This window comes from Acinetobacter sp. ANC 4218 (genome assembly GCF_002135245.1).
In the GTDB taxonomy this organism is placed as follows: Bacteria; Pseudomonadota; Gammaproteobacteria; order Pseudomonadales; family Moraxellaceae; genus Acinetobacter.
The window spans coordinates 1-41,789 of the sequence record NZ_NEGD01000018.1; the positions used below are offsets into that span (position 1 = coordinate 1).

41 protein-coding genes and 5 pseudogenes are annotated in these 41,789 nt (G+C 42.2%); 25 read left to right on the forward strand and 21 right to left on the reverse strand.

Features of this window, described 5'->3' with window-relative positions; translation table 11 throughout:
* Window positions 1-66, reverse strand: a 66-nt coding sequence (locus B9T38_RS17145) for a helix-turn-helix domain-containing protein (RefSeq protein ID WP_143222745.1), incomplete at its 3' end; no start/stop codon positions are given.
* 707 nt (window positions 67-773) lie between these two features.
* Between B9T38_RS17145 and B9T38_RS14865 the strand changes: the two genes are divergently transcribed.
* Genes B9T38_RS14865 through B9T38_RS14875 form a run of 3 tightly spaced genes read left to right on the forward strand, consistent with a single transcriptional unit; the run spans window position 774 to window position 2,520 of the window.
* Entirely contained in the window at window positions 774-1,346 is a 573-nt protein-coding gene (locus B9T38_RS14865) for a nuclear transport factor 2-like protein (protein ID WP_171263254.1), read from the forward strand.
* Window positions 1,322-1,822: a chalcone isomerase family protein gene (locus tag B9T38_RS14870; RefSeq protein ID WP_086197542.1), complete on the forward strand. Its 501-nt coding sequence runs from the start codon at window positions 1,322-1,324 to the stop codon at window positions 1,820-1,822. Before B9T38_RS14865 ends, B9T38_RS14870 begins: the two co-directional genes overlap by 25 nt.
* An 11-nt stretch (window positions 1,823-1,833) precedes the next feature.
* A complete protein-coding gene (locus B9T38_RS14875; protein WP_086197543.1) occupies window positions 1,834-2,520 on the forward strand; it encodes a response regulator transcription factor in 687 nt (228 codons plus the stop codon).
* Window positions 2,521-2,525: 5 nt separating this feature from the next.
* On the opposite strand, the gene B9T38_RS14880 is transcribed toward B9T38_RS14875, so the two are convergent.
* From B9T38_RS14880 to B9T38_RS14915, 8 genes are all read right to left on the reverse strand, one after another.
* Window positions 2,526-3,860, reverse strand: coding sequence for a sensor histidine kinase (locus B9T38_RS14880; RefSeq protein WP_086197544.1), 1,335 nt, complete (start codon window positions 3,858-3,860; stop codon window positions 2,526-2,528).
* Window positions 3,861-3,899: 39 nt separating this feature from the next.
* Window positions 3,900-4,949 carry an SAM-dependent methyltransferase gene (locus B9T38_RS14885; RefSeq protein ID WP_086197545.1) on the reverse strand — a complete coding sequence of 350 codons (1,050 nt, stop codon included), beginning with the start codon at window positions 4,947-4,949 and terminating at the stop codon, window positions 3,900-3,902.
* Between the two features lie 8 nt (window positions 4,950-4,957).
* Entirely contained in the window at window positions 4,958-5,737 is a 780-nt protein-coding gene (locus B9T38_RS14890) for a DUF1295 domain-containing protein (protein WP_086197546.1), read from the reverse strand.
* 25 nt (window positions 5,738-5,762) lie between these two features.
* Window positions 5,763-6,959: an SAM-dependent methyltransferase gene (locus B9T38_RS14895; RefSeq protein ID WP_086197547.1), complete on the reverse strand. Its 1,197-nt coding sequence runs from the start codon at window positions 6,957-6,959 to the stop codon at window positions 5,763-5,765.
* Entirely contained in the window at window positions 6,956-7,750 is a 795-nt protein-coding gene (locus B9T38_RS14900) for a DUF1365 domain-containing protein (RefSeq protein WP_086197548.1), read from the reverse strand. Before B9T38_RS14900 ends, B9T38_RS14895 begins: the two co-directional genes overlap by 4 nt.
* A complete protein-coding gene (locus B9T38_RS14905) occupies window positions 7,750-9,042 on the reverse strand; it encodes an NAD(P)/FAD-dependent oxidoreductase (protein WP_086197549.1) in 1,293 nt (430 codons plus the stop codon). The genes B9T38_RS14900 and B9T38_RS14905 overlap by 1 nt, the downstream gene beginning before the upstream one ends.
* Window positions 9,039-10,025, reverse strand: coding sequence for an acyl-CoA desaturase (locus B9T38_RS14910; RefSeq protein WP_086197550.1), 987 nt, complete (start codon window positions 10,023-10,025; stop codon window positions 9,039-9,041). Before B9T38_RS14910 ends, B9T38_RS14905 begins: the two co-directional genes overlap by 4 nt.
* Before the next feature lie 138 nt (window positions 10,026-10,163).
* Window positions 10,164-10,706 (reverse strand): lipocalin family protein, encoded by a 543-nt coding sequence (locus tag B9T38_RS14915; protein WP_086197551.1) that lies wholly within the window; start codon window positions 10,704-10,706, stop codon window positions 10,164-10,166.
* A 287-nt stretch (window positions 10,707-10,993) separates the two neighbouring features.
* Between B9T38_RS14915 and B9T38_RS14920 the strand changes: the two are divergent.
* Window positions 10,994-12,152: pseudogene (locus B9T38_RS14920) on the forward strand (IS3 family transposase).
* A gap of 61 nt (window positions 12,153-12,213) precedes the next feature.
* On the opposite strand, the pseudogene B9T38_RS17150 reads toward B9T38_RS14920, so the two are convergent.
* Together B9T38_RS17150 and B9T38_RS14925 are read right to left on the reverse strand one after the other, a co-directional pair.
* Window positions 12,214-12,285, reverse strand: a pseudogene (locus B9T38_RS17150) (GNAT family N-acetyltransferase); the annotation flags it as partial.
* On the reverse strand, window positions 12,275-12,541 hold the full coding sequence (locus tag B9T38_RS14925) for a type II toxin-antitoxin system TacA family antitoxin (RefSeq protein WP_086176103.1): 267 nt from the start codon (window positions 12,539-12,541) through the stop codon (window positions 12,275-12,277). The pseudogene B9T38_RS17150 and the gene B9T38_RS14925, both read right to left, overlap by 11 nt.
* Window positions 12,542-12,838: 297 nt before the next feature.
* On the opposite strand from B9T38_RS14925, the gene B9T38_RS14930 reads away from it, so the two are divergent.
* From B9T38_RS14930 to B9T38_RS14945, 4 genes are all read left to right on the forward strand, one after another.
* Window positions 12,839-13,708: an IS982 family transposase gene (locus B9T38_RS14930; protein ID WP_086197552.1), complete on the forward strand. Its 870-nt coding sequence runs from the start codon at window positions 12,839-12,841 to the stop codon at window positions 13,706-13,708.
* Between the two features lie 454 nt (window positions 13,709-14,162).
* Window positions 14,163-14,378 carry a cold-shock protein gene (locus tag B9T38_RS14935; RefSeq protein WP_019837890.1) on the forward strand — a complete coding sequence of 72 codons (216 nt, stop codon included), beginning with the start codon at window positions 14,163-14,165 and terminating at the stop codon, window positions 14,376-14,378.
* Between the two features lie 101 nt (window positions 14,379-14,479).
* On the forward strand, window positions 14,480-14,707 hold the full coding sequence (locus tag B9T38_RS14940) for a hypothetical protein (protein ID WP_004761266.1): 228 nt from the start codon (window positions 14,480-14,482) through the stop codon (window positions 14,705-14,707).
* A 64-nt stretch (window positions 14,708-14,771) separates the two neighbouring features.
* Window positions 14,772-14,969, forward strand: coding sequence for a hypothetical protein (locus B9T38_RS14945; protein ID WP_019837892.1), 198 nt, complete (start codon window positions 14,772-14,774; stop codon window positions 14,967-14,969).
* Window positions 14,970-14,988: 19 nt separating this feature from the next.
* On the opposite strand, the gene B9T38_RS14950 is transcribed toward B9T38_RS14945, so the two are convergent.
* Together B9T38_RS14950 and nudC are read right to left on the reverse strand one after the other, a co-directional pair.
* A complete protein-coding gene (locus B9T38_RS14950; protein WP_086197553.1) occupies window positions 14,989-15,099 on the reverse strand; it encodes a helix-turn-helix domain-containing protein in 111 nt (36 codons plus the stop codon).
* 187 nt (window positions 15,100-15,286) lie between these two features.
* Window positions 15,287-16,060 carry an NAD(+) diphosphatase gene (nudC, locus tag B9T38_RS14955; protein WP_086197554.1) on the reverse strand — a complete coding sequence of 258 codons (774 nt, stop codon included), beginning with the start codon at window positions 16,058-16,060 and terminating at the stop codon, window positions 15,287-15,289.
* A gap of 178 nt (window positions 16,061-16,238) precedes the next feature.
* Between nudC and B9T38_RS14960 the strand changes: the two are divergent.
* The 4 genes and pseudogenes from B9T38_RS14960 to B9T38_RS14980 form a co-directional block, all read left to right on the forward strand.
* A pseudogene (locus B9T38_RS14960) lies at window positions 16,239-16,538 on the forward strand (ArnT family glycosyltransferase); the annotation flags it as partial.
* A gap of 512 nt (window positions 16,539-17,050) precedes the next feature.
* Window positions 17,051-18,292 (forward strand): group II intron reverse transcriptase/maturase, encoded by a 1,242-nt coding sequence (gene ltrA / locus B9T38_RS14970; RefSeq protein ID WP_086197556.1) that lies wholly within the window; start codon window positions 17,051-17,053, stop codon window positions 18,290-18,292.
* Between the two features lie 89 nt (window positions 18,293-18,381).
* Window positions 18,382-18,753, forward strand: coding sequence for a hypothetical protein (locus B9T38_RS14975; RefSeq protein WP_086197557.1), 372 nt, complete (start codon window positions 18,382-18,384; stop codon window positions 18,751-18,753).
* A gap of 100 nt (window positions 18,754-18,853) precedes the next feature.
* Window positions 18,854-19,393, forward strand: coding sequence for a hypothetical protein (locus tag B9T38_RS14980; protein WP_143222743.1), 540 nt, complete (start codon window positions 18,854-18,856; stop codon window positions 19,391-19,393).
* Window positions 19,394-19,493: 100 nt separating this feature from the next.
* Here the strand turns inward: B9T38_RS14980 and gcvA are convergent, their stop codons facing one another.
* Window positions 19,494-20,405 carry a transcriptional regulator GcvA gene (gene gcvA, locus B9T38_RS14985; protein WP_086197559.1) on the reverse strand — a complete coding sequence of 304 codons (912 nt, stop codon included), beginning with the start codon at window positions 20,403-20,405 and terminating at the stop codon, window positions 19,494-19,496.
* Window positions 20,406-20,630: 225 nt separating this feature from the next.
* Here gcvA and B9T38_RS14990 point away from each other — a divergent pair, with 225 nt between their 5' ends.
* The 9 genes and pseudogenes from B9T38_RS14990 (at window position 20,631) to B9T38_RS15020 (ending at window position 26,516) form a co-directional block, all read left to right on the forward strand.
* A complete protein-coding gene (locus B9T38_RS14990) occupies window positions 20,631-21,314 on the forward strand; it encodes a cupin domain-containing protein (protein WP_086197560.1) in 684 nt (227 codons plus the stop codon).
* The gene (locus B9T38_RS17060) at window positions 21,311-21,640 is read left to right on the forward strand and encodes an FAD-dependent oxidoreductase (RefSeq protein ID WP_251992255.1); all 330 of its coding nucleotides are present in this window, start codon (window positions 21,311-21,313) and stop codon (window positions 21,638-21,640) included. Before B9T38_RS14990 ends, B9T38_RS17060 begins: the two co-directional genes overlap by 4 nt.
* Window positions 21,641-21,647: 7 nt before the next feature.
* On the forward strand, window positions 21,648-22,394 hold the full coding sequence (locus tag B9T38_RS14995; protein WP_251992256.1) for an FAD-dependent oxidoreductase: 747 nt from the start codon (window positions 21,648-21,650) through the stop codon (window positions 22,392-22,394).
* A 213-nt stretch (window positions 22,395-22,607) separates the two neighbouring features.
* A pseudogene (locus B9T38_RS16655) lies at window positions 22,608-22,747 on the forward strand (MFS transporter); the annotation flags it as partial.
* A 57-nt stretch (window positions 22,748-22,804) separates the two neighbouring features.
* Window positions 22,805-23,175 (forward strand): annotated as a pseudogene (locus tag B9T38_RS15000) (DDE-type integrase/transposase/recombinase).
* Window positions 23,176-23,277: 102 nt separating this feature from the next.
* The gene (locus B9T38_RS17065; protein ID WP_251992257.1) at window positions 23,278-23,595 is read left to right on the forward strand and encodes a hypothetical protein; all 318 of its coding nucleotides are present in this window, start codon (window positions 23,278-23,280) and stop codon (window positions 23,593-23,595) included.
* Between the two features lie 441 nt (window positions 23,596-24,036).
* Window positions 24,037-24,528: a macro domain-containing protein gene (locus B9T38_RS15010; RefSeq protein ID WP_086197561.1), complete on the forward strand. Its 492-nt coding sequence runs from the start codon at window positions 24,037-24,039 to the stop codon at window positions 24,526-24,528.
* 308 nt (window positions 24,529-24,836) lie between these two features.
* Window positions 24,837-26,360 carry a cryptochrome/photolyase family protein gene (locus B9T38_RS15015; protein WP_086197562.1) on the forward strand — a complete coding sequence of 508 codons (1,524 nt, stop codon included), beginning with the start codon at window positions 24,837-24,839 and terminating at the stop codon, window positions 26,358-26,360.
* Window positions 26,361-26,363: 3 nt separating this feature from the next.
* Entirely contained in the window at window positions 26,364-26,516 is a 153-nt protein-coding gene (locus B9T38_RS15020; RefSeq protein ID WP_086197563.1) for a DUF2256 domain-containing protein, read from the forward strand.
* Here the strand turns inward: B9T38_RS15020 and B9T38_RS15025 are convergent.
* On the reverse strand, window positions 26,513-26,764 hold the full coding sequence (locus B9T38_RS15025; RefSeq protein ID WP_373423530.1) for a TIGR03643 family protein: 252 nt from the start codon (window positions 26,762-26,764) through the stop codon (window positions 26,513-26,515). The two genes, B9T38_RS15020 and B9T38_RS15025, sit on opposite strands and share 4 nt — an antisense overlap.
* Window positions 26,765-27,065: 301 nt before the next feature.
* On the opposite strand from B9T38_RS15025, the gene B9T38_RS15030 reads away from it, so the two are divergent.
* Both B9T38_RS15030 and B9T38_RS15035 read left to right on the forward strand, forming a co-directional pair.
* Window positions 27,066-28,643 (forward strand): Na/Pi cotransporter family protein, encoded by a 1,578-nt coding sequence (locus B9T38_RS15030; RefSeq protein ID WP_086197564.1) that lies wholly within the window; start codon window positions 27,066-27,068, stop codon window positions 28,641-28,643.
* 407 nt (window positions 28,644-29,050) lie between these two features.
* Window positions 29,051-29,233 carry a hypothetical protein gene (locus tag B9T38_RS15035; RefSeq protein WP_086197565.1) on the forward strand — a complete coding sequence of 61 codons (183 nt, stop codon included), beginning with the start codon at window positions 29,051-29,053 and terminating at the stop codon, window positions 29,231-29,233.
* Window positions 29,234-29,435: 202 nt separating this feature from the next.
* Here B9T38_RS15035 and B9T38_RS15040 read toward each other — a convergent pair whose 3' ends face one another.
* The 6 genes from B9T38_RS15040 to B9T38_RS15065 form a co-directional block, all read right to left on the reverse strand.
* Window positions 29,436-31,334 (reverse strand): bifunctional metallophosphatase/5'-nucleotidase, encoded by a 1,899-nt coding sequence (locus B9T38_RS15040; RefSeq protein ID WP_502687121.1) that lies wholly within the window; start codon window positions 31,332-31,334, stop codon window positions 29,436-29,438.
* A gap of 252 nt (window positions 31,335-31,586) precedes the next feature.
* Complete coding sequence (locus B9T38_RS15045; RefSeq protein WP_086197566.1) at window positions 31,587-34,046, reverse strand: ExeM/NucH family extracellular endonuclease; 2,460 nt, start codon at window positions 34,044-34,046, stop codon at window positions 31,587-31,589.
* 335 nt (window positions 34,047-34,381) lie between these two features.
* Window positions 34,382-35,560, reverse strand: a complete 1,179-nt coding sequence (locus B9T38_RS15050) for an acetyl-CoA C-acetyltransferase (RefSeq protein WP_086197567.1) — start codon at window positions 35,558-35,560, stop codon at window positions 34,382-34,384.
* 81 nt (window positions 35,561-35,641) lie between these two features.
* Window positions 35,642-37,411, reverse strand: a complete 1,770-nt coding sequence (gene phaC / locus B9T38_RS15055; RefSeq protein WP_086197568.1) for a class I poly(R)-hydroxyalkanoic acid synthase — start codon at window positions 37,409-37,411, stop codon at window positions 35,642-35,644.
* A 122-nt stretch (window positions 37,412-37,533) separates the two neighbouring features.
* A complete protein-coding gene (locus B9T38_RS15060) occupies window positions 37,534-37,878 on the reverse strand; it encodes a phasin family protein (RefSeq protein ID WP_086197569.1) in 345 nt (114 codons plus the stop codon).
* Between the two features lie 85 nt (window positions 37,879-37,963).
* On the reverse strand, window positions 37,964-38,710 hold the full coding sequence (locus B9T38_RS15065; protein ID WP_086197570.1) for a beta-ketoacyl-ACP reductase: 747 nt from the start codon (window positions 38,708-38,710) through the stop codon (window positions 37,964-37,966).
* Between the two features lie 423 nt (window positions 38,711-39,133).
* Here B9T38_RS15065 and ppk1 point away from each other — a divergent pair, with 423 nt between their 5' ends.
* Together ppk1 and B9T38_RS15075 are read left to right on the forward strand one after the other, a co-directional pair.
* Entirely contained in the window at window positions 39,134-41,212 is a 2,079-nt protein-coding gene (gene ppk1 / locus B9T38_RS15070) for a polyphosphate kinase 1 (RefSeq protein WP_086197571.1), read from the forward strand.
* Window positions 41,213-41,329: 117 nt separating this feature from the next.
* Window positions 41,330-41,557, forward strand: coding sequence for a hypothetical protein (locus tag B9T38_RS15075; protein WP_086197572.1), 228 nt, complete (start codon window positions 41,330-41,332; stop codon window positions 41,555-41,557).
* Window positions 41,558-41,789: the final 232 nt, after the last annotated feature.

Genomic DNA, 41,789 nt, shown 5'->3' on the forward strand with positions numbered 1-41,789 from the left:
GTTAAGCAATATTTCCTGTTCTTTATTAGGTAGAAGCCTAAATTTATAGTGTTGTGAAATATTCATTAAATCATTGTTTACAAAAGAATTAATATGGGTGAATTATAGCAAAATAAAGCACTGTAATAAAGGCGATATTTGATTTTTTATGGCTATCGCCACTCGCTTATATCCCCCACCTGACTGTCGGTGGGGGTCTTACGCTCGATGAAGATAAATGACTCTCTTTCGCGGAAAATTGTGGCTCGGCAGGTGTTTTTAAAACGAGATATTGAAATACTTTTTGCGCCCAAGTGATATGTAGCCGAATGCCCTCATCGATCTCGATCAGTGCTGCATTTTGAGAGTTTTTAGTGTGATGTAATTGATCCATAGAAAAGAGTATCTCAAATAAGCGTATTGAATAGGTTGAACAACAGGTCATTTACAGCATTTAAAACTTCATCTCGGCAAGCATCCAGATAAACTATTGATCTAACTTTTATTTTACTTGATTTGTGGTCTTTTATTAAGTTGAATTTAAGATAAGAGCGATGTGAAAAAGTATAAATCCGAGCTGAATAAATGGACTTAGCCCGCCCATAGCAGGACATACAGTGCCATTTTGGGCTCTCTTTCATCATGCGGTATGATGAATGATTTTTAAGCCCGTCTTTCTTAAAAGAAAAGGTTAGAATCGCCCGATCCTAACACTAGGGACAGCTTTGCTCTTCACATTCTGTTCACGACTCTTTATCTAGAGTAAATACATGAATTTAAGACGGGCAGTGATAATGAAACATGTTAAGAAAATAATGGCAGCGGCCTTGTCCTTACCTCTACTAGCCTTGGCTGGATGTCAAAGTATTCCCAGTTATTCGAATGATTATGCAAAATCCAGAAGCGCTGTTCAGGGGGTAGCCCTGGATGAGGCCAAAGCGCTGGATATTGGCACCCGCTTTACCTCAGCATTTAATACTTTGGGCACACCGGCTTTTGTAGAACGAGCTGGCTCGCTGTATGCTGATCCGCTGTTTATTAACGATACCTTGTCGCAGTTTTCATCCCGGCAAAATCTAGTCCAGCATTTTCAGGGCATGAACAAACGGGTCAGTAAGGTCAGTGTCAAGCTGTTAAATACTTCTTATCATCAGGACTCTGCCTATGTGCACTGGCATATGGCCTATGATTTTAAAATGTTCGGCACGACCCGCAGTATGGACTCTTTTGGCATCAGTGAAATCAAGATCAACCGGGACAACAAGATTATTTTCCAGCAGGATTTCTGGGACCCTGCCAATGGCCTGTACCGTTCCCTACCTTATGTCGGAGGAGCCTATTCATGGCTACTGCCTTTCAAAAAATAGCCATCAGCACGGCGTTACTGATGGGATGTAGTTTCAGTCCATGGGTGCAGGCGCAAAGCTTGAATCAATGTGGCAATGGCCCGCTGATGGTGGGCCAAAAACAGGTCGGTATGGCCAGTTATTTTGCCCAAAACTGTAGCCAGTCCTGGAAAGAGCAGACGATCCAGATGGACTTTTCCTATACCCAGAATATTCCCGAATGGGCATTTAAGCGTGCAGCCATACATCTGCTCAAGCGTAATGTCAAAGACCCCAACATCCAGGCTATTTTCAATCCGATCAGCGATTTGTATCGTCCGGTCAGATCAGGTGATCTGTACCGCTTGAAATACAGCCATGCCACGCAAACCCTGAGTTTATCCCTCAACCGGAAAAATTTAGGGCAGCTGCAGCATCCGCTGGCCCAGCAATATTTTAATATATGGCTTGGTCCACAGCCATTTAGTGCTAAATTAAAACAGCAATTATTAAATTAGTATCCGTGACTATGTCCAAACATTTTATCCTCATGGTCGAAGATCATTACGAACTGGCCTCTACCTTATGCGAGTTTCTGGAAGAACATGGTTTTGTGGTAGATCATGCCCGCAATTTGAATGCTGCGCGTCAGTTACTCAAGCAGCAGCGCTATCATATCTTGCTTCTAGACATTAACCTGCCGGATGGTTCCGGTTATGAACTGTGTGAATGGCTGCGTCATGAAGAAGGTCTGGACTTGCCAGTGCTGATGCTCACTGCTCGTGATACCTTAGATGATAAGCTCAAAGGCTTCAATTCCGGCACGGATGATTACCTGGTCAAGCCGTTTGACTTTAACGAGTTGGTGGTGCGGGTCAAAGCCCTGATCAAGCGTTCGCTGGGAGAAGTCTCTAGTAGCCGTCTGCAAATTCACGATCTGATCCTGGATCCGGCCAGACAGCAACTGACCCGGGCTGGTCAGACCATTGAACTGCCTCCAATTCAGTTTAAACTGCTTAAACTGCTGATGCGCCATTCACCTAAAGTGCTGACCAAACAGGAAATCATGATGGAACTCTGGGGCGATGAAGAACCGGAAAGTGATGCTTTACGCAGTCATATTTATAATCTGCGTAAGATGGTCGACAAGCCTTTTGAGCAGAAGCTGATTCATACTATATCTGGTGTCGGTTTAAAAATCGCTTTAGACGCTTAAGCTTTTCAAGCGGAAACCTCGTTTAAATACACCACCACAATCAGTCCGGTAGTCATCGCCAGATCAACATCCTGATGGGTGCTAAGATAATACTGCCGGTCAAACAGCTCCACCCGCCAGCCCAACTGCTTGCACAGCTTCTGTACCAGTTGCAGGCCAATGCCATGTCCTTTGATTTCCAGTTGCAGCTGCTGTCCAGACAGCTCCTGGACTTTGGCATTATTCGGCAAAGGAATCCCGACCCCATTATCGGCAATCAGTACTTTATTTTTTTGCAGAATCACATCAATTTCTGTGCCTTGCGAATAGTTCAGCGCATTACGCAGAATATTGCCAAACACCATTTTGGTCATCGATGGATAAAGTTTACGCGGCTGCTCATCGAGGTCTTTTTGCAGGTCAATCTGCATGCCTTTGTTATGGCTAACGCTGTCCAGATCCTGCACCAGATTGTCCAGTAACTGGGACAGCATGCTCGGTTCTGCACTTAAAGTATTGGTGGTATTGCGGGCGATAGCCAGCAAAGTATCGACCAGCAGTTGCATGTCTTCAATGGTATTGTGCAGGCGGGTAAAGGACTTGTTGTCGCCATAGCGTGCCTGACACAGCTGCACATTGCCCTTTAAAATGGTCAGTGGCGTGCGCAGCTCATGGCTGACATCACCGGTAAACTCGCGTTCACGCTGAATAAACTCGCTTAACACCTGATGATATTTTTCTAATGCCTGCTTGAGATATTCCGCTTCCAGATTGGAGTCGGTACGGATGTCCTGAAACGGCGAAGCCTGATTTTTCTGGTGTTCCCAGTCAATATGCTCCAGCGCATTGGCCAGGCGGGTAATCGGGGAAAAATAGCGCCGCGCACGGCGATTCCACCACCACAGCACGCTATACAGCACAAACAGGCTGACCATCAGCGGTGCCAGGCCAAACAGCCAGACCAGCTTGTTGACGTTGCTTTCACCAAACACCAGCAGCACATGCTGTCCGTCTTTTTCACCATAAACGGTCATGCGCTCTTTGCCATCGACAAAATGCCGGTTCACCCCTTGCTCAAGCTGCATGTGGCGAAATTGGACCGGCGGCACATCGTTCCAGCGGTAACCATACAGGTTTTTGGTGTCGGGCAGTTCAGCAGCTGGATTACGTTCCAGCCGCTGCCAGTAGTGTGACATTTCCTGTTCCAGCGCAGTTCTGAGCAAGGAACCCTTGATTACCCAGGCACTACAGGCAATCCCGATCACCACAGACAGGGCAATGAATCCGATTTGCAGCCAGTAGTAGCGGTTAAACACCTCACCCAAAGGATGATCGCGTTTGTCCCTAAACAGCCTTAACATTGGTCTATTCCCCGCTGGCCCATCCGATTCATCGTTCAATTATATGACTTTTTTCTTAAACAGAAAGTGGCCGATCACCCATTCACGTCCATGGTCATAACCAAACAGTTCGGCACAGGCCATAAAGAAAATTCGCCAGCGCTGCCACCAGATTGCAGCATCTGCACCATAGGTCTGTTCAAACAGGGGCTGTAGCTCGACCTGCTTTTGGTCCATATTCTCCAGCCAGGCATTTGCGGTGCGTTCATATTGGGTGCCTGCCCATTGCCAGTGCTGTTCCAGCTGCAAATGCTGCTGGAAATGCAGGAAGGTTGAGGCTGCAGGCATCAGACCGCCACTAAAGAAATATTTTGACATCCAGTCAAATTCATTTTTCACTTCAAACGGATAATGCAGGAAACGGTGACAGAAAATATGGCACCACAGCAAGCCATCTGCTTTCAGCCAGGTGCTAATATTTTCAAACAGTTTTTGGTAATTACGTACATGTTCAAACATTTCCACCGAAACCACACGGTCGAAAGAAGCGGCTTCCAGTTGCAGTACATTGACGTCGCAGGTAATCACGGTCAGGTTATCCAGTTTTTTCAGATTGGCCTGTTCTTGAATGTACTGGCGCTGGGTCGAGGAGTTCGACACCACAGTAATGCGAGCCTTGGGATAATGTTCCGCCATGTACAAACTGAAAGAACCCCAGCCACAGCCTATTTCCAGAATATCCTGTCCATCCTGCAACTGTGCACGCTGGCAATAGCTGGCCAGTGCCGCTTCTTCCGCCTGATCCAGTGTGGTATGTGCGTGTTCAAACAGGCTGGCGCTGTATTTCAGACGTTTGCCCAGTACTGCCTGGAAAAATGCGGTGGGCAGTTCATAGTGCTGCTCATTGGCTTTGTCGGTCTCGATGGCAATCTCGCTGTTTTTTAGCATATGCAGCACATCCATATAGCGCTGTGCCGCCAGTGCCGGGTCGAAGCGTCCTTCCTGTGCCAGGCGTTTTTTGCTTAAAGTACGAATGCCGGTCCGAATCACCGGATCGGGCAGTTTGCCACTTTCGATCAGTTTTAAAGATTGTTGAATCATAAAGTCCATGTATTTACCTACTCTTTGGGTGGCCACGGAATAAACATTGAAGTTCGTCGTTGATAGTCTTTATAGTTGTCGCCGCGATGTGTCAGCGCCTGTTGTTCACTAAAGGGAATACCGGTGATGTAGTACAGAAACAGCCACATCAACAGTGGATACAGCCATAATTCATAAACACCTGCCGCCAGACCGAGGATTGGATAGGCAAACCAGTGCAGCCATTCAAAGAAATAGTTTGGATGGCGTGAATATCTCCATAAGCCTTGGTCCAGGGTTTTGCCTTGGTTTTGTGGATTCAGTTTGAAACGGTAGAGTTGCTGGTCGGCCGTGCTTTCCCCCATCAGGGCCAGCAGCATGATCATGCCTGCCACAAATACCGTAGCCTGTGTCCAGTCATTCCACTGCTGGATTGGAATGCTCAGTAGCTCAAGCATCGGATAGGAAAACAGCACCACCAGACCGGCCTGAAACATAAAAAAGGCCAGAAAACCGAGATGCTGATAATCGCCCATGGCCCGGCGCATATTGGCATAACGGGTATCTTCTGCAGTTTCATTGGCATAACGGCGCAGTAGATGCCAGGTCAGGCGTAAAAACCAGATGCCGCTAAACACGCCCAGAAAAACCCGAACCAGCAGCGGTGCAGTTTCCATGACCCAGGCCGAGATAATGACGTTGAGTGCAATACCAAAGCTCCAGGCCACATCGACCAGTCCGGCACGCTGGTTATAGATCACCAGCAGCCAGCTACAGAACATGATAAAGACATTCAGCACCAGTAAATTCAGCAGCATGTCAGCCCTCCTGTTTTATCTCGGCTTAATAAGCACTGGCTTCGAACAGCAGATGCACATCACTGATCACGCCTTCGCGGAAGCCACCTTCGCAATAACACAGATAAAAATCCCACATGCGGATAAAGCGCTCATCAAAGCCGAGTTGCAGCACCTGATCACGCTGCTCCAGAAAACGCTGACGCCAGCAGTTTAGGGTTTGGGCATAGCTCTGACCGATATCTTCCAGATGCTTGAGACGCAGTTTTTGTTCGGAAGCGGCTTGGGTCATGACACTAATACAGGGAATAAAACTGCCCGGGAAAATATAGCGCTTGATATAGTCCACGGTATTCAGGGCTTTGGCATAGCGTGCATCTTCAATGGTAATGGCCTGAATCAGGGCCAAACCGTTCGGTTTTAGCAATTCACGGCATTTACGGAAATAGGTCGGCAAATACTGCTCACCTACTGCCTCGATCATTTCAATCGACACCAGCTTGTCGTATTTGCCTTCCAGTAGACGGTAATCTTTCAGCTGGACAGTGACGCGATGTGATAGTCCGGCTGCAGCGACCCGGGCCACGGCTTCATCATACTGTGCCTTGGAAATGGTGATGGTGGTGACTTTACAGCCATACTGCTGCGCGGCATAAATGGCAAAACCGCCCCAGCCACTGCCAATTTCGACTAAATGATCCATCGGTTTCAGCTTGAGTTTCTGGCAGATCAGCTCTTTTTTATAATCCGAAGCCTGTTCCAGACTCATACCCGGCTCTTTAAATACCGCACTGGAATACATCATGCTGCTATCCAGGAACAGCTTGAAAAAGTCATTGCTCAGGTCGTAATGCTCGGCAATATTTTTGCGGCTGCCATCAATCGAATTCTTGCGCGATTTGTACCAAGCCTTTAACAGCAACTGGCTGGCCTTGGCCACTGCATTCTGATTCATCCGGTCCAGTACATCGCGGTTACGTGCCAAAATGCGGATCACATCCACCAGATCTTCACTGCTCCAGTAACCGCGGATAAAACCTTCTGCCGCACCAAGCACACCATTACGGAACAACAGTTCCATCAGACGGGTATCATGCACCTGAATCACGGCCTGCAGATCACTGTTTTCGCCGACTGTCCCGTTCCAGACGCCTTTAAAAATCAGCTGACCATGCCGCAATTTCAGCAAATGACGCAATATCACTGGCAGTGTGCTTTGCTCTCCCATTAACAGTGTTTTCATCGCAATGTGTTTCCTTTTTCTTTTTTAGGATGTCGGTAAAACGGAATTTTCTTTTTCCATAAACGGAAGGCATGCAGATAAATTCCGCTGACCATCCTGAAGGGTTCAAGAACTTTCAACACAGCATAGCGATACTGCTGTGAAGGAACCGTGATGGCCTGCAGAGAAAATTTCAGGGTGGCATCAAATTGCAGCACTCCCTGCTGAAACAGCTGCATATGAATCACGTTCTGCTGATCAGAGAAGCTGAAGCGCCAGCGGTAATCCAGTATCATCGGCATGAACGGTGATACATGAAAGGCCTTTTTAAAATCAAACTGGTGACTCTGGTACGGCGCATATTCAGTTGCATTGTGCCGGCAGTCATGGATATAGACCTGACGTTCATTCCACGGTGTATTGGTAATTTCACTCAGTACAAAGAGCAATTGGTCGGTGGCATCAAAGACCAGATAAAACACCACAGAATTAAAGCGAAAGCCGAGTGTGCGTGGCAAGGCCAGAACCCGGATAGACGCGGCATGCGGTAATAGGTAGTTTTCCCGCTTGATCAGCAGGCGTGCGACCTTCTGCCGAATCGAACCACATTCCATGGTCAGAAAATCCCGCTCATCCAGGGTCAGGAAATTCCAGTGTCTGGAAGACCAGAGCCAGGATTTTTGGGTAAAGCTTGAGAGTTGATCCGGATCAAACCAGAGATAGGTCAGTTGGCTCTCAAAAGCATGGGCTTTGGGCAGGTAACGGCGATGCCGGATTTCGGCAGCGGCGATCGCCAGTGGATACATCTGCATCATACGCTCCTAGCTGCCTGCTCGGTCTGCTGCAATAGCTGATCGACTACCCATGAAGCGCTACGTGCCCCATCCTCATGAAAGCCCCAGCCCCAGTAAGCGCCACAGTATGAGGTACGGTTGTGAGCATTGACCTCGGCCCAGCGTTGTTGTGCTTCAATCGCCGGGGCATCAAACACCGGATGACGATAATGCCGTTCTACCCAGACTTTTTTAGGATCCAAGGCAAAATTAGGATTCAGGGTGGCAAAGACCTGGGTTTTGCATTGCAGGTTTTGCAGCTGGTTCATCCAGTAACTGAAACCATAGTGCATACCACTGTGCTGGAATGGAGTCTGTTCGGTGGCCTGACTCGGGGTCACATGCACATGCCAGCTGGCCCATTGGCGTCTGGATTTTGGCATGATGCGGGTATCAGAATGCACCACCATGCGGTTATCCTGATAGCGGAACTTGCTCAGTACGTCCAACTCCTGCGCGGACGGGTCTTTCAGTAACTTCAGGCTGTCGTCAGCATGGCTGGCAAATACAACCCAGTCAAAACGTTCGCTGCCCTGTGTCGTTTCAACCAGCACATCATTGGCACTACGGGATACATGGAGAACACCCGTTTTGCGGAAGGTAATATTGGCCTGGGACTGAATCGCACGAACGTAGCGAGCCGATCCACCCTTGACCGTAAGCCATAACGGTCGGTCTTTCAGTTGTAACATGCGATGATGCTGGAAAAAGCTCACCACAAATTTATAGGGAATCTGTCCGGCCTGTTCCACCGGACAGGACCACAGCGCCCCACACATCGGATAAAGATGTTCCTGACGGAAGGCTTGGGAATAGCCATGCTGATTCAGATACTCATCAATACTGAGCTGTGCATCGACTTGTTCCACATCCAGATCTTTATTGGCGGCATAGAAACGGAACAGATCCGACAACATCGCGCGAAAATCTGCATTCAGAAAATTTTGTGGGCGGAAAAGCAGGGAGAATTTTTTTGAAGGATTGTACTGTAAGCCGCTGACCTGATTATTCACGGAAAAACCCATGTCACTGCTTTGCGATTGAATCCCGAGTTCTTTTAGCATCGCGCAAAACAGCGGATAGTTATGCTCGTTAAACACAATAAAGCCACTGTCCACTGCAATCTGTTCGCCGTCTATATTCAGTTGATGAGTATCGGTATGGCCGCCAAAGTAATTATTCTTTTCAAACAGCGTGACCTCATGCACTTTGCTGAGTTTCCAGGCGGCATACAAACCGGAAATACCTGAACCAATAATCGCAATTTTCATGGTGATTCCTTTGATTGAATCGTGTGAGTGCCTGCCGAAGCGGCTTTTTTCTGTTTTCGAGCTTGGCTAATTTTACTGGCTTCATAGACCCGTGCTGGAATTGGCTTGAGTCCCCAGACCAGCCCGAACCAGGACATGAGTTTCAATAGGTAATAGGTCACATCAATTTGCCACCAGTAAAAACCTTGCCGGGTACTGCCAGCATAATAATGATGGTTGTTATGCCAGCCTTCGCCCAAGGTAATAATGGACAGAAATAAATTGTTGCGGCTGTGATCTTCAGTGTCAAAATCCCGGCTGCCATAATGATGCGCCAGTGAATTGATACACAAGGTGGCATGGATCAGTAACACGGTAGAGATGACAAAGCCCCAGACCAGCAATTGCAGGCCGGACGTATCGAGTTGCGGCCAGGTGATGGCCAGCCATTCCCCTAGTGCATAAATTCCGCCTGCGGTCAGCAGCACCACAATTAAACTGAAACGGTCCAGCCAGATCAGTTCCGGATATTTCAGCCAGTCCTTAATGACTTCTTTACGCGTGGCAAAATTATATTCATTTAAAAACCAGCCGACGTGGCTGTACCAAAAACCATGCGTCGAGGAATGCGGATCTTGCAAGGTATCGGTATAGCGGTGGTGATAACGGTGATGCGCCGCCCACCATAGCGGACCACGCTGTGCACTCATGGTGCCAATCAGCACAAACAGGAACTGCACCGGACGCGAGGTCTGAAAAGTTTTGTGTGACAGATAGCGATGGAAAAAAGCGGTGATGGAAAACATGCGGATCAGGTAGAACAGCAGCATAAATCCCAGCGCAAACCAAGACACTCCCACCCAGAACACGGCGAGACAGGCCAGATGTAACAGAATAAAGGGCAAAATCCTCAGCCACTGAATCTTGCTGTTTTCAGCCGTCAGTGTTTCGGGCGTTGTGGGTGTAGACCAGCTGTCTATCCATCGCATCAGACTTTTCAACATGGACTCATCCTACTTTCAAGCGATTGTCTTTATTCTATTTGATGAGTGTAATCAGTCAGATATGAATTTTATGTGAAGTAAATAAAAAAAAGCCGAACTGTGTAGAGAGAGTGGTCAGTTCGGCAAAAGGGTAACAGATTAATGCGGCAATTTGATCAGTTTTGTCACGTCATAACCATAATGTTTTGCAGTTTCCAGATAGGATTGATAAGTGGCTTCATCCAGTTGCGGTTCACGCGATAAAATCCACAGGTATTTGTTACTTGGCCCACCTACCAGTGCCACTTTATATTCTGGGTCTACTCGTAATACCCAGTAATGACCTTTGCTAAATGGTATCCATCTTAAACCTTGAGGCAAAAAGCTGACCTTTAGTTTGCTGTTGCCCTGATTTTGCGCATAAGCAATACCTTCAGAGCTGATCATCTCACCATTGGCAATCCGGCAACTATTCAAAACACGCATGGTTTGATCGGTATTGACGCTATATTGTGCCGAGATATTCGAGACACATTTGCGCTGGAAATACATCGGTAAATGTGCAATTTCATACCACTTGCCTGCATACTGCTCAATATCTACCTGATCGACTGCCTGAGGTGAAACAGTTTCTGCTCGAGTCGTTGTACTTAAGCTGATGATGGCCAGTGCTGTCGCTGCAAAAACAGATTTGAATAGCATCTTCGTTTTTAGCCTTGTTGTATCTTAGGCTTAAGATAACCTAGGTGGGTGTGAACAAAGCGTGAAGACAAAATGGTGAAATTCAGGATTTGTGATTGAATAATTTAAGCTGGATGAATCTTATTGTCCGTACAATAATTCTATCAAATGGAGCGTAAAACTCTAAGCGTTTGCTGAGCCCCAATTTTTTATCTGCTCAACATCACGATAGAGAGGTGGATCAGGAAATTTGAACAACACCTATAAGTGATATTTTGCTCCCCAAATGATGTTATAAACATCAATATATGGAGTATTTTATGGCACGTAGACCAAGAAGAAATCATTCAAATGATTTTAAAGCTAAGGTAGCACTTGCTGCGATTAAAGCAGAAAAAACACTTGCTGAATTGAGTGCTGAATTTGATGTTCATCAAAACCAAATTATCGACTGGAAAAATCAACTGATTTCAGCTTCCTCGCAAGCTTTCGATCAATCAAAAGCTCCAACAGAACCACCCATCGATCTAAAAAAACTACATGCAAAAATCGGTGAGCAGGCATTAGAAATTGATTTTTTAGAAGGTGTGTTGAAGAAACTGGGCCGCTTCAACCACAAAAGTTAATCGATGACTCACTTCAGATTTCAGTATCTAAGCAAGCTCAGCTGCTGAAAGTCTCCCGTGGTTGTTATTACTATCGCCCAAAACCTGTGAGTGCATCAGATCTGAAGCTGATGCGGTGTATGGATGAGTTACATATGCAATACCCTTTTGCAGGTAGCCGGATGATGCGTGATTTGTTGAATCGTCAAGGACATCATATAGGACGACGTCATACACGTATTTTAATGAAGAAAATGGGCATTAATGCGTTATATTGCAAACCAAATTTAAGCCAGGCTAATCAAGCTCACCGCAAATATCCATATCTGCTCAAAGGATTGGCTATTCAGCGCAGTAATCAAGTGTGGTCTACGGATATAACGTATATCCCTATGGCAAAAGGCTTTGTTTATTTATGTGCTGTGATTGATTGGCATAGCCGCAAGGTACTTGCGCATAGAGTATCGATTAGTATGGAGGTTACATTTTGCATAGAAACATTAAATGAAGCTATTGAAAAATATGGTCGACCTGAAATATTTAATACAGACCAAGGCAGTCAGTTTACCAGTGATGCATTTATTGATGTATTGAAATCAAATGGCATTCAAATCAGTATGGACGGTAAACTTGCGCAGTATACTGCTCATAGGTCGATAATGTGATGGTTGAACGATTATGGCGGAGCGTTAAATATGAAGAGGTGTATCTCAAAGCCTACAGCAATGTTTTGGATGCGAAGAAGCAATTAAACGCATATTTTGAATTTTATAATTTGAAACGACCTCATTCGAGTCTGGACAAAATGACTCCAGATGAGTTTTACTATGACCAGCTACCACAACAAAATAAGGTAGCTTAACTAGAGCAGAGTATCACTTATAAATAAGCTTTTAGTTGTTCAAACATGTGGGACCACCTCTCTTATTTAAATCATCTTGCCCACAATTAAATGATTTTTTTTGATGATGGGCTTGTAAAACCTCAATTTTCATCCAATAAACTCATTAAATTTTTCATCTCATCATTTGCAGGACGTGGGTTTTCAAGCATGTTCATTAACATATCACGATCAGCATTATTCACTTTTAACTCATGATTAGATTTAAGTAATTCTTTTGCTCGTTCAAATGAGGATTGGATCATAAAGGAACTCACACTGAGACCCAATAAATTCGCAGCTTGTTCAATCACATTTTTTGCATCTACTGTTGACCGAACATTGATTCTTTCTGTTGCTAAGTTAGCCATATTTTTCACCAATAAGTACATCGGTTTGATGTACAAATTATAGCAGATTAAGGTAGTGCTTCAAGATTCAAATTTACATATTTTGTTTTGAAATATTTGAATGGAAAATCAGTGGGCTACTATGAACCAAAAATGAAAAATGAGTAGAATTTAGTCCTACCCTTGGTTCGGGGGATTTTTTCTGACATCTCGTAATTATTAATATAACCCGAATCGCGGATAAGAAATTGACTTGCAAAATAAAGGAACTAGAACCATCAGTTGAGTTACCACACCAAACTTAAAGCTCTAGTCCTGATGTTCAATAGTACCGAATTATTCTGCGTAATCGACGATTTCTTTCTTAAATTTGAAGCAACTTATTGGAAATTTCTCAAACAAAGTCGTCACTCTGTAAGAATTCGACCAGCCCAATTGAGTCTCTCAGAAATCAATTTTATCGCCATTTGGTATAAGTGTTCTCATATCAACAATTTCAAAGCATTCTTTTCATGGTTGAAACAGGATAAAAATCATTTATTTAAAAATTTACCCTGCTACCAACGGATGATTCACCTCATCAATATGCATCAATTGGCGCTACATGCGTTACATGTCGCCTTAATGAAAGGTCAACGCAGCCAATATTTATGGGTTGATTCAACCACTTTACCTATCTGTAAAAATCAACGGATTCAACGCCATAAATCATTAGCCAAAATTGCATCACGTGGTAAAAGCTCGATGGGCTGGTTTTATGGCTGTAAATTACATATCGCGATGAATCAATTGGGTGAAATAGCATGTTCTGCATTATCTAATGGACATGTGGCTGACATAAAAATGGTTGAGCATTTAGTTGAAGGCTTAGAAGCAAGGCTTTATGCGGATCGTGGCTATATCAGCCAAGAATTAAAAAGCAGATTAAAAAGTCAAGGTATTGATTTGATTACCTATCATCGAAAGAATATGCAGTCTGTTCAACTCTGTGCATCAGATGAACACCACCTGAAACAACGCAATAAAATAGAAACGTTATTCAGCTTATTGAAAGGTCAATACAATTTAGTGACGAGTAAAGCACGTAGTATTCATGGATTTCTAAGTGGGATTTACGCATCGTTATGTGCATATCAATTAACCCAACGAAATAAGCTAAAAATTCAGATTATGGAACCCTTGGCTTAAACAGGATTCAGGTTAATATAGAGTCAAATTTGAAGGCTGATATAAGCTTAAGCTTTGTGCATATGTAAAAAAATCATCATTCCTGAAATTAAAAACATCAATATTATTATTACAGAACTATATAATCGCATTCATTTACTGGTCAAATTTATCGGCCAATTAGATTAACTTTGTTTGGTTATAATTACAATAAAATATATAAATCAGTCAGATAACTAGATTTTTAATAAGATAATTAAATATACATATAAAAAAACTTGATTATTCTTGTTTTTAGGGTATAGTTAACTCAACTAGAAAAAAGTCTTGTTTCATTAAATCTCTCTTAAGTATCGTCGTTTTATTCATAATTCTTCGTTTTTTTCAGATTTTAAGTTTCATTATTTATTATTTTCAAAGTTATATTCAGTCACTAAAATGACTAAAAATTATTAAAAAATCAGTAGGATTTATTATGTCAAACTCAAATGTTGTTAAAGGTACTGTTAAGTGGTTCAATGAAACTAAAGGTTTTGGTTTTATTCAACCAGAATCAGGTCCAGATGTTTTTGCGCACTTCAGTGAAATTGCCAACTCAGGTTTTAAAACCTTATTTGAAGGCCAACAGGTTGAATTTAGTATTGCTCAAGGTCAAAAAGGCCCGAATGCAGTCAATATTGTTGCCATATAAGCACTAATACGAGTTGAAAAAGCACTACTCAGTGCTTTTTTAATTTTAAAGAAAAAGTTGTTCTTCCATATTGGAAAAAAATCATAAAAATAGGATACAAATTGTTAAAAGTTAATGAATTAATTGCAAAATCTAAAAATGGTACTGAAATTATCGTTTCTTTAATTCCTTTAAATAAAATGCAGAATACACGTCAAGGTTTTAAAGAAATTGAAGTGGGTAAAAGAGTTCTGCTGGAATCGGGAATTGAGGTAGATTTAAATTTAGATGGTCGTACATTTTATACATCTTTAAATCAATTATTTAAGCTAAATCAAAAAGTTATTTAAAAAATAATATATTGCTTAATTAATTGAATAGCCGCTCTGCCATAATCTTATTAAAGGTAAACTAATGTTTAAACAAAATCTAAATGTAAAAGACCAATTCGGTATCAAATATTCTATTCAGGCCACGGTTGAGCGCCATTTTAGTGCTAGTCAGTCTTGTTCCCATGTCAAATATATTACTGTGGATGGTGAAGATATTCGCCCCAGCTTTGAAATGTTTTTCCAAAGTACTTCTAGCGGAAAAATTTTTAAGATTATTTAAGTCAATGAACTAGTCGCAGCTAAAGCAACGAGTTTCCATATGTGGCTAATCTCGCGCAACCCATCCACTGGCTCAGAATTAAGTTCTGTTTCTGAGTTAGATATGCTTCAAACTTAACGCCTGAAATCATCAGTAAATTTACTATTTAGATACTTGAATCCAATACTATTTTAGCCAAAAAACAAAGCCAAAAATCTAAATAATATCTATATATTAACATTTTATATATTTTATGATTGATATAATAATTTTAAATTTCTAGTGGCTTAACTCGCCCTTAAAAGAGCGAGAATGCGCCACTAAATTTGTTCAAAATTTCAAAGCCATTCTTTGCTGTCATCTGCAACTGGCGTTCCATGCATCACATGCTGAATCATGGCATAGGCGATACTGCCCTTGAACGGAATCTCGGGGAACTGATCAAATTTGAAAAATTGCGCATCGCTGAGTTCATTTTCTTGAATCTGAATTTCCCCTGCGTGATATTCTGCCTTGAAGGCCATCATCAGATTGCTAGGAAACGGCCACGGCTGACTGGCTAGATATTGAATATTTTTGATTTGCAGCCCCACTTCTTCCAGCGTTTCACGGCGTACGGCCTCTTCCAAGGTTTCTCCAACTTCAACAAAGCCTGCAATCAGGCTGTACATCTGGGTTTTGTTGCGGGCATTTTTTGCCAGCAGAATTTCATCTGTACCTCGGGTAATGATGGTAATGACACATGGATTCACCCGTGGATATTGGTTATAGCCACAGGATGGACAGACCATGGCATACTGGGTGGCATGCTGCTCGGTGGCGTGACCACATTTACTGCAAAAGCGGTGATTACGGCGCCATTCCAGTAACTGTACCGCACGGCTGGCCTGTTCAAACTGTGGTCTGCTCCAGACTTGCACCAATTGTCTGATCGGCACCAGCTGATAACCTTCCGGCACCGGTTCATCTTCTTTCAGATCACGGGCAATGATCTCGCCATTTTCCGATAGGTTCAGGTCGTGCTGCAGTCTTTCTACCTGCGGCAACTGAAAATGGTCATCTACCAGTAATTGCTGCTGTCTAAAAATATACGCTTTTGAATGCATGCTCATACGATCCCCTGATTAAAAAAAATCCCATACAGAGGGGTGTATGGGACAAAACTAAGGAAGCTTACATGGAGTAACTTCTACCCAGATACTAGGCGCAAGCTGCCTGAATTACAACCATAATAATTTGTATCTTTTTGATTAAAATCACATAATTTTCACACCACCTATGAATTAAGGAATCATTGTTATTATTCTGGTCACCAGCCTACTGTTTTTTGGTAGCAGTCAGTACGTCAACCATGACTTGCTGGTTGCCTGCTGGATGACAATTGCCGTGTTCTGTTTTGCTGACTATACCCTTTCCGGCAAAAAGTACATTCTGTTTATTGGTTATGTTGCCTGTGCCCTAGGCTTTTTAACCAAAGGTTTAATTGGTGTGCTCATTCCAGGTATGGTGATTTTGCCTTGGGTACTATTTACCAAGCAATGGAAAAAAATCCCATCCCTGTTACATCCAATTGGTTTACTGATTTTCGTGTGCCGCAGCAAGCGGCGTAAGAGATGAGGGTATGGCCCCTCGCTATCGGCTTGCAGGAGCAGGTAGCAAACCACCATAAGCGGCTTGGATCAAAAGTCCCGGTCGTGAGCGTTATGGAAAAGGCATCGTAGAGATGTCAGGTAAGAATTAGGAAGGCGAACAACAGTGAACTGCCGTTCAAGTGTCGAAAGTACTCAAATGACATCAAAACCGGGGATGGAAGTTACCCCGCGATTAGTTTGGCCGTTACCTGCTTACGGGCCATTCGGTGTCCGGCGTAGAGGCAGCGCGATCCTAATTCAGGCTCTTACGTTGAACTGCGGGAACCTTCGGTGGCGATGTCAAGCGAAAGGCACAAGCTCAAAAGGCAAGGCTGATAATAGCAATGCGTCACCAAGGGGCGGAGCAACTCGTAGTAGTGTTGAAGTTACTGTAATGGTAATGGAGCGAAGGGGTTGCATTATCCAGGTCTACGGATTTGTCAACTGTGCAAGCAGGAGGAGCAAAACTTTATGACCAAACCATTTAACATTCCTAAAGCGTTAATCTGGGAGGCATTTAAAAAAGTCAAAGAGAATGGTGGCGCTCCAGGCGTTGATCATGAATCTATGGAGCAATTCGAAAAGCATTTAAAGAACAACCTATACAAACTATGGAATCGACTTTGTTCTGGCAGTTATTTTCCACCGCCAGTTAAGGCTGTTCCGATTCCAAAGAAGTCAGGTGGCGTGCGTATACTAGGTATTCCAACAGTTGCAGATCGAGTCGCGCAAACAGCAGTTAAGCTCTTATTAGAGCCGAAAATTGATCCATTATTTCATCCAAACTCATATGGATATCGTCCGGGGCGTTCTGCCCATGATGCAATTGCGATAGTGAGGAGACGAAGTTGGGATTATGACTGGGTTGTGGAATTTGATATCAAAGGTCTCTTTGATAACATCGACCATGATTTACTCATGCGTGCACTCAAGAAACACTGTGAAATTCCATGGATTCTTTTATATGTGCAACGTTGGTTAAAAGCACCAATGCAACACATAAATGGCCATCTTTTAGAAAGGAATCGCGGCACACCACAAGGTGGTGTTGTGAGTCCTTTATTGGCGAATTTATTTATGCATTATGCTTTTGATATGTGGATTACGAAACATCTTCAAAGTGTACGGTTCTGCCGTTATGCAGATGATGGCGTAATTCATTGTCGGAGTTTATCTCAAGCCAAACTTGTTTTACAAAAGATCGATGCACGATTTCGTGAATGTGGTCTCGAATTGCATCCAGACAAGACAAAGATTGTTTATTGCCAAGATATTAATCGTCGTAAAGCATATCCCGATGTTCAATTTACTTTTCTCGGGTACACGTTTAGGCCCCGTAAGGCTGTGGACAAGTATAAAAGAGTTTATGTAAATTTCTCTCCTGCAGTCAGTCGTGATGCACTTAAAGCAATGCGACAGACTATTCGGAAATGGCATCTACATCTGATGTGTAATCGCGAATTAAGTGATTTATCTGCAATATTCAATCCAATTCTTCAAGGTTGGCAGCAATACTATGGTCGATTCCATGGTTCAGCAATGTCAGCGATCTGGCAACACATGAATGCTTATCTTATACGCTGGATGAGGCGTAAGTATAAAAACTTGGCCCGTCATAAAAGACGGGCTAGATATGCCTTAGGGCGACTTGCGCGTGATTTTCCAAATGCCTTTGTGCACTGGAAAATGGGATGTTTACCATCGGTTGGATAATGGGAGCCGGATGAGCTGAGAGGTTCATGTCCGGTTCTGCGAGGGGCTAAGGGTGAAATTCCCTTGGTCTACTCACCCTGACGATTGCCATGCCATGGATTTATCTGGTTCATCTCAAGTATCCGGCATTCCTGCAATACTTCTTTATTGACCAGCAATTTAGCCGCTTCAGTTCCGATCAGTTTAACAACCAGCAACCATGGCCATTTTATCTGCTTTGCTTGATGTTCAGCTTTTTGCCTTGGTTATTTGTTTCACAGTTCAAATTTTCTAAACAAGCTTTAACCCAGCAACTTGGTCAGCCAATTTTTATCTTGGTGGTATGGTGGTTTATCTCTGTCACGGTATTTTTCTCTATTCCACCATCAAAACTGGTAGGTTACATTTTGCCAGCAACTGCTCCTTTAGCGATCTTAATTGCCACTATGGTTGATGGTGTACTAGAAAATCTAGTGTGCTAATAAATTTCAGATATGGTCACCTACATTTTTTGTCCTAATTATTGGTATTGCTTTTGCAACATTACCGGTATGGGCACAGGATAAATCGTTCCTGAATAATGTGAATATGGAACAACTGTACTGGCTTGGCGGCTCGGTTATCATTTCCATTATTTTATTCATGCTTGCTTATCAAAAGCAGCTTATTTCTCATTTCAAACTGGTGTTGGCTGCAGTTATCGTGCTATGTATGAGCATCAGTTTTGGTGTGAAAATTCTGGATCAAAAAAACAACGCCACCCAAGTTTCATTGCAGAAATATATAACGCCTGATGCGACCATCGTATTTTACAACTATTATTTTTACGATGCGCCATTCTTGATGAATTTACAAAAACCTGTATGTCTGGTGGATGACTGGGAACATGTTGGTCTCGACAGCTCTGCATTTCAAATTAAAGATGGTCTTCTATTTGAACCTGAACGTAAACAGTATCTCTGGTCTGAAAACAATCTTGCTCAGAAAGTACAATCAGGACAACCTGTCGTGATCTTGGCTCGTACCAACTCTTATAAAAATAGCAATCCTCATGCTCAAGTATTGCACTACCGTAACTATGATGTGTATTTCTTGAACTATCCTCAACAGGTACAAAAATAATATTGGGCTATTACTAGTATCCTAGACAAATTTTATCTGAGCTACCTTATGTCTAGGATACTGGGAGCAGTCCAATTTGCAATAGTGCAAGTAGTTTGATTCATAGTGCTTCACCCATCAACCATATTTTAAATGCTACCAGTTTTGGCATATTCTGACATTCTTCTCGATACACTATATGATAGGCCAATGCGGAAGAGCATTTCATTTCTGGATATAAACGCAGTAAACGTCCTGTTTTTAAATCATCTGCTGCCATGACACTTCTAGCCAAAGCAATTCCATGTCCATCTATAGCTGCTTGTAATACCGCAGCCGAATTATTGATTTTTAACCCTCGCTGGGCCTGTTGATTACTAATCTGATTGTACTGTAACCATGTATTCCAAGTGGTAAACCCTGAATGGGAATCCATGGTTAAATCATGGATTAACGGTAGATTTAATAAATTCTTAGCGTATTGTAACTGTTGCTGATATTTTTGATAAAAGGCTGGTGAGCAGACTGGAAAAACCTCTTCATCCATTAATTTCTCTGCAACTAATCCTGGCCAGTTCCCCTGCCCATATCGCACTGCAATATCAATTCCATGACGACCAAAATCCACAGGCTTTAAATTGGTATCCAGTCGAATATCAATATCAGGATAGGCTTGTTGAAAGGTATCAATTCTTGGTAGTAACCATTTCGCTGCAAAGGCTGGACTAATCGCAACGGTTAACACTCCTGTCGAGGTTTGAGCCTGTAATTTTTTCATTCCAAGTGTCAGCCTATCAAACCCAGCATGAATATCAGGCAAGGCCATCAAGGCTGCTTCAGTTGCCATTAAGCGGGCCTTCCCCCCTGTGCTTCGCTGAAACAGGGTTATACCCAAACAACCTTCCAGACTTTTAACCAGTTGCCCAACTGCTGCAGGGGTAACATTCAGCTCGGCAGCAGCAGCTGAAAAACTGTGATGCCTGGCACTGGCTTCAAAAGCCCTTAATGCATTGAGATATACAGGTGTTTTCATTTTAAAGATTTTCTATCAATTATTAAAAGATTATCTCGTTTGTTTATATAAGACATGAATCATAAAATCAATCCATACAAGCGAGATACAGCATGCACATGTCAGGGCAAAAATTCAACTTGATAAAGGATCTTATCATCATGAATAGATTTTCTTTGAAAGTAGCGATTGTTACTGGCGGTGGTGCAGGTATTGGTAAAGAAATTGCAATGGATGAGACAAAGCATGTTGATTAATGCTGATTTTTCCCAAATGGCTGTGGTTAAACCCAACGATTATCAATGGGTCAAAACACCTCGTGGTGAAGTTGAACGGGTCATGCTGGATCGAGTGGGGAATGAAACCGCCCGTGCCACCAGTCTGGTTCGTTATGCACCGCAAACCATGTTTCCAGAGCATGAGCATCCTTTAGGTGAAGAAATTTTAGTGCTTTCAGGAACATTCACTGAAAATGGCCATCAGCATTATCCATCAGGCTGGTATTTACGTAATCCAGACGGTTCAAAACACACCCCATCTAGTGAAAATGGCACGCTCATTTTTGTCAAACTTATGCAAATGAGCAAAGATCATACCGAGACGATACGTATCAATACTCAAGCGTCTGAAAACTGGAAAACAATCGGTCAACGTCTGATTTGTCCCTTATATGTATCCCATAATGAACATACCTATCTCGAAAAACTTAAACCACATCAAAACTTTGATGAACACAGCTTGAAGGGTATAGAGCTTCTGGTTATACAGGGTGAATTGATCATGAACGGGGAAACTTTTCCTGTAGGTTCATGGGTTCGTTTACCAATTCAAAGCAGTCATCACTTTTATGCGAGTGCAGCAGGTGCAACGCTGTATGTAAAAACAGGCCACCTTTCCTCTGCGCAAAATTTTGTGGAGCAGCAGTCATGATCCAGACTAAGATTGTGATTATTGGTGCAGGGTTAAGTGGTCTATATGCTGCTTATTTACTGGAACAAGCCAAAATCACAGACTATATTGTACTGGAAGCAAGAGATCGTTTAGGCGGTCGTGTGTATTCAGAGCAGGGATTTGATTTAGGGGCAACATGGATCTGGCCTGAACTCAACCCTGAACTCATGCAACTGGTTCAACAACTCAAACTTCCCTTTTATGAACAGTTTGATACAGGTAGGTTCGTCTTTGAAAAAAAAACGGGGAATAGCACCGGTACAGTTATCGAGTCCATGGGAATCAACGCAATCGATTCGCCTTGAGGGAGGAATGAGCAGCCTGATTCATGGTTTAGCCCAACAGATTCCTGCACAAAAAATTCTGACTCAACAACAGGTCACACATATTACCCAACAGGAACATGAACGTATTCATTTAACCAGCCAAGACCAAGTCGGCAGCGAAACGCGTGTTGAAGCGAATTACGTTCTGATTGCCCTAGCACCTCGCCTCACTGCTCAACAGATTTTATTCTCTCCAGCCTTGCCTTCATCTCTATTGAGCCAGTGGAACAAGACCGCTACATGGATGGCACCTCATGCCAAGTATGTAGCAGTTTATCCTGAAGCATTTTGGAGAAAACAGGGCTTGTCTGGTCAAGCCAGTAGCCATGTAGGTCCTATGGGTGAAATCCACGATGCATCTACATCTAACGGTTATGCTGCATTATTTGGTTTCTTGGGTATTCCTGCAAATGTCCGCCAGAAAGTCAGTGAACATGAGCTTATGGCACATTGTCGGGCACAACTGATTCGCCTGTTTGGTTTAGAGGCGGCAACACCCGAAGATGAATATATCAAAGACTGGTCAACAGACATTTTCACCGCTACCGAAGAAGACTGGAAAAACCCTGCTAGCTCTCATGGAATGGCACCTGAAAATACCCCGAATGACCATATTGGGACAAACCGTATTATTGGGATTGCCAGCGAATGGTCACGACACTATTCAGGCTATTTGGCAGGGGCAATTGATGCTGCTCAGGTGGGTATTCAGCGTATTCAACAACACGTATGAAATACGATAGCTCATTTTGCACAAGATCTAAAAAGTCATATAGGTTAGCCGGTTTGGCAACTTGGAAATGGTTGAATGAAACATTCCCACTGAAACAGGCACAGCAAACTTATTCAAGAATGAAATCTGGTCAAGTCCAGTTTTGGGTTGTACCGACTGTATACCAAAACTCTCATTCGTTGCTTATTCACCAAAAATTTAGGTTTCGCTCTTATGCTGCAAAATACCATGCACCGTCAGGTTTTATCCTGGCTAGCTCACAATCTTTATTCCAGACCGTTTCAGTGATGGTGATGACGATTGGTGGTTTGGCAGGTGCCAATACCCCGACACTTGCCACACTGCCGATGGCACTGTTGCAAATAGCCGCTAATGGTAAGCTAAATCGTTTTTAGTTACAGGTTAAGCATATGAATCCCTTCCATCGTCGGCATTTTCAGGGCGAAATCATTTTTTTGGCTGTACGCTGGTATTGTAAATATGGCATTAGCTATCGTGAACATCAGGAAGTGCTTTATCACGGTTAAAACAGGAAGGAAAATGTCCGCCCACCCTTGAGCACAGGCAGATTAAATATCACAATAACGTGATTGAATGCGATCATGGTAAGTTAAAGCGCATCATTAGTGCCATGCTGGGGTTTAAATCCATGAAAACAGCTTACGCTACCATTAAGGGCATTGAGGTCATGCATGCACTACATAAAGGTCAGGCTTCGTCATTTTATTATGGGAATTTTCAGGGTGAAGTGTGTCTAATCAACAGGGTGTCTGGTCTCTAAGCTTTTTTTAAAGGGAGATCATCGATTCAGATTCCTATTTGCAACAGTGCCCAAAATAATGATGCTATAAGCTTTCTTCAATAAGATTAGATAGGGAAACAGATGCAGAATAAATCGGGTAGGGAATTACAAGTATTGGGGCAGCTCAGTAAGATTTTACTCACGGTTGCTCTGCTTTTTATTGCTTGGGTATGGTTGCTGCATTTTCCTTGGTCGTGGGTTTTGAATACAATGATTATGATGGAAATATTTGCCGTAGCTTTTGTACTGTTGTGCGAATATCAAGGTAGTGAGGTCAATGGAGCAAGTGGCTGGATTAGCTTTGCTTATTTGATCTTACATGCCTATGTAGCAGTGATTTTGGGAGTAATGCGCTTATTGCTTTGGTTATGGCAGTATGTGTTTGCTTATTTCTTTTGATGAGAGCTGCTTTAAAGAATTAATACGAGTATTCTTTTTTATAATTTTTGGCTGAATATTAGTAAAAATAATTAGCACAAACGTAAGCATCCAGTGAAACATAACTTTTTTCTTTCGGTTTAAAAACCCAATGATTCAATTATATTGCACTTAAGTCTAAGAACAAATGCAGCAGATATGAGACCCAGTTTCAGAAAAGAATGCTAAGCTGAATATAGCAACTTATAGGTTGATTTTTAAACCAATTTATTAATTTTTTGATGCTAATTTTTAATAAAAATGGGATTGCTCTACCTGTAAAATTATAACATAAATTTTTATAAAATTTATTAATTAGCAAAGACTTAGTGGTTATTAAATTAGATAGAAAAATAGCAATGACTAGCTAGAATGAATATAGAAGAGAAGTTTAACAAGACCATTAAAACAGGAGTCAAATCTATGATTTATGAAGTATCTGGAGATATTTTACTGAGTAATGCACGTGCAATTGCCCACGGTGTTGCACCAAATGATAACTTTGCAACAGGTTTAGCTTTAAGTCTGCGTGAATACTGGCCGGCCTTATACAAAGACTTCCGTAACTATTGCCATATTAATCACCCTAAAGCGGGAGAACAATGGACATGGGTGAATGCTGAAGGTCAACGTATCGTCAACCTGATGACACAAGAAGCGGCTTATGATAATGGTTCCAAACCAGGTAAAGCATCGACAGAATATGTCAACCGTACTTTGAAAAACTTAAAAGAGTTGATTGAAGAAGAGAAGATTGAAAGTTTAGCGTTACCACGTCTTGCAACAGGCGTTGGCAGTTTAGACTGGGAAGATGTACGCCCACTGATCTATAAGCACTTAGAAGACTTAAATATTCCAATTTATATCTATACTTTGTACCAAAAAGGCGTAAAAGCGGACGAACCAACTCATTAATTGTTCGCTTGTCTTGTGGAAATAAATTGTTCCCAAACTAATAAAATTGAGTGAGTCAATTTGATACCCCCTCTTTATATTTCATTCAGAGGGGGTATTTTTATGGGGGAATATTCAAAATCTGGATCTAGCAATAGCTTTTACGGGACTGTTCAGTCCTGAAACCTTTGAACAGAAATATTTTAAGAATTTAGAGGAATCGGTTGTCCACAATATTGTCTAGGATCACTTTACTGATCGATATTTTCACAAAAAATTGAAGTCACTATATTTAGACTACGCTATCTTTCACGGGTTCTGAGATCAGTATGCGTTTCGGTTTAATTCTGGGTGACCAGCTTCATCATCAGCTTGCTACACTCAAGGCGCTGGACCGTACCCGGGATGTGATCCTGATGGCTGAAGTTGTTGAGGAAGTCACATATGTCAACCATCATCCGCAGAAAATTGCCCTGATTTTTAGTGCCATGCGTCATTTTGCCAAAGAGCTCAAAGCTGAAGGCTGGCGTGTACGTTATCACACCTTTCAACCTGCTAGTCCGATTCGTAGCCTGCTGGATTTCGTGCAGGCGCAGCAACAGCTATTTCCCGTCACAGAACTGGTGATAACCCACTGCGGTGAATACCGCTTGCAGCAGCAGATTGAACAGCACTGGAGCCAGCAGCTGCAACTGCCGGTACAGTGCCTGAATGATAACCGTTTTTTCTGTAGTCCAGAGCAGTTCCGGAAATGGGCCAGCCGCTACCAGACACTGCGTATGGAATATTTTTATCGGGAAATGCGCAAGCAGACCAGCTATTTGATGCAGGGACAGCAGCCTGTAGGACAACAGTGGAACTATGACAGTGCCAATCGCAAGGCCTGGTCAGGCAGTCCGCCATTGCCTACACCACTGCATTTTGAACGCGATCAGATTGATCTGGAGGTGCTGCAACTGGTTGAATACGAATTTCCCAATCACCCTGGCAGCCTTGACGATTTCCGCTGGGCCACCACACGTAGTAATGCCCTGCTTGCATTGCAGCATTTCATTGATCACAGTTTACCTTATTTTGGCGACTATCAGGATGCCATGGTTCAGGGGGCAGACACGCTGTTTCACAGCTTGCTCTCGCCTTATTTGAACTGCGGCCTGCTGCTGCCCAGAGAAGTCTGTGATGCAGCAGAAGCTGCCCACCATGCCGGTCATGCACCGTTAAATGCAGTGGAAGGTTTTATCCGGCAGATTCTCGGCTGGCGCGAATATGTCCGCGGGATTTACTGGCTGTACATGCCGGAATATGCCAACCGTAATGCACTGCAGCACTCAGCCCCACTGCCACAATTTTACTGGACCGGCCGTACCCGGATGAACTGTATGGCGGAGTGTTTCCGCAATACCTTTCAGCATGCCTATGCGCATCATATCCAGCGTCTGATGGTGACCGGCAATTTTGCCCTGTTAACTGGTGTAGACCCGGAGCAGATCAGCGAGTGGTATCTGGCCGTCTATGCCGATGCCTATGCATGGGTAGAACTGCCGAACACGCTGGGCATGGTGATGCATGCCGATGGAGGCTTGATGGCCAGCAAACCTTATGCGGCTTCGGGTAATTACATCCATAAGATGTCAGATTACTGCAAGCACTGTAGCTACAATGTCAAAACCCGTACCGAGCCGGACAGCTGTCCGTTTAACAGCCTGTACTGGTATTTCATGATCCGGCATGAAGCGATATTCCGCAATCATCCACGTATGGGCATGATCTATCAGCAGCTGGATAAACTTAAAGATCGGCAGCAGATTATAAGCCATGCCCAGCAGCTCCTTAGCCAGATCAATGAGTTATAAACGATGAAAAAACAGCATCTCCCTGAAAAAATATGTATCCACTGCTTGCGCCCTTTTACTTGGCGCAAAAAATGGCAACGCTGCTGGGAGGAAGTCAGATACTGTTCTGAACGATGTAAACGTGAGTCCAGACAGCGGCCAAAACAAAGTGCTTAGAAACGTTTATACTGCCGTGAACAATAGGCCCGAATGACATCGGGTGAACGCAGTTGCAGATGTTTGGTTTTTCGGCCGGTGACCCGTTCACGCCACATTTTAAAACTTGATGCTTTCATATTTTTCCGCATCAAGCGGATCACCGCCGCTTCATTCAAACCAAACTCACGCTGGATGGCTTCAAAAGGCGTTCGATCTTCCCAAGCCATTTCAATGATCCGTGACAGGTCCGCTCCTACATATTCAATTACTTGACGCACCACATACCCCTGATTGCTTTGATTTTTAAAATAAAAATTGAGCGATAAAATTTAAATTTATGTCTCTGTGTATTTTGGTCAGATCAAGCTGACCGACATCATTTTAAAAAAATGCAGATGAATATTTTGTGATTTTTTTACCTGGATTGTATTTTATTGCAGTGCTATCGGGCTTTTGAGCTCAACCCGTGATCAAAATCCCTATGACCAAATCCTATCCTCGGATTGTAGTTAATGACATCGCCTGGATCAGACGGTATGCTGATGCTAAAAACACCTTGGGAAAATTGTGCTCGAAGTTATTGCTCAGCTCTGTGGCGGTATTGGTTTATTCTTGATTGGCATGATTTTAATGACCGACAGTCTTAAGGACATGGCTGGTGAAACCTTACGGCTATGGCTGACCAAATTTACCGGAACACCGTTGAAATCACTATGTTCTGGTATTGGTCTGACCTTGATTGTCCAGTCTTCTACAGCGACGACGCTGGCGACTATCGGTTTTGTCGGAGCTGGAGTATTGAGTTTCTCCCAGGCGATTGGGGTGATTATAGGGGCCAATATCGGAACGACCAGTACCGGCTGGATGGTGGCTTTACTCGGGGTGAAATTTTCTATCACCACTTTTGCCTTACCTCTGATTGCTGTAGGTGCGTTGCTCAAATTATTAACACATGGGCGTTTGGCCTTATTCGGTTTTGCGCTTGCAGGTTTTGGCCTAATTTTCTTTGGGATTGAGCAATTACAGCTTGCGATGTCAGGTCTTGCTCAACAAGTCGATTTGTCCATTTTTCACTATGATTCATTCTGGCAGAAACTGTTTCTGGTCTGGATCGGACTGATCATGACGGTCTTGCTGCAGTCTTCCAGTGCCGCTATTGCCGCGACTTTAGCAGCTTTAGCCAGTACTGCGATTGATCTGCAGCAAGCCTTGTTACTGGTGATTGGACAAAATATCGGGACAGTGGCAACCGCAGTACTGGCTGTGATTGGCGGCTCGGTGAATGCCAAGCGGACTGCAGCGGTGCATGTGGTTTTTAATGTGGTCAGTGCGATATTTGCTTTCTTTTTGTTGATTCCCTTATTTAACTGGGCCTACCGTCATGTTCAATATATTGCTGAATGGGATGAAGTCGTCATTGTGGCAGCATTTCATACTTTATTTAGCTTAATCGGCGCATGTATTTTTATGCCCTTGATCCATCCCTTTAATCAGCTCATTTGTAAGTTTTTACCGCAGAAAAAGTCCGGTGCCCTAGAAATTCTGGATGAATCCAATCTGGACATTCCAAGTGTGGCCATCATTGCTGCAGAAAAAGTGACTTATCAAATCCTGATTCAGATGTTTGAGATATTACGTCGTGCATTTCAGGAAGGCGTCAATCTGAGCCCAAAACAATTACAACAATTAGATCAAGAGATTGAGTATCTAGAGGCGTATTTAGAAAAAATAGTCGTTCCAGAATATCAACAGGATAAACAGCGACTGACCTCTTTATTAAGGATGATGGTGTATATTCGGGTTCTACGCAGTGATCTGGAAGGTGTTCCCTATGCACTGGCTATTCGAACCCAACCACAGATTTATCAAGTGGCTTTAGATTTTTTAAATATTCTCGAGCATTATGTCAGCCATCCGGATTTTTTAGAAAATGCTGAAAAGATTGAGAATTTTAAGCAGGAAGTGACCAATCTCAAACAGTGGAGCGATGAGCATCGGACAGCCTTACGTGAGGAAGTGATGCAATATGCCACTTTGAACCGGCTGAGTGCAGCCAGAAGCTTAAAACTGCTGGCAGCAAAACGCTGGCTGGACCGATTAATTGCCCATACCAAAAGATTATCCAAGGTGCTAGCTGAACGTTAATGCCGAGAACAGTTCTTGAATGGTTTTTAGGTAGAGCGACAAGTGAAAATTGTGCTCAATCATGAAGGATGGGGTCATTTGGGGGGGACTCGACTATTCAAAATCGAGCTCAAGACTCATTCTGATCATGCGAATACGGTTCTGTCACGTCCCTGCTGTTTCCCATACATGGCCTGATCTGCCCTTTCGATGACGTTTTCCAGTGTTTCATCCTGCCCGACTGTGACGATGGCTATAGTCGCGGTGATAGATACGACTTCGCCATTTTTTAATAGTAAATATCTAGAGAACTTTGGTGCAACAAAGCCAATACAATATAAAACTATCTCTTTTTTTTGCGTCCGCGCATTCTAATTGGGTCGGTTAAACAATCGGTAATTTTATAATTTTTGAAAAGGATAAATAAAATGACCAAGCAACAGCACCCCAAAGATGAATCGGAATCTAAAAGAGCTGAAGAACAGACAAATCAAGAGGATCTTCAGCCACAAAAGAATCCTAAAGATAAATCTGATGAGCATGAAATGCATAAATCAAGTCACTATCATCAGCACCATGATACAACAAGCAATTATAAGCAACCTCATTGAGTAGGATTCTATTACAGTAGAAGACTGAAGATATTCAAAAATTTTAAAGACAAAACTGCACAATATTTTGGAGTATGCTCGCATACGATAAAAAATGGAAAAATTGACCAAGACCAGATTTGGAACTTGACTATAATGATTTACAGGCTCTACATGCTCCGAGTCAGTCATCATTCGGCTGACCCGGACTAATCAAGTCAGCTTATTCTTTATAAGTCTGCGTACTGTAGCGTTCAATAGCTAAGCGTTTCAACACTTTTTCATTTTTTGCATAATCCAAGAAGGCTTCAGCATAATCCAGTCCCACCTCTACACGTCGTTCACCGGTGATATTTTTAAAACTGCTATAAAAATCTTGACCATCTGCCAGAAAATTAATGGTAATCACCTGATAGGTCTGGTCTGGATTTAAAGCTTCATAAATTCCTTGTGCATTGTGAACTTTTAAGTTGGATATCCGTTGACCTTTGGTTTTGGATAAATCTACATCCCACTGCAGTCCACCCGCGTAGGGATAACTACCGGTATTGTTATTTACGACTGCATCCATCGCATCTTCAAGTACATTTTTAATTTCTAGCCCAGTCGCCTTCAATTGCACCAATGTGTTTTTAAATGGCAATACCGTATAAATTTTCTCTACAGAAATATCACCTTGGGGAATATCCACCCTGACACCACCGCCATTTTGGATCGAGATATCGGCATTAAAATACTTTTTACCTTGTTGCAAAAATGCTTCAGCCACGAGTTGTTGCACATCACCACCATGTTGGTTGGTAAAATCTGATTTATTACAGATGTCCCCTAAAGTGGAACGTGATGTATCTTTTGTCGTTCCGGGTACACGACGCAGGCATAGATTTTCTTGGGCATTCGCAACAATTTCCTTGCCCAATAAATTTTTAGCAACTTTATACGGTTCCAGGATAGCTAAAGCTGCAGTATTAGGTTGAACAATACGCAAGCTGTTACTGCTTTCAATATCTTTTTTAATCACATCTAATTCAGTAGTATTCAGGGCTGGAGCATCTTTAGCACTGCGCTTAAAATCATCTCCAATTAATACATTTGCTTTGCCGGTACATGCTTGCACTTTTCCGTTGGCATCAAAATTTACTTTTAATTGACCAACCACATAGGCATATTGCCATGCTTGTACAACACAAACCTGTTCACCATCTTTATTTTTTAGGGTTGTTGGGTAGTTGCCTTCTGGACTCATTCCATAGTTTTTCAGCTTTGCATCTGCCAGCAAGGTATGTGAATCACCACCCACAATGACATCAACACCAGACAATTGTGCAGCCAGTGCTTTATCCATGCCATAGCCTAAATGAGACTGTACAATAATCTTATTAATGCCTTGTTGCTTGAGCTGATCAATATAGTTTTGTGCAGTGGTTAATTCATCTTTAAAAATGGTATCTGCATTCGGACGAGATGCATTCTTGGTTTTATCAGCAATCGTTAGACCGATTAAGCCAATTTTTTGCCCTTCTTTGTCCATAATGGTATAAGGTTTTACCAGATCAGTCTGGTAGAGTGCTGAGGTTTTTCCAAACTCGACATTGGCACTTAAAACTTGTGTTTTATTTTTACAGCGACCTTTATTATTCAAGAAACCAATAAATTTTTTTAAGCCTTCATCGGTATTATCAAATTCATGATTGCCTAATGTTAACGTATCGAAGCATACCGTATTCATGAGATCTGCTTCGGCTTCACCTTCTTTTAAAGTAAAGTACAAATCGCCAGTGATGGCATCTCCTGAATGAATTTTTATCGGGTTTTTCTCCGTACTGGCTAGGCTATTCATCAGTGCCGCAACTCGTGCAAATCCGCCATTTGAAACCTGGATTGGCTCGCGATTACCTACAGAGGTTTCCAGCAGTAATTTGGTACTTTCTTCATCCAAATGTGAATGGCTGTCGTTAATATGCAATACATTTACTTCCAGCGGTTCAGATTGAATGATAGGCGTTATACTGGTACTGTCTTTAGTATCATTATTACACCCTGCTAAAAATATACTGGAAACGAATAGACTGCATGTGATACTTGAATATTGAATGCTTCTATTTTTAAAGGTCATAGCCATACCATTTTGATCATAATTTAATCATAAATAATGTGGGACTATTGTTTAAAATTCATGAATTTAGCTATTTTCCGCACAATAAAATAAGGAGAAATTTTATATTTCTCCTTATCGATTAAATCAACAAAAAAATTCTAAAGATCCTAGCATAGAGCTATTATCGAAACCTATCATTTAAGAATGTCTTGATGTGCTCAGCAATTCAGCCATCCGCTATATGTCTTCAGTTTTTTAAATTGATACTTTATTCAATCAACTCAATTTACGTCTGCGTAGAGTGGAAACTAAAACAAGCCCGGCTAATGCAAAAATTGACCATACTCCCATGCTGCCACCACTTATTTCAGTGCTATCAGGAGTGTTTGCTACATTCTCATTGAGGTCCATATCGACAATCACAGGATCATGATCGGAAGAACGGAATGCATTATCGCTATAGAATGCTGTGATTTGCTCTTGTGTTTTATATTCTTCATTATAATCTAAAGCTGTCGGCTCATCCGCATTGATGTGCCATGCAAAAGCACGCTTCACCCTTGGGTATAAGTTCGCATCGGCAATGGCATGATCTAAGTTTCCTGAACCGCCATTGCCATTAGTATCACTGGCTACGCCAAAAATATAACTATAGGCTGCTTTACCCTGACCAATTTTTTCATCATTTAGCAAAACCTTATAATTGGCTTTTTCAAATGCCAATATTGGGTCTTCTTTAGCGTAACTATTCATGTCACCGACCAGTAAATAATTGGGGTTATTCACTTTGGTCGGATTCGTTGCAATCCACTGCATCAATTTTTGTACTGCTGTTAAACGTGTCGCGTTCCAACAGCCCTGTCCATCACCTTGATCAGCATCTAACGAAGTTTTATCATCAGGACAACTGCCTTTAGATTTCAAATGATTCGGTATAATCGTAAAAATTTTCCCGCCAGATAAAGACTGGAAGCTTTGTGCCATCGTTACCCGGTTCTTTTGAGTCTGATCATCATAGACCGCGGGTTCTCCCACGGTTTTAACGCGCTTACTGTTATAAATAATAGCCACAGCAATTGCATCTGTACCCAGTTTGGTCATCTTCGGTGGAATGATATATTTCCAATCGGCACCTAAAGCTTTGCTGAGGTAAGCGACTGCACTTTTCTCATCATAGCCATTGTTTGCAATTTCCATTAATCCATAAACATCTGCATCAATCGCTTTCAAAGCAGTCACGATTTTCTGATGCTGTTTGTTAAACTCGGATTGTGAGGTTGCACCGCGTTCCGTAGGAAAACCTTGGGTGGTACCATTATCATAATTCAATACATTAAAAGCAGCGGCACGAATTTGTCTGGACTCTTTTGCGGGTACTGTTGTTCTTAAATTTGAGTCTTTAATGATTTCAGGCTGTGTTTTATTTAAAATAGGTTGAATACGCCATGTATTAAAGCGATATTCCAGAATCCCTTCAACATTTTTCAACTGATAGCCACTTCTTAAAGTGTTTAATGCATTAAAGTTTTGCGGCAGCCATGGGGTTCTATTTTGATTGTTATAACCATCATCCAGGATAATTTTTGACAATAAATTTTGTTTGGCCAAATTGACGGCTTCAAGTGATTTTGCTGGATATAAATTGGTTGGAATATATAAGCGCCCCAAGCTTAAGGATAGCTCACCATATCGCCCATAATTATAATTTTCACTAATGGTTAAAGTCTGCGGTATTTTGACCAGCATCCCTTGATATCGTTTAGGGCTATGACCTTCTGCATCCGTCAAACTTGAGAAGGGCAATTGTAAAGGAGTGGCGCTAACCAGATTTTCAGCTTGTTGATTACAGGTTTGAATATTACTGCTGAGTTGATCGATCTGTAGCTGGTTCTGATAAGAAGTAAGACGACCTTTAAAAATAACCTCTTCACCTACTTTTCCACCAGTCACTGTACTACTTGCGGGTAAATATACAAAAATGGCGTTGCTTAAGCCAAGTTTAGCTTTACTGTCTGGGGATTGAATATAAAACCCGGAAAAACCATTTTGGTAACGATAATCAGCAGTGATGACTCCACGAACGATATATTGCTGATTGAGTGCAGCGGTTTGTAAGTCTGCAATTGGCGTATCGGCCGTACTGCAACTGATTTCAGCCAAGGTAGATTCAGTATTGACTGCACCTAAGTAACTGTTGAATGCATTTCGTTCAGACCATTTAGACCATTGGCTTTCTAACTCAAATGCTGCTGCAGGATCGATCGAAGTGACATTATTTGAAGTTTTAGTACGTGACAAACTATTTTGATAACTACTAAAACTGACTCCCCAACCAGTGCCTGGATCTTCCCCCACTCGACCAAAACGATCTATTGGCGTACCTTTATACAGCAGGACAAGTGCATCATCCCCATTAAAAGAAAGTCCTGCAACCTGATCAACTTTAGAACCAATTTCCGTCTGTAATTCTGAGCGACCAATAACGTATTTTGTTTTGCTTGCCAATGTACCTTGTAATGGAAAAGCTGCTGACTTAGTGGTTGATCCATTGCTAAATTGCTGAATTTCATAATCTGCTAAATTTACTGTACTACCATCAGGATTATAAATTTCTAATCCTTTACGGTTAGAGGAACCATCAATATATTGACTGAACATGAGTTGTGCATAACTTGGAAACGAACAGCCTAATAAAGCCAAGCTGAGACATAAGGTATGTGGTTTTAAAGTCTTCATATTTTTTAATGTTTGTTAAAATTTTGATTAGACTAATTTTTGTACATTACATCGTTATGAATGATTGATGACAGTTTTGCTAGAAAAATATAAGATGCTGTTTTAATTCAGTAAGTATCGGTTAAAGCACCTCCTAAATAATCGATACAATTAGCTTGATGTAAGTCCCCACATAGTATTTTTAAGTGGGGACTTAGTAAATGATCATAAATTTTTAGCAGCGATCCCTGTTGCTAAAAAGTGACTAACATACAGCACTCAGTTCAAAATCGGTTCGGGACATCTAGGCTTGAAAATCTTTATGCAACAAAGCTTCTCGCAATCAGAAATAATGTTTAAAGTCGCTCAATTGCTAATGCAACGCCCATTCCACCACCAATACATAAGGTCGCCAGTCCTTTTTTCTTTTCACTGCGTTGCATTTCATGTAACAGCGTGACCAGAATTCGACAGCCTGAGGCTCCAATTGGATGGCCTAAGGCAATAGCTCCACCGTTGACATTGACCTTTTCCATATTGAGGCCCAGTTCTTTCGACACTCCTAAAGCTTGTGCGGCAAAGGCTTCATTGGCTTCTACCAGATCAACCTCGTCCAAAGACCAGCTTGCTTTTTCTAATGTTTTTCTCACAGCATTTACCGGACCGAGTCCCATCACTTCCGGCTCAATACCCGACAGGCTATAGGCTTTAATTTTTGCTAGTGGCTGTAAACCAAGCTCTGCTGCTTTATCGGCACTCATCACCAATACGGCTGCTGCGCCATCATTAATCCCTGAGGCATTACCTGCAGTCACCGTTCCATCCTTTTTAAAGGCTGGACGCAGCTTAGCTAAACTTTGTTGATTCGTTTCGGGTTTGATATATTCATCACGATCAAAAACTAGCGGATCACCTTTACGTTGTGGCACTTGCACTGGCACAATTTCTGCGTCAAATTTCCCTTCCACCTGTGCTTTAACTGCACGCTGCTGAGAAGATAGTGCCAAAGCATCCTGATCTTCACGGCTAATCGACAGTTTTTCCACAATATTCTCAGCAGTCATTCCCATGTGATACTGGTTATACACATCGGTCAGACCATCATAGACCATGCTATCCACCAATTGCGCATTGCCCATCTTCTGTCCGTTACGCATCTGGATAATATGGGCACTTTGTGACATCGACTCCTGCCCCCCTGCCACGACAATATCGGCTTCACCAGTGGCAATGGCCTGTGCGGCCAAATGAACAGCGCGCAGTCCAGAACCACACACCACATTCAAGGTCGAAGCGGGTACTGAAACCGGAATACCCGCTGCAATTGCCGCCTGACGTGCCGGATTTTGTCCCACACCTGCAGTCAACACATTCCCCATAATGACCTGATCTACCTGTTCTGGCTTTATTCCGGCAGCGTCTAATACCGCAGCAATCACTACCTTTCCTAACTGCGGTGCACTGACGCTAGCCAGGCCACCCAAAAAACTTCCAATCGCGGTACGTTTTGCGGCAACAATCACAACTTGTTTCATTTTATTTCCTATTTTTTAACGCATGTCTTGCTTGATACTCCTGCCCCCATACGATTGGCCGGCAGTGAGAATACCTAAATGCTAAAACAGACTGACCTGTACATAACTGCCCGGTGCAGCTTCCTTGACAGGATAAGTTGCACTACCTAATGTACGCGCTGGAACCTGATCGCCGGTATAAGGTGCGATCCATTCCTGCCAGCGTAACCACCAGGATTCTGGATGGAACTGGGCATCTGCCAGCCACTGTTTCGGGTTTTCATAAGGTATATTATTGGTATAACAGCCATACTTGTTGCGGTTTGGCGGATTGACAATGCCTGCCACATGTCCAGATTCGCCGAGGACCAACGTGCTTTCACCCGCCAGATAGGTAGATCCTTTAAAGCACGTATCCCATAGTGCAATATGATCTTCCTGTGTCGAGATAAAAAAGTTCGGTGTTTTCACTTTCGACAGGTTTAAACCCACACCATTGACCTTGATCTTATTCGGCTGAATCAGTTCGTTATTCAGGTACAGATTGCGTACCAGGAAATTGTGCACATGTGCGGCAATGTTGGTGCCATCACTATTCCAGTACAAAATATCAAAGTCAGACGGATGCTTGCCCTTCAGGTAATTTTCAATGTAATAGTTCCAGTACAGGGTATTTTCACGTAACAGACTAAAGGTCACCGCCAACATACGGCCATCAAAATAGCCCACCTGTTGATTCAAAGTTTCAATCCCTTGAATGACCGGCTCATTAATAAAAGCACCCAAACTGCCTGGATTGTCAAAGTCCAACATGGTTGCCAGATAGGTGGCACTCTTGACGTGATTCTTCAGACGTTTCGCCACATAGTACGCCTGCGTCGCAGCAAGCACCGCTCCACCGATACAATAGCCAATGGCATTGACCTCTTTTTCTCCGGTCATTTCCTCAATGACACGCATTGCCTCAACCGTACCGGAGGTAATCAGGTCCTCAAAGCGCATGTCCTTTTGTTCAGCTCCCGGATTACGCCAGGACATTAAAAATACCGTGTGCCCTTGCTGACGTAACCAGTTCACAAAAGAATTCTGCTCACGCAAATCCAGAATATAGTATTTATTAATAAAAGGCGGGATGAGCAAAATAGGCGTCTGATATACAGTTTCAGTGGTCGCTTCATACTGTAACAATTGAAAAACCGGATTTTCAAAGACCACCGCACCCGGCGTATAGGCCAGATCTTTTCCTAAACGGAACGAGTCATTATTGACCATGCGTACGGACAGATATTTACTGCTGTTCATGATATCGTCATGGAAAATTTCCATGCCACGCACCAGATTTTGCCCGTGTTCCTGTACCGTCTGATGAATCACTTCCGGATTGGTCCACAAGAAATTGCCGGGAGAAAAGGCATTCACCATTTGGCGGGTGAAAAAGTGGATACGCTGGCGGACTTTATCTGGGATGCCTTCGACCTCATCCAGCATTTCTTGTACCAATTGACTGAAATGCAGATAAGACTGGGTCAAGAGATCGTAATTGGGTTCTTGCCAAAGTGTATCCTTGAAACGGCGATCACCCGGCTCAGGTTTCACGAGAGGCTGAATATCCTTGTTCACACTGCGCAGCATGATATTTTGGTAAATCTGCATCTGACCGATCCACCATTTGCTCTGCATCTCGATCAAGCGTGCCGGATTTTTGGTTAATGCCTGAAAGAACAGGTTCATATCTTCACTGTTGACTTTGCTCAATGCATCATTGAGCGGATTATCACCATAGTAAAATTCTTGCACTTTCTTCCAGATTTCTTCATGGACATCGAAAAAACGCTGGACGTTCTGATTAAACTGAAAAAGATTCTGCTGCATTTGCACCACTCCGCATACTGGGTCATTCCTCACTTTCCTATCAGGAATGGAATCGAAAAACGGGGAAGTGATCTCCACTTCCCCGCTCGCTAGTCTTCAATCTTCATTAGGACTGTTAACCGTTATTTATTGTTCGGCATCGATTCGCTAACTAACTTGTCAAACTCGGCTTTAAATTCAGTGGCCAAGCTTGCCAGTTTTTGGCCATCATCAATCATTTGCTGGCTGAGTTTGCTCATGGTTTCCACTTGCTTCATGCCACAATTGATCATACTTTGCATGTCTTTGACTTCACTGTTGGCAAAGACTTGCGACAAGGTAATATCGGCATAATGACGTGCAGCATTGAGTTGTAAATTGGTCAGATCCGCAAAATTTTTTGCCACCAGACTGTTAAATTTTGCATAAGGTTCAAACATATTTTTGTACTGAGCATTCATGTTTGAAAAGATATCGCCATATAGCATGTGTATTACTCCATTGATTTATAGTACTTAAAATTTAGTTATTGTTAAAAAATAAATGAAAAAACTGGCTCAGTGAGCACAGGACTTATTGCATGTATAAACCGCCATTGATCGATAAGGTTTCACCCGTAATATAGGTGCCATACTCACCGACCAGATACATGACAGCCGCTGCAATTTCTTCAGGCTGGGCAAGACGCTGCAAAGGAATCTGGTCTTCAATACTTTTTACGACCTCTTCCCGCATGGCAGTCACCATCGGTGTTGCCGTATAGCCCGGGGCTACAACATTCACGCAAACATTGGAACGTGCACCTTCCTGAGCCAGAGCCTTGGTAAAACCGATCATGCCCGCTTTTGCGGCTGAATAATTCGCTTGACCAAACTGTCCTTTCAGACCATTGACCGAACTAATATTGACAATGCGTCCCTGCTTTTGCTCCAGCATTTTATTAAAGACTGGATGGGTCACGGTAAATAGTGTCTTTAAATTGGTATCGATTACCTGTGACCACTGTTCAAAGGACATTTTCTTAAATGTTGCATCGCGTGTGATGCCGGCATTATTCACCAACACATCTACGCGACCTTCAGCCTGTATCGCATCCTGGATCGCGCTCGTCGCATCAGCATGATGGGTCAGATCGGTTAAGACAAAACGGACATCTTCCTGTTGGAATCCCTCACTTTTTAACCACTGCTTTTCACGGTCTTCCTCTCGAGGCACAACCGTTGCAATCACTTTATAATTTGCCTTTACCAGCTGACGACAAATCTCACTACCAATACCACCGAGTGCCCCTGTCACAAATGCGACTTTTCTTTCGGACATATCTTTACCTTTAGCAAATCGAAAAAATGGTTGAGTGAATCCACAAAGATTCTTTGGAATCTGGACTTAAATTAACCCTTTCTATGTTAAGGCTCGATTACAGACGATCGATTTTTTATGAGCAAATGTAAATGGCTCTAGGTTTGAGTAACTGCAAAAAAGAAAAATTAAATAAATAATGCAAAAAAATCACTAAAAAGTATAAATAACATACGCTTAAATAATATATAAGGTATAATTTAACAAATCTGTAATGTAATTTCCGCAGACTGTTAAAGTTGAATAGAATTCAATTTTAGCCTTTTATTAATACAATAATTTTCTTATTTAATGTACTGAAAATCAGTTTGTCTCATTTAAGGGTTTTATGAATGTTTATTCAATTGATTTGAACCTTGTTATCTAATGATATAAGAGCCATAAATGACTGCTTTAAGTGTGCCTTCAAATTCTTCCATACATACATTAAAAACTTATATTAATCGGGACCTTTCCTTACTTGAATTTCATAAGCGAGTATTGGCACAGGCGAAAGATACTGAATATCCTTTACTTGAACGACTCAATTTTTTAATTATTTTTTCACGAAATCTAGATGAATTTTTTGAAATACGTGTCGCGAGTTTGATACAGCAATTTGAGCTGTCTAGCCATAATAAGACCCGTCCGGATAATTTATTCATCTCAGAAATACTGACGACGATTTCTAAGCTTGCACATGAGGCCGTTGAGGAACAGTATAAAATACTGAACTATAATATCCTGCCACAACTGCAAGGCAATGGAGTTAATTTTATTCAGCATGGTGATATCCTTCAAAAACATAAAGCATGGATTAAAGATTATTTTCATCATGAAGTTCAACCTGTTGTAACCCCCATCAGTCTAGACCCCGCACACCCTTTTCCTCGTTTAGCCAATAAAAGCTTAAACTTTATTGTCACTTTGGAAGGCAACGATGCCTTTGGACGAAAAATTGATTTAGCGATTGTTCCTGCCCCTCGATCATTGCCAAGATTAGTTAAATTACCCACGCATGTTTCTGGTGAGGCTGAGCACTACATTTTACTTTCCGCGATCATTCAGCAACATATTCATGAATTATTTCCAGGAGTGATCACCACGGGGTGTTATCAATTCCGGGTAACACGAAATGCTGACCTCACCGTATCAGAGGATGTAGAAGATTTAGCGATTGCTTTAAAAGGGGAACTCTCATCCCGGCGTTTTGGTCGCGCTGTCAGACTCGAAGTAAATAAAGCGTGTCCAGAGATGATTACTGATTATTTACTGGAACAATTTGATCTTGATCAAGATCAGCTCTATCTGGTGAATGGTCCTGTTAACCTGGCTCGTTTTATATCGAACTTTAATTTACCCGAGTTACGTTTCCCTCCCTATGTACAAAAATTACCAAAAGGGTTGTATAGTAAAAAATCGATATTTGAGGTATTAAAAACCGAAGATGTCTTATTACACCACCCTTTTCACTCTTTCGCTCCGGTCATTAAGTTGCTGAAAGAGGCAGCCCGTGATCCACATGTGTTGGCTATAAAACAAACACTTTATCGCAGTGGTGTAGATTCTGAAATTGTGCAAGTCCTTGCTGAAGCGGCACGGAACGGTAAGGAAGTCACAGCCGTGATTGAATTACGTGCACGCTTTGATGAAGAGTCAAATATCGAAGTTGCCAATGTATTACAAGAAGCTGGCGCAGTTGTCGTATATGGGATTGTCGGCTATAAGACTCATGCCAAAATGATTCTGATCGTGCGTCGTGAAATAGACAAAATTAAACGTTATGTTCATTTAGGTACAGGTAACTATCATGCGACCAATGCCAAAATCTATACCGATTATGGCTTACTTACCAGTGATGCTGATATTTGTGAAGATGTACATAAAATCTTTCAAGAATTAACTGGTATGGGAAAAACCATAAAGCTGGAAAAACTTTTTCACGCGCCATTTACCCTTCACTCACAATTACTTGAACTCATACAGCAGGAAATTAAAAATAGTAAAGCAGGAAAAAAAGCGCAGATCATTATTAAAGTCAATGCATTAACTGAACCGCAACTGATTCATGAACTTTATCAAGCATCACAAGCGGGTGTACAAATCGATTTAATCGTTCGTTCAATTTGTTGCTTACGACCACAAGTTGCAGGGCTCTCCGACAATATTCGTGTACGTTCAATCGTCGGACGTTATTTGGAACATACTAGAGTGTATTATTTTTATAATGATGGTGACAGCAAACTGTATTGCGCCAGTGCGGATTGGATGGGACGTAATTTGTTTTCTCGCATCGAAACCTGTTTCCCGATCGAGAATAAAAAAATTCGCAAACAAATTCTTGAAGAAGGATTGAATAATTATCTCAAAGATAATCGGCGTGCATGGGAATTACACGCAGATGGAACCTGGATACAATGTCAGCCTGGTAGTGGACAACCAGTCTACATTGCCCAGCAACAATTAATGAATCAGATTTTTTAACGAAAATTTTTGAGTTATTGTATAAATGACAATCACTTGCAATGATTTAAATTCATTTTAACCAAATTGTAACAATCCAATCCTAAAGTAAAAATCAAGAGGGAATGAGTCAACTATATGAGCGATATCAGTGTTAAAAAGATCAACAAATTAATTGAACAGTTTGAACAAGCTGGCAATAAAACACAAGCGCTTGAAATAGGCTATAAAACGTATGCCATGCTTATGTCTGATCAGAAATTTGCGGATAAAGTGACCAAATCAGCAGAAAATGCCGAAGAGAGACTTTATAAAAAAATTAAAATCAAACTTATTCCAGAGAAACATCATTTTAAAATAAAGTAAGAAGTACAAAATTTTTAATAAACTTGTAAATTATTTTATCTTCATCGAGCGTAAGACCCCCACCGACAGTCAGGTGGGGGATATAAGCGAGTGGCGATAGCCATAAAAAATCAAATATCGCCTTTATTACAGTGCTTTATTTTGCTATAATTCACCCATATTAATTCTTTTGTAAACAATGATTTAATGAATATTTCACAACACTATAAATTTAGGCTTCTACCTAATAAAG

Excerpts from the sequence above, each read along its gene's own strand:
- B9T38_RS14865 (WP_171263254.1), top strand. The coding sequence starts at position 774 with ATGAAACATGTTAAGAAAATAATGGCAGCGGCCTTGTCCTTACCTCTA.
- B9T38_RS14870 (WP_086197542.1), top strand. The coding sequence starts at position 1,322 with ATGGCTACTGCCTTTCAAAAAATAGCCATCAGCACGGCGTTACTGATG.
- B9T38_RS14875 (WP_086197543.1), top strand. The coding sequence starts at position 1,834 with ATGTCCAAACATTTTATCCTCATGGTCGAAGATCATTACGAACTGGCC.
- B9T38_RS14880 (WP_086197544.1), bottom strand. The coding sequence starts at position 3,860 with ATGTTAAGGCTGTTTAGGGACAAACGCGATCATCCTTTGGGTGAGGTG.
- B9T38_RS14885 (WP_086197545.1), bottom strand. The coding sequence starts at position 4,949 with ATGGACTTTATGATTCAACAATCTTTAAAACTGATCGAAAGTGGCAAA.
- B9T38_RS14890 (WP_086197546.1), bottom strand. The coding sequence starts at position 5,737 with ATGCTGCTGAATTTACTGGTGCTGAATGTCTTTATCATGTTCTGTAGC.
- B9T38_RS14895 (WP_086197547.1), bottom strand. The coding sequence starts at position 6,959 with ATGAAAACACTGTTAATGGGAGAGCAAAGCACACTGCCAGTGATATTG.
- B9T38_RS14900 (WP_086197548.1), bottom strand. The coding sequence starts at position 7,750 with ATGCAGATGTATCCACTGGCGATCGCCGCTGCCGAAATCCGGCATCGC.
- B9T38_RS14905 (WP_086197549.1), bottom strand. The coding sequence starts at position 9,042 with ATGAAAATTGCGATTATTGGTTCAGGTATTTCCGGTTTGTATGCCGCC.
- B9T38_RS14910 (WP_086197550.1), bottom strand. The coding sequence starts at position 10,025 with ATGTTGAAAAGTCTGATGCGATGGATAGACAGCTGGTCTACACCCACA.
- B9T38_RS14915 (WP_086197551.1), bottom strand. The coding sequence starts at position 10,706 with ATGCTATTCAAATCTGTTTTTGCAGCGACAGCACTGGCCATCATCAGC.
- B9T38_RS14925 (WP_086176103.1), bottom strand. The coding sequence starts at position 12,541 with ATGGCTAACTTAGCAACAGAAAGAATCAATGTTCGGTCAACAGTAGAT.
- B9T38_RS14930 (WP_086197552.1), top strand. The coding sequence starts at position 12,839 with ATGTTCAATAGTACCGAATTATTCTGCGTAATCGACGATTTCTTTCTT.
- B9T38_RS14935 (WP_019837890.1), top strand. The coding sequence starts at position 14,163 with ATGTCAAACTCAAATGTTGTTAAAGGTACTGTTAAGTGGTTCAATGAA.
- B9T38_RS14945 (WP_019837892.1), top strand. The coding sequence starts at position 14,772 with ATGTTTAAACAAAATCTAAATGTAAAAGACCAATTCGGTATCAAATAT.
- B9T38_RS14950 (WP_086197553.1), bottom strand. The coding sequence starts at position 15,099 with ATGATTTCAGGCGTTAAGTTTGAAGCATATCTAACTCAGAAACAGAAC.
- nudC (WP_086197554.1), bottom strand. The coding sequence starts at position 16,060 with ATGAGCATGCATTCAAAAGCGTATATTTTTAGACAGCAGCAATTACTG.
- ltrA (WP_086197556.1), top strand. The coding sequence starts at position 17,051 with ATGACCAAACCATTTAACATTCCTAAAGCGTTAATCTGGGAGGCATTT.
- B9T38_RS14975 (WP_086197557.1), top strand. The coding sequence starts at position 18,382 with ATGCCATGGATTTATCTGGTTCATCTCAAGTATCCGGCATTCCTGCAA.
- gcvA (WP_086197559.1), bottom strand. The coding sequence starts at position 20,405 with ATGAAAACACCTGTATATCTCAATGCATTAAGGGCTTTTGAAGCCAGT.
- B9T38_RS14990 (WP_086197560.1), top strand. The coding sequence starts at position 20,631 with ATGTTGATTAATGCTGATTTTTCCCAAATGGCTGTGGTTAAACCCAAC.
- B9T38_RS17060 (WP_251992255.1), top strand. The coding sequence starts at position 21,311 with ATGATCCAGACTAAGATTGTGATTATTGGTGCAGGGTTAAGTGGTCTA.
- B9T38_RS14995 (WP_251992256.1), top strand. The coding sequence starts at position 21,648 with ATGAGCAGCCTGATTCATGGTTTAGCCCAACAGATTCCTGCACAAAAA.
- B9T38_RS17065 (WP_251992257.1), top strand. The coding sequence starts at position 23,278 with ATGCAGAATAAATCGGGTAGGGAATTACAAGTATTGGGGCAGCTCAGT.
- B9T38_RS15010 (WP_086197561.1), top strand. The coding sequence starts at position 24,037 with ATGATTTATGAAGTATCTGGAGATATTTTACTGAGTAATGCACGTGCA.
- B9T38_RS15015 (WP_086197562.1), top strand. The coding sequence starts at position 24,837 with ATGCGTTTCGGTTTAATTCTGGGTGACCAGCTTCATCATCAGCTTGCT.
- B9T38_RS15020 (WP_086197563.1), top strand. The coding sequence starts at position 26,364 with ATGAAAAAACAGCATCTCCCTGAAAAAATATGTATCCACTGCTTGCGC.
- B9T38_RS15035 (WP_086197565.1), top strand. The coding sequence starts at position 29,051 with ATGACCAAGCAACAGCACCCCAAAGATGAATCGGAATCTAAAAGAGCT.
- B9T38_RS15040 (WP_502687121.1), bottom strand. The coding sequence starts at position 31,334 with ATGGCTATGACCTTTAAAAATAGAAGCATTCAATATTCAAGTATCACA.
- B9T38_RS15045 (WP_086197566.1), bottom strand. The coding sequence starts at position 34,046 with ATGAAGACTTTAAAACCACATACCTTATGTCTCAGCTTGGCTTTATTA.
- B9T38_RS15050 (WP_086197567.1), bottom strand. The coding sequence starts at position 35,560 with ATGAAACAAGTTGTGATTGTTGCCGCAAAACGTACCGCGATTGGAAGT.
- phaC (WP_086197568.1), bottom strand. The coding sequence starts at position 37,411 with ATGCAGCAGAATCTTTTTCAGTTTAATCAGAACGTCCAGCGTTTTTTC.
- B9T38_RS15060 (WP_086197569.1), bottom strand. The coding sequence starts at position 37,878 with ATGCTATATGGCGATATCTTTTCAAACATGAATGCTCAGTACAAAAAT.
- B9T38_RS15065 (WP_086197570.1), bottom strand. The coding sequence starts at position 38,710 with ATGTCCGAAAGAAAAGTCGCATTTGTGACAGGGGCACTCGGTGGTATT.
- ppk1 (WP_086197571.1), top strand. The coding sequence starts at position 39,134 with ATGACTGCTTTAAGTGTGCCTTCAAATTCTTCCATACATACATTAAAA.
- B9T38_RS15075 (WP_086197572.1), top strand. The coding sequence starts at position 41,330 with ATGAGCGATATCAGTGTTAAAAAGATCAACAAATTAATTGAACAGTTT.